The following is a 57671-nucleotide window of genomic DNA, read 5'->3' as shown; positions in this document are numbered from 1 at the left end:
TGCTGGCCGGCTATCTGCTGGAAGCCAACCAGCGCCGGCTGGGGGTGGCGGGCTTGCGGCTGTCCGCCGAGGCCAAGCAGCAGCTGCTGGGCTACCGCTGGCCGGGCAACGTGCGGGAACTGGAACACCTGCTCAGCCGGGCCGCCTTGAAGGCGATCGCCGAGCACGGCAACGGTCGCGGCAGCGTGATCCTGAGAACAGCGCACCTGGGGCTCGACGACGACGGCACGGCCACCCCCGTCACCCAGCCGGAAGCGAGCGAAACCGTCGCCGTCAGCCCCGGCCTGCCGCTGAAGGAAGCGCTGGAGCAGTACCAGCGCGAGCTGATCGAGCAGCGCTTGCAGCTGCATGACGACAACATGGCCGCCGCCGCCCGCAGCCTGGGGATCAATCGCAGCAACTTCCACCGACTACTGAAACGGTTGGGAATCCGCTGATTTTTTCTTTATTTTATATCTGTCGAGTCTTTCAGTTCCGTTGGCGCCCCGAGCGGCAACCGCCCCCTGCAGAGTTGGTTCCGGCCGGGCAGGCTTAGCCGACCAAACGCCGACAGGCGTTCTTTTTGGGATTCCGAGACGGCCTCTACGTGCAGCCATAAAAAATCTCATCGCCGGTTAGCGGGAAACATCTAGAACAGGTGAACGAGCGCGCGTGGGCACGAAAAACGTGCCCACCCTGCAAGGCTGGGCCCCCACTCGGCGACACCCGACCGAGCACGACCGAAACAAAGGCAATAAAAGAAACAAAAAAGCCAGTCAGCGGTTAACTGACTGGCTTTATTTTTGTAATCAATTCCAGTCACTTAGCGACTGGAATAGGATGCTGGTACTAAAAGATCAGTCCAGCAGCGACAGGTCGCGCACCGCGCCCTTGTCGGCCGAGGTAGCCAGTTTGGCGTAGGCTTTCAGCGCGGCGGACACCTTACGCGGCCGCTCTTCGACCGGTTTCCAGCCCAGCTTGTCCTGCTCGACGCGGCGGGCGGCCAACTCTTCATCGGACAGCAGCACGTCGATGGTGCGGTTCGGGATGTCGATGCGGATGATATCGCCGTTGCGCACCAGGCCGATGGCACCGCCAGCCGCCGCTTCCGGTGACACGTGACCGATCGACAGGCCGGAGGTACCGCCGGAGAAACGACCGTCGGTCAGCAGCGCGCAGGCTTTGCCCAGCCCCTTGGACTTGATGTAGGAGGTCGGGTAGAGCATCTCCTGCATGCCCGGACCACCCTTGGGCCCTTCGTAGCGGACGATCACCACGTCGCCGGCCTTGACCTTGTCATCCAGAATGTTGGCGACCGCCTCATCCTGCGACTCGGTGATGTGCGCCGGCCCTTCGAACACCAGGATCGACTCGTCGACCCCGGCGGATTTCACCACGCAGCCGTCCAGCGCGATATTGCCGTGCAGTACCGCCAGGCCCCCCTCTTGCGAGAAGGCGTGATCGATCGAGCGGATGCAGCCGTTCTCGCGGTCGCCGTCCAGCGTCGGCCAGCGGGTGCTCTGACTGAACGCCTGCTGGGTCGGGATGCCGGCCGGGCCGGCCCGATAGAACTCGACCACTTCCGGCGACGGGTTGCGCATGATGTCCCACTCGTCCAGCGCATCCTTCATGGTCGCTGCATGGACGGTCGGCACGTCGGTGTGCAGTTTGCCGGCGCGGTCCAGCTCGCCGAGAATGCCCATGATGCCGCCAGCACGATGCACGTCTTCGATATGGTATTTCTGGGTGTTCGGCGCCACCTTGCACAGCTGCGGCACCTGCAGCGACAGGCGGTCGATATCCTTCATCGTGAAGTCGATCTCCGCTTCCTGGGCGATCGCCAGCAGATGCAGGATGGTGTTGGTGGAACCGCCCATGGCGATATCCAGGGTGATGGCGTTCTCGAACGCCTTCAGGCCAACGGAGCGCGGCAGCACCCGCTCGTCATCCTGTTCATAGTATTTCTTGGTCAGCTCGACGATGGTGCGGCCGGCGCGCAGGAACAGCTGCTTGCGGTCGGCGTGGGTCGCTACCACGGTGCCGTTGCCCGGCAGCGCCAGCCCCAGCGCCTCGGCCAGGCAGTTCATCGAGTTGGCGGTGAACATGCCGGAGCAGGAACCGCAGGTCGGGCAGGCGGAACGCTCGACCTCGTCGACCAGCTCATCGGAGGCGGCCGGGTCGGCTGCCAGCACCATCGCGTCGACCAGGTCCAGCTTGTGGTCGGCCAGCCTGGTCTTGCCGGCTTCCATCGGGCCGCCGGTGACGAAGATTACCGGAATGTTCAGCCGCATTGCCGCCATCAGCATCCCCGGGGTGATCTTGTCGCAGTTGGAGATGCAGACCAGGGCATCGGCGCAATGGGCGTTGACCATGTACTCGACCGAATCGGCGATGATGTCGCGCGACGGTAGCGAGTACAGCATACCGTCATGGCCCATCGCGATACCGTCATCCACCGCGATGGTATTGAACTCCTTGGCCACCCCGCCCGCTTTCTCAATCTCGCGCGCGACCAGCTGACCCATGTCCTTCAGGTGGACATGGCCCGGCACAAACTGGGTAAAGGAGTTGGCGACCGCGATGATCGGCTTGTGGAAATCTTCATCCTTCATACCGGTGGCACGCCAAAGCGCGCGGGCGCCGGCCATGTTACGGCCGGCAGTGGATGTCTTGGAGCGATACTGGGGCATGAACTGATCCCTCGAGTCTTGGCTTATATGTCAGTGTATCTGTCTTCAATCGGCGTCGGGCAGCATCCTGCCGGCAGCCTTTTATAGTCAGTGTGTTATCGGATCGCCGACCGGTCGTCGTTAGCCTGAGATCGCCGGACGGTCGTCGCTTCCTCCCGAGTATACCAGAACCCCCGGCCCATCTGGCGAGACTCCTTGGAGCCTGCCTGGCGTGGCCGATCATAACGAAGGACAGCCGTTTGCACCAAGTTCAGCCAACTCCTTGTCTACACTTGAAACACCGGCCCGCTGGTCTGGCCGGACTCTTTCATTCCCAGTGGTGCTGCCATGGCAAGGAGGTTTCGCATGCTGATCGGTGTCCCGAAAGAGATCAAAGTTCACGAATACCGGGTCGGCCTGACCCCGATGGGGGTCGGCGAGCTGGTCGGTCGCGGCCACCAGGTTCTGATCGAACACCACGCCGGCCATGCGATCGGCTTCGATGACGAGGATTACTGCCAGGCCGGCGCCACCATCGTGCCGTCGGCGCGGGAGATTTTCGAGCGCAGCGAGATGGTGATCAAGGTCAAGGAGCCACAGCCGGCCGAATGCGCCGCATTGAGCAACGGCCAGCTGCTGTTTACCTACCTGCATCTGGCGGCCGATCGGCCGCAGACCGATGCGCTGCTGAAATCCGGCTGTAGCGCCATCGCCTATGAAACCGTCACCGACCGGCACGGTGGCCTGCCGCTGCTGGCGCCGATGAGCGAGGTAGCCGGCCGGATGTCGATCCAGGCCGGCGCCCACTGTCTGGAGAAAGCCCAGAGCGGCCGTGGCGTGCTGCTCGGCGGGGTGCCTGGGGTGGCGCCCGGCCATGTGGTGATCATCGGCGGCGGGGTGGTTGGCGAAAACGCGGCCCAGATGGCGGTCGGCCTGGGCGCCCGGGTGACCCTGTTCGATAAGTCGCTGCCCCGGCTGCGCCAGCTGTCCGCCCAGTTCGGCAGCCAGGTGGAAACCCTGTTCGCCACCCAGAGCGAGATCGAACAGCGGGTGCTGGACGCCGACCTGGTGGTCGGCGCGGTGCTGATCCCCGGCGCGGCGGCGCCGAAGCTGGTCAGCGCCGAGCTGGTGCACGGCATGAAACGCGGCAGCGTACTGGTCGACGTGGCGATCGACCAGGGCGGCTGCTTCGAGACCAGCCACCCGACCACCCATGCCGACCCGACCTACCTGGTCGACGAGGTGGTGCACTATTGCGTCGCCAATATGCCGGGAGCGGTGGCGCGCACCTCGACCCTGGCGCTGACCAACGCCACCCTGCCGTTCGCGCTGGCGCTGGCCGACAAGGGCTGGCAACAAGCCTGCCGTGACGACCCGCACCTGGCCAACGGCCTCAACCTGCACGCCGGCAAGCTGTACTGCGCCGGGGTGGCCGAGGCGTTCAAATTGCCGCTGGCGCCGCTGGGCGAGCTGCTGGGCGAACAGTGACAACTTATCCTTTCCGCTAATGGGGCTTGCCGGGCCACCGGCCAGCCCCTACTCTGGCTGCTCCATCGTCATAGAGAGGTTTCCGATGAGCACCGTCGACCGCACAGCGATCCGTCGCGATCCCTGGATGCAGCGCTTTATGAAGACCGGCATTCCGGTCGCACTGATCAGCATCCTCAGCTTGTGGCTGGGTCAATGGCTGCACAGCCCGGCACTGGGCAAGTTGTTTATCGTCACCGCCGCGACCGCCCTGGCGATCGGCATGATCTATAACGTCCGTTTCGTGATTCTTTCGGTCCGTCAGCTCAAAGCGCAGCAAAAAGACCACAAATAAGGTGCCAAGGCCGGCGGGGCTTGCAGCTCCCCACCGACTTGCCGGTGGAACCCTCTGCTATCTGTTAACGTCTATCTGTTAACTCATACCTATCAACTCGAAGCCCACTCCCGTTCCCGCAATCCGTAATAGTTCGTCATTAGCGTGGCCGATACAGGCTTTGCCGGTGAGGGAGAATTGTTACTGTTCGGTAATCACTCTCCAAAGTTTCCCAGAAGCTGCATTAGAAGGGATCAATCGTGGCCACGCTCAATATTCAACGAAAAATTCAGATTGGATCGGTCATCGTGCTGGCGCTGCTGCTGGTCAGCGTCTGGGCGGTGATCCAGTGGCGGGCCAAGCCCCAGCTGGTGTCTCTGAACGGGCAGCTGATCGAACAGCGCGCCCAGACCATTATGCAGCGGCTCAACGGCCGGATACGGGAGATCGAGGCGCTGACCGTGGCGCTGGCCGACAGCGCCGCCAATATGCCGAAGGATGTCGCGCTGACCAAATCGGCCTTGCCGGCGATGATCGACAAGCACGGCGATGCGGGCATTGCCGGTGGCGGCATCTGGCCGGAGCCCGGCGCCTTCGATCCGAAGGTCGACAAGCGCAGTTTCTTCTGGGCCCGCAGCAACGGCCAGTTGGGCTACCTGGATGACTTCAACGAACTGGGTTACCACAACGAGGCCTGGTACCAGGTCGGCCGCACGTTGCCGGCCGGCCGTTGCGGCTGGTCGGCGGCCTATTTCGACCCGGCCACCAACGTCTCGATGATCACCTGCACCGTCGCCATGCAGCGCGACGGAAAATTCTACGGCGTCAGCACCATCGATATGACGCTGGACGCGGTGGAGCAGTTCCTCGACCAGCTGGCCGACGAGACCGGTAGCTACGCCTTCGCGCTGGACAGCGACGGCCAGCTGCTGGGCTTCCCGGACAAGCAACTGTCAGCCCGCACCCGCGGCAGTCTCACCACGCTGGACGAACTGCGCCAACAAGCCCCCTGGCTGCGCCCCGCCCTGCAACAGCTGGGCAACGCCGGCACCGGGCAACATCGCAGCCTGACCATCGAACATGACCCGCAGTTCGACGAAGGCGCGCGGATCGACCTGTACCGGATGCCGGAGACCGGCTGGACGCTGGCGCTGGTAACCCCGCTCAGCCAGATCGAGGGGCTGGCCGACGATATCAACGGCGAACTGATGCTGATTGTCGGCGGCCCGATGATCTTGGTGCTGCTGCTGGCGTTCTCCTACCTGAAAGGATTGCTCAAGCTGATCAACCATACCCGGGTTCAGATCGAGGAGTTGACCGAAGGCGATATCAATAACGACCAACAGCTGAGCGTCGATCGGCCGGACGAGATCGGCCAGCTGCGCACGGCGGTCAACGCCTACGCCGACAAGCTGCACGGCCTGGTCAACAGCGTGCACGGCGAATCCCACCAGCTGGTAGAGCAGGCGATCGGGTTGCGCAACTTTAGCGAAGAATTCACCAATGCCGCGGCCAAGCTCAGCGAAGAGAACGCTATCATCGCCAGCAGCACCCAACAGCTGGGCATCGCCTCCCAGGAGGTGGCACGCAACGCCGAGCAGGCCAACGGCACCAGCGCGTCGGTGGCCGACACCATCCGGGCGGGCCAGCGGCAGATGGATGCGGCGGTCGAGATGATGGACCAGCTGTACGTCACCATCGGCGACACCACCCGGGTGATCGACGAACTGGCGCAGGGCAGCAGCGAAGTCGGCACGGTGCTGACGGTGATCAAGAACATCGCCGAACAGACCAACCTGCTGGCACTGAACGCCGCCATCGAGGCGGCCCGCGCCGGCGAGCTGGGCCGTGGCTTCGCGGTGGTCGCCGACGAGGTCCGCTCGCTGGCAGCCAAGTCGCAGCAGTCGGCCGGCGAGATCGAACAGATGATCGGCAAACTGCAGAGCTGCTCAAAACAGGCGGTCAGCAGCATGGAGTGCGGCCAACAGGGTACCCAGCAGGCGGTCGGCCAGGTCAACGACGCCCGCGACAGCCTGCAAGCGATCGCCGAAGCGTTCAGCTCGGTGGCGGACCGCAATGCCCAGATCGCAGTGGCCGCCGACGAGCAGGAAGCGATCAGCCGCGAGCTCAATGGCCTGGTGGAACGGATCAACCAGCTGATCAATAACAACGCCGGCGACTCCAAGGCGCTGCTGGAGCGCAGCGATCAGATCACCACCGTCGCCCGACGACTGGAAACCCTGCGCTAGCGGAACCCGAACGGGAGGCATCGCCTCCCTTTTTGTTGGATTATCGAGCTACATCAGGTCAATAAGCGCTATGTGGGCACAAAAACGTGCCCACCCTACAAGATTCCGTTGTGGTTCGTCGCGGGTTACGGCAGAACCATTTACGCCAGCCATATACTTGCCGCTATTCCCGCCCTGAACGGCCGCAGCACGCCCCCTGTAACAGCGGACCTGGCATGCTGACCGCGACATGGTTAAGACGTCGCCCGCGGAGCGAGCGGCTAGGAGGCGCAGTCCTTGTAGGAGGGGATTTATCCGCGACCAAAGACGGTCCCATCGGCGCCATGATCAGTCACCGGCAACACCAAAGAGCATATCAACCGGGCTGCAAATTGCCTGACACTTGACGCTCAAAGTGTCATCAACGGGTTCAAGACTTTCCCGCTAAAGCGTGAAGAACCCAAAATACCAACACCGCTCAATCTAGCTGCAAGCTTGCATTCACACCCAATTCAGTTGCCCCGCCTTATGCTGATCTCCAGTGTCAGGCAGCCTGCCGGACTTAGCACCAATCTACGGCGTAACAGTCCGACAGCCTGCTAGAAACGCCGACTGGCAAAGGAGGTCAGTATGAAACGTTCAACCATCGCCATTCTGGCGGCGCTGTTGCTCAGCCCGCTGACAGCCCAGGCCGACCATCGCCACCACGGCCATGATCATCGCTATAAAGGCTACGACTACGCCAAGGTGGTCGACGTCGATCCGATCTATGAGCGGGTCGGCTACCGGGTGCCGCGCCAGGAGTGTTGGAACGAGCAGGTGCGGGTCGACTACCGCCGCAATGACTCCTACACCGACGAGATCGTCGGGGCGGTTATCGGGGGTGCGATCGGCAACGCGATCGGCCACAATGACAGCAACAAAAAGGTTCAGGCCGTGATCGGTGCGGCACTGGGAGCCTCCATCGCCAATGATCTCAACGACCGCGGCTACGCCGGTCACAGCTACCGCAACGAGCGGCGCTGTGCCCATACCGAGGATGTGGAGTATCATGAAGAGGTTACCGGCTACCGAGTCGCCTACCGCTACCGGGGACGGATCTACCATACCCGGACGGCACACCACCCAGGCAAACGGATCAGAGTAAAGGTGAATGTAAGACCGATGCTCTGAACAGATTTACCAGAAGGTTCAGTGGATGCACGCTCTCTCCTCTTTTTTACGACACTCCGTGAAGCCGTTACTGCTGGGATTGCTGATGCTTCCACTGCTCACCAACCAGTCGGTCGCCGGGCCCGGCCAGTATCAGCTGGCCGAGCGGGAACTCACCCTGCAGGAAGCCGCTGGCCGAGCCCAGCAACAGTATGGCGGCAAGGTGATCAAGGCCGACCCGGTGATACGCGACGGTCGCAACGCCTACCGAATCCGGCTGGTTCGGCCGGATGGCCGGGTGCGCGAGATCATGATGGATGCCGACAGCGGTCGTCCGCTTGAACGGAAAAGGAAGTAAACCGGTATGAAAATCCTGCTAGTCGAAGATGATGAAAACCTGCGCCGCCAGCTGAGCGGCTCGCTGAATGGCCGCGGCTATACCGTCGAAGAGGCGGCTGACGGTGAAGAGGCCCGCTACCTGGGGCTGGAGTTCCCTTACGACCTGGCGATCGTCGACCTCGGCCTGCCCAAGCTGTCCGGTATCGAGGTGATTCGCCAATGGCGCGCCAATGATATCCAGTTCCCGATCCTGATCCTGACCGCCCGCGGCGACTGGCAGGACAAGGTCAGCGGCCTGGAGGCCGGCGCCGACGACTACCTGGTCAAGCCGTTCCATATGGAAGAGCTGGCCGCCCGGCTGAACGCCCTGCTGCGCCGTGCTGCCGGCCACGCCTCGCCGGTAATCGAAATCGGCCCGATCAAGCTCGATACCGTGGCCCGCACGGTGCACCGTCATGGCGAGCTGGTCAAGCTGACCAGCTACGAGTACCGCACCTTCGAATACCTGGCGCTGAATGCCGGTAAGACCATCTCCAAGACCGAGCTGACCGAGCACCTGTACCACCAGGATTACGACCGTGACAGCAACGTGCTGGAGGTGTTCGTGCGCCGCCTGCGCGGCAAGCTGGACCCGGACGGCGATCTGAACCCGATCACCACGGTGCGCGGATTGGGCTACCGTATCGAACCGCCCGGCGAGTCCGGCAACGGCTGATGCGGCTGCCCAACTCGCTACGCAGCCGGCTGCTGCTGGCATCGATGCTGCTGATGCCACTGGTGATGCTGGTGGCCTGGTGGGCGCTGCTGGAGTCCTACCACAACAGCCTGGAAACCGCGGTGCGCGACCGGCTGCAAACCCAGGTCTATCTGCTGATCGGCGCTGCCGAAGTGGCCGGCGGCGAGGTACATATGCCGGAACTGCTGACCGAGCCGCGCTTCAACCAGCTGCAATCCGGTCTCTATGGCGCGCTGCACGATGCCGACAATCGACTGCTGTGGCGCACTACCTCCAGTGCCCTGCTGGCCGACAGCATTCTGCCGCCGCCCGACCCGATGCCGCTGCCCGGCGAGCTGCAATTCGACCACCTGGCCGACAATCAACTCTACCGGGTCCGTTTTCCGGTGATCTGGGAAACCCTGGAGAAGGAACACCATCTACTTTTCACCGTGCTGGAAAGCGACCAGCCGACCAGCCATGCACTGGCCGCCTACCGTAAGCAGCTGACCTTCTGGTTCGTTGCCGTATTGGTGCTGGCGCTGGCGGTGCAATGGAGCATCATGACCTGGGGGCTGCAGCCGTTGAAACAACTGGCGGCAGACCTCAAGCGGATCGAAGCCGGCGAAGCCGAACAGCTGCAGGGCAATTACCCGACCGAGGTGCAGGCGGTCACCGATAACCTGAACCTGCTGCTACACAGTGAACAGCAGCAGCGCAGCCGTTACCGCAATACGCTCGGCGACCTGGCCCACAGCCTGAAGACGCCGCTGGCGGTGATTCGCGGCGCAGCCGAAGAATCCCAGTCACAGCAGAACTACCAGCAAGCGGTCGAGGAGCAGGTCGATCGGATGGACCAGATCGTCCAGTACCAGCTGGCCCGGGCGGTGAAAAGCCAGGGCCCGGCACCACTGTCCGGCGGGGTGGCCTTGAAACCGGTGGTGGAGCGGATCCTGGCGGCGCTGGCCAAGGTCTACCGCGACAAGGGGATCGATACCCGGCTGGAGCTGCCGGACGGCCTGAACGTCGCCGCCGACGAGCGCGACCTGATGGAGCTGCTCGGCAACCTACTGGAAAACGCCTTCAAGTACGGCGACGACCAGGTGCGGGTCAGCGCCTCGGTTAACAGCCGCTGGCTGCAGATCGAGATCGCCGACAACGGCCCCGGCATCTCGCCGGCGCTGCGCCAGAAGATTCTGCAGCGTGGCGAGCGGGCCGATACCTCGGTGCAGGGTCAGGGGATCGGTCTGGCGGTGGCGGTAGACATCCTCAGCACCTACGGCGGCGATCTGAACGTCGCCGAGGCCCCCGAAGGCGGCGCGTTATTTCAGTTAAGCCTGCCGAGTAGCTGAGTTTTGAGTGAACAGTTTTTAGTTAACAGTTATGAGTTAACGGAGCTCGGCAGGTCGTATCCACTAGCGCTTCCTATGTAGGAGCGTCGATGAATGGAAGACTATCCCTGCTCGGCATTGCGTCCGCCCCCTTTTCCATTATCAGAAAAATTCACCAGATATCGGGTCAGCCGCTGTACCGACGGCGCCAGGGTAAAGGAGATCAGCGCCGCTGCCGGCCAGGCGGTGATGAAGGCGCTGAGCCAGCGGCTGATGAAATCCGCCGTGAAACCGAGGTTCAGCCAGGTCACCCAGGCGGTCATCAGGAACGACAGCACCAGCGACAGCAGGAACGCGAAACAGAGCCGGAACTTCATGCCGCATCTCCCAGCCGCTCGACCGGCGTCAGCGGCGTAATCTCGACCACTTCGGTCAACCCAAGCGCCAGGCAACGCTTGGTGTGTTCGGCCTCGAAATGGGCATCCAGGGACTCCTTGCCCCGCCAGGATTCCCACAGCAGAAAGTCCCCTTCGCGATCGTTGTCCTCGAACACCGAAAACTGCAGGCAACCCGGTTCATGGCGGGTCTCCCGTTCCAGCAGGGCCAGCTCTTTTCTGGCCTCTTCCAGTCGTTGCGGGTCGGTTACCCGGATACGGGCTATCAGGTCGTAGGAATTCATAAACAGCTCCTGAGGTTTCAGAGCGGTCAGACTAGCAAGGCAACATTTTTGTAAGTAGAGTTAAATCTAAAAGCCATTATTACAATTTTGTAAAATGCTGGATGACCTTAAGCTGTTTACCCTGGCTGTTGAAGAGGCCAGTCTGACCGCCGCCGCCGAGCGGCTGGAGACCACCGTCGCCACCGTATCGCGGCGCCTTAGCGCGCTGGAGCGGCAACTGGGTTGCAAACTGCTGCACCGCTCACCGCGTGGCCTGACGCTAACCCAGGAGGGCGAAACCTATTACAACGAATGCGCCGAACTGATCCAGGCGCTGGACCAACGGCTCGGCGGGTTGGACAAGGCGCTGCACAGCCTGGCCGGGCCGCTGAAAGTACTGGCCCCCACCAACCTGGCGGTCGGCCCGTTGGACCCGTTCTGGCCGGACTTTATCCGCCAGTACCCGAAGATCGAACTGACGCTGGACCTCAACAACGCCACCATCGATCTCAAGCAGGCCCAGGCCGACCTGGCGGTCCGTATCGGCCCGCAGGCGGATTCCACGCTGATCCAGAAAAGGCTGGGCCATATCGATACCGTGCTGGTCACCTCGCCCAGCATGGATCAGCCATTGCCCGAGCGGATTGACCAGTTGCTGGAAACACCGACCGTCGCCACCGGCCAATTGAACCAGTGGCAATTATCAAACCGTGATGGAGAAAGTCAGACACTGCGGAAAAAGCACAGCTATATCAGCAACGACCTGATGATGGCGATCAACCTGGTGAAAGGCGGCGCCGGCGTTACCCTGGCACCGCTCAATGCGGTCTATCCGCTACTGCAATCCGGTGAGCTGGTACAGCTATTGCCGCACTGGCAGGGCCAGCGGCGGGAACTCTACCTGGTCTGGCCCTATAGGCGCAGTCTGTCGGCCCGGGCACGGGTGTTGATGGAACAGCTGACCGATTTCCTGCAACAGCAGCCCTGGTTCAATCCGATTGATTTACGTTAAGAACCCTCGCGTTCACAGCACGATCGCTACCCCGGTGTAGCCGCGGATTTATCTGAGACCCTTTTGGCTATAAACCAAAACAGTGACTCGCAGCACCCACGGGCATAAAAAGCGAGCTGCCACGAAGCGCGGCTTTCTTGCAGGAGGGGGTTTAGAGACTGCGGCAACCACGCACTTATAGAAATTCTGCCCACAATAATATAAAAAACAAAAAAGCGCACAGCTATTAAAATAACCATGCGCTTTCTTTTATTGCCTTCTAATATTTTCTAATGAGAGACAGGCTTAAACTTATTCCTCATCCAGATCATCCAATTCAACAGCCGACTCGATCTCCTGCGGTTTCGGTGTGCCTTTTTTATGGGTCTGTTTTTTGCGGATTTTCAGCAGCTGCTTGTCGACCTTGTCGCTCAGTGAATCCAGTGCGGCGTAGAGGTTATCGCCAACCGCCTTGGCAAACAGGTCCTTGCCCGCCACATGCAGGGTGGCTTCAGCTTCATCCTGCTGGTCGACCTTAGCCAGTGTAATCTGGGCGCTGGTGATCATATCGAACCGCTTCTGACTCTGTCCCAGCCAAGCTTCGATTTTTTCACGGACAGCGGGAGATACCTTATCGTTGCGGTTAGTGATATTGATGATCATTTTGAATCCTTACTGCAGAATATGCAGGGTGATTTATTACATACCACAACCAGGGGAAGCATTTTATTTTCAAACTGAAAACGGAGATAAAATAAACCTTTTCAAACACTTCCGAAGGCCACGCCTTTATTAGTACGCCTCCTTCAGTGGGATTTCAACCATTATTTTCAACAAAAGAGGGCGGGGGCTGATCTGGCGCATGCCTCCCCCTGGCGAGGCCAACGGCCGCTGCGCGCTTATTGCGCCTGCAGCCGCTGCAGCCGTTCGGCAGAACTGGGATGGGTCGCCAGCCAGTCAGGTTGGCCGCCCCCCTGCTGCTCGGCCAATCGCACCAGCAACTGGCCCATCCGGGCCGGGTCACGGCCCCGAGCCAACAGCAGTTGCTTGGCGAAGGCATCGGCTTCGAACTCGAACTGGCGGGAGTAGTGCTGCTCCACCAGGAAGGTGGGCAGGCCGACCAGCACCCCCTGGGCGGCGCTGACGTCGCCGGTCACCGCGGCCAGGACCACCAGCATCGCACTGTTCTGCAGCAGGCTACGCAGCAGATGACGCTGCTGCAGATGGCCGATCTCATGAGCCAGCACGCCGCTGAGCTCGTCCGGGTGTTCAGCCAGCTGCACCAGCTGGTCGGTGATCAGCAATTCACCGGAGGGCAGCGCCAGGGCATTGGCGCCCAGCGGGCCGCCATCGCGCAGCAGCAGCCGATAGTCGGCTTCGGGCAGTTGGCCGTTCAACTCGGCCATCAGCGTCTGCAGCAACTGGCGTTGCTCCGCCGGCAACTGGCTGGGCTTGAACAGTTGCCGGTCCAGCAATGCCAATGTCGAGCCGCCCAGTTCGCGCACCATCGGTTCCGGCAGTTGCCGGGCAAGCTGCTCGGCCATCACCGGGATGCCGTAACGGAACAGGCCGAATCCGGCGGCAACGGTGATCAGCAACGCCAGCAGCACATAGCGCAAGCGGCTCTCCATCGTTGCCAGCCAGCGCCCCGAAGGACTGGGGTTGAAACGCTGTTCGAGGCGGTCGATGGTGTCGTTGTCGCGGCATTCGAAGCGCCGGCCGTCGACCAGCTGCAGGTAGCGGGCAGAGCTGCCGATCCGATCGCTGACCTGCAACTGCTGCCAGTAACCAAGCGACTCCTGCGCACACCAGACCCGGCCCTGTGGGTCGACGCTGAGCCGGGCAGGTTCACGGCGGGAGCTGCCGGCGGCGTACAGATAGCCCTGCAGTTGCATCAGAGCCCCAGCTCCAGATCGAGCAGTTCACCGACCTCCTCGCCGATTGCGCTCTGCGCCTGTTGCTGGGCCTGGAGGAAATTATCCAGCTCGCCGGCGGCCAGCAGCTTGGTGCAGGCGGCCCGGTAACGGGCCATGCGGACCCGCGCCCAGGGCAGCGCCAGCCCGAGGCTGAGCACAATCGCCAGGGTATTGCTGATCAGGATCAGGAAGTACGGCCAGACCCGCAGTGCGCTCTGCAACCGGTGCCGGTCGAGCGAACTGTGGTTATGGACGATGTTGGTGATCCGCACCCGCAGGAAGGCGTACAGCCAGTAGTACAGCGGCACTGTCGCCAGGCCGATCAAGCCGGTCAGCTCGACCGGCAGCAATTGCAACGCGAACAGCGCCGCGATGCCACCGGCCATCGCCAGCATCAGCAGCATCGCCAACAGGTAGGTCTTGTAGAACATGGCGAAGCCGAAATGGGCTTCGAATCCTGCCTGGCCAAACCGGCTGTGGGCCACCAGCCAGCGCTTCTGGCGATAGAACATATAGGGCAGCAGCAGCCCCAGCGTCAGCGCACTCAGCAGCGGCAGCAGTACGAATACCATTAAGGCGCTACCGTAGCCGGCCTCGAAACCGAAGCGGACATTGCGATAGCGGGTGTGGTAACGGTTGAACTTCAGCGTGCGTAGCGCCAGCCAGGGAGTCAGCAACAGCAGCGGGATGGCGATAATCGCGTCCAGCAATGGGACCATCGGCACCAGCAGGGTATAACCGACCACCAATGCCATCACCACCAGCCAGCCCTTCAGCAGGGTGATCGGGTCGGCGGTGTACTCGAAGCTGGCACCGTCCAGCCAGGTATGGCCGTGGAAATACTGCCGGGTACGCACCTTGGCCCAGGGGGCATAAAGCCCCAGGGTCAGTACCGTCAGGCAGACGTTGACGATCCAGATACGGAAATACTCACCAGCGCTGCCGGTGAATTCGAATGGCAATGGTTGCCGTAACGGCAAAGGTTCCCTGTCCATCGTTCTGCTCCATGCGAGTTGGCTGGGACTGATCAGTATAGGTTCTGAGGCGTCAGCCGGCGCTCGTTCAGAGCGCCTTGACGAACACCTTCGAATTCCGCTGCAGGTTATAGAGTTCCTGTTTCTTGGCCGGCAGTTCGCTGACCGCCACCTCGGCGAAACCACGCTCGATAAACCAGTGCGCAGTGCGGGTGGTCAGTACAAACAACCTGTTCAACTGCTGCTCGCGCGCCTGCCGCTCGACCGCTTCCAGCAGCGAATCGCCACGCTGGCCGCCGCGGTAGTCGTTGGAGATCGCCACGCAGGCCAACTCCGCCATGCCCTCCTCCGGAAACGGATAAAGCGCGGCACAACCGATGATGGCACCGTCGCGCTCAACTACAGTAAAGCGGTCGATCTCGGTCTCCAGCAGCTCGCGTGAACGGCGTACCAGCACGCCGGCTTTCTCCAGCGGCCGGATCAATTCCAGGATACCGCCGACATCGTCGATACCGGCATCGCGTACCTGCTCATAGGATTCGCGCAGCACCATGGTGCCGGCCCCTTCGCGGGTGAACAGCTCGGTGATCAACGCGCCATCGTCCCGATAGCTGATCAGGTGACTACGCTCGACGCCGCCGTTGCAGGCCGCCACCGCCGCCTCCAGCTGACAACAGAGTTCGCTGTGTGGCGTTTCCGCATCCTCCAGCCGGGACAGGTACTGGTGCACCAGCCGTTCCGCCTTGCGAGCGAGCAGCTCGCTGCGCAGCTCGCCGGTACTGTCGGTGACACCGTTCTGCTCGCCGAACAACACCAGTTTGTCGGCCTGCAGGGTCACCGCCGCCGCCGTGGCGACATCCTCCACCGTCAGGTTGAACAGCTCGCCGGTCGGCGAGTAACCGAGATGGGACAGCAGTACGATTTCACCGGCGTCCAGATGATGCTGGATCGCCTTGCGGTCGATTCGCCGTACCTCGCCGGTATGACGCAGGTCGACCCCCTCGTGCACCCCCATCGGCTTGGCGGTCACGAAATTGCCGGACACCACCCGGATACGGGCGCCGTGCATCGGCGTATTGGCCAGCCCCATCGACAACCGGGTCTCGATCAATACCCGGGTCGACGCCGCCGCTTCGATCACCCGTTGCAGGGTTTCGCTGTCGGTTACCCGCAGATCGTGGTGCAATCGCGAATCGACATTGCTCTCCTGCAGCCGCTGTTCGATCTGCGGTCGCGAACCGTGCACCAGCACCAGTCGCACGCCGAGGCTGTTGAGCAGCGCGATATCGTGCACGATATTGTTGAAGTTGCTGTCGAGGATCGCCTCGCCGCCCAGCATCAGCACGAAAGTCTTGCCGCGATGGGCATTGATGTAGGGTGAAGAGTGGCGGAACCAGTTGACGTATTTTTTGATGTCGTCGATCACGTTGGGTTTATCCGGAAAATGGCCGTCCATATCGGTACGGGGTCGAAAACTAACAGCTAACAGCTAACAGCTAACAGCTAACAGCTAACAGCTAACAGCTAACAGCTAACAGCTAACTCAGCGGGCTCGACAGTACACTGTCAACTTTCATCTGTTAACTCAAATCTTAAAGACAATATTTGCCGATCAGCTGTTCCAGCACCGCCACGCAGGGCTTGATCTGGTCCAATGCGAGGTACTCGTCGGGTTGGTGCGCCTGGTCGATCGAGCCCGGTCCCATGACGATGGTATCCATCCCCAGTTGCTGCAGGAACGGCGCCTCGGTACCGAACGCCACCGGTTCGGCGCGGTGGCCGGTCAGCTTCTCGGCGGCCAGAACCAGCTCCGAATCACGCCGGTTCTCGAACGGCGGAATCGCCGGGAACAGCTCGTCGGTTTCAATCGCCACACCGAAGCGCTCGGCCAGCGGCTGCAGACGGTGGTCGATCTCGTGACGCAGTGCATCGATCGCCATGCCCGGCAACGGTCGCAGATCGTACTCCAGCTCGCAGTAGCCGCAGATCCGGTTCGGGTTGTCGCCGCCGTGGATGCAGCCGAGGTTCAGGGTCGGCACGCTGACCTTGAAATCGGCGTTGCTATATTTGCCCTGCAATTCGCCGCGGTAGGCGATCAGCTCGCCCATCACCGCGTGCATCGCCTCCAGCGCGCTGGCGCCGAGGCTGGGGTCGGACGAGTGGCCGGCCCGGCCGCGAATTCGCACCGCCTCCATCATCATCCCCTTATGCATGTAGATCGGCGTCAGGCTGGTCGGCTCACCGATCACTGCGTAGCGGGCTTTCGGCCGGCCGGCATCGGCCAGCGCCTTGGCGCCGGCCATCGAGCTCTCCTCGTCGGCGGTGGCCAGGATGATCAGCGGCTGTTTCAGCGGCTTGTCCAGGTACGCCTTGGCCGCCTCGATCGCCAGCGGGAAAAAGCCCTTCATATCGCAACTGCCCAGGCCGTAGAAGCGCTGATCCCGTTCCACCAGCTTGAACGGGTCCGACGTCCAGAGTTCCGGGTTGCAAGGCACGGTATCGGTATGGCCGGACAGCACCAGACCGCCGGGACCACTGCCCAGGGTGGCGATCAGGTTGGCCTTGCCCGGCTGGCCGGGTAGCGGGATCACTTCGGTGCTGAAGCCCAACCCTGACAGCCAGGTTTCCAGCTTCTCGATCACTGCCAGATTGCTCTGATCCAGCGCCGGTTGGGTACAGCTGACGGATGGGCTGGCGATCAGTTCGGCCAGCATGGTGACCAGGTCGGGGCAGGCGTTGCGCATCGGGCTGTCCTTTCGGCAATGGGTTGCTGTTCATTGTGCAACCTTTACCCGGATCGGTCTATCGGCCAGTTCGACGGGGAGGCGTTCGGCAACAGTGTGCGAAACAGATATTAAAAGAAATAAAAAGCCCGGCCGTAAACGGCCGGGCGGAAGGGGATCAAAGAAAGTACAGCGAAGCTCAGCCGAACATTCCCTTGAACATGAAGAAAAACATGATTGCCAGGCCGGCACCGGCCGGCAGGGTCACCACCCAGGAGACAGCGATGGTACCGACTACGCGCAGGTTCAGTGCCGCCATACCGCGGGCGATGCCCACGCCGAGCACTGCGCCGACCAGCGTATGGGTGGTCGAAATCGGCAGACCGGTACCGGAAGCGACCACCACCGTGGTGGCTGCGGCCAGGGTAGCGGCAAAGCCGCGGCTCGGCGTCAGCTCGGTGATGTTGTTACCGACGGTGGCGATCACCTTGTGGCCGTACATCACCAGGCCGGCAACGATACCGCCACCACCCAGCAGCAGGATCCAGACCGGCATCGCCGACTTCTGAGCCACCTCACCGCCGGCGGAGACCACGCCGACAATTGCCGCCAGCGGGCCGACCGCGTTGGCCACGTCGTTGGAACCGTGGGCGAACGCCATGGCGCAGGCGGTGAACATCATCAGGATGCCGAACAGTTTCTCGACGCTGGCAAAGTGGTAATCGCGGTCCGCTTCCGGGTTCGGCTGAACCTTCTTCTGCATCTGCATACCCACCAGCATCGCCACGATGCCGAAGCCGACCGAGATCAGCGCGCTCTCACCCCAGCTCAGGTGCAGACCGACATGTTTCAGGCCCTTGGTAAAAGTCACCATGGCGACGATGAAGCCGACCATGAAGATATAACCCGGTACATACTTCTTGGCATTCTTGAACGGATCGTCGGTGTCCAGTATCAACTTCTGCACGCTGCGGAACAGGAAGAAGGCGATAAAGCCGGCCGTCACCGGCGACACCACCCAACTGGCGACGATCTTGCTCACCTTGCCCCAGTTCACCGCATCGGCAGAGATGCCGACCGCGGCAAAGCCGACGATCGCGCCAACGATCGAGTGGGTAGTCGACACCGGCCAGCCGAAGTGGGTCGCCACCAGCAGCCAGATACCCGCCGCCAGCAGTGACGCCATCATGCCGTACACCAGCAGTTCCGGGGTGCCGGACAGCAGCGCCGGATCGATGATCCCCTTGCGGATGGTGGAGGTCACCGCGCCGCCAGCCAGCCAGGCGCCGGCGAATTCGAAGATGATGGCGATAATGATCGCCTGCTTCAGGGTCAGTGCTTTGGAGCCGACCGAGGTGCCCATGGCGTTGGCCACATCATTGGCACCAACGCCCCAGGCCATAAAGAAACCGAATACGCATGCCATCAATACGATGACATCACCGTACTGGGTGATGATTTCCATAATTGAAACTCAGATATCAGATAAGGATTAACGGGCCAGCAACAGATGCAGACGGCTGCCTACCTGCTGCGCTCGGTCGGCGATATCGCCGATCCAGTTGATGATGTTGTAGAGGAACATCACGTCGATCGGGTACAGATCCTTCTCGATCTGGAACAGCGCGCTGCGGATCTCCCGTTCCAGTTCGTCCGTCTGATGCTCCAGGTCGTCCAGCTGATGGATCATCTTTTCCACCGCATCAATCTCGTGGCCGCCGAAGCCGCTGGTCACCAGTTCGTCCAGCTCGTTCATCGCCGTCAGCGCCTGCTCGGAGGTACTCAACGCCATGCGGACGTAATCTTTCATCAATGGTTGAATCGCTTCCGGCACCGCCATCTGGCGCCCCAGCATCAGGCCGGCGACATCCTTGGCGCGGTTGGCGATCTTGTCCTGCATGCGCAGCAGTTCCAGTAGATCGGTGCGCGCCACCGGCAGAAACAGCCCTTTCGGCAGATGCTGGCGAACATCCTTTTTCATCGCATCCGCTTCCCCTTCCAGCTTGGCGATGCGCTTCTGAATCTGTTCGGCTTGCCCCCAGTCATCAGCAAACACCGCCTCGAAGAACGGGATCAGTTCCACAGCACACGCCTGTGCTTTGGCGATATGTTCCTGCATCGGTTTAAACGGCGAGCGCGTAAACATCTGCATGATCGGATTATTGGTCACCATAAGGATCAACCTGTGCGGATTAAAAACTGCGCGAAGTATACGGATAGCTGTCATTAGTTTGTAGCCGTACGGCAATAATTCAATCACCGTTTTGACATATATCCGTTTTTATTCCCCGCTAGGATAAACTGTCGGGCTGGTTCCCAGAACTACCGATTGGAGCATAGGCCATGGCCCAGGAGATTGAACTCAAGCTGTCGTTCAACCCGCACTACCTCGGTTCGCTGCTGCAGCAACCGCTGTTTCACCTGCCGGAGACGGAGGCCCAGGGCGAACGGGAATTGAGCAACCACTATTTCGACACCGCCGATCAGGCACTGCAGCGCGAGCGGGTCGCGCTGCGTATCCGCCGCATCGGCGAGCGCTATATCCAGACCCTGAAAACCCGCGGCCAGTCCGCCGCCGGACTGCACCAGCGCAACGAATGGGAGTGGGAGCTGGAGCGACCGGAGCTGGATTTCGCGCGGCTGGCCGAGGCCGACTGGCCCGAAGCGCTGGCCGGCCTGGACAGCAGCGGGATCCAACCGGCGTTCAGTACCGATTTCAGCCGCCGGCTGTGGCGTTACCGCAGCCGGAACGCCGACGGCAAAGCGGTCGATATCGAGCTGGCGCTGGATCGCGGCGAAGCCTGGCTGGAACAGGATGGCGAGCGGCGCAGTGATCCGATCTGTGAACTGGAGCTGGAGTTGAAACAGGGCCAGCCGGCAGACCTGTTCGCCGTGGCGCTGGAACTGGCACACCATGTGCCGTTGCAGATCTGCGATATCAGCAAGGCCGAACGCGGCTACCGGCTGCACGCGCCGGCGCAGTATCGGCCACCGCTGGAGCGCTCTAAGCCAACTGGCGAGCTGACGCTGGAGCAGGTCTACTGCCAGCTGCTGCAGCAGGAGCTTCAGGCCTGGCCACGGCTGCTGGAAGCCTGGCAATTCAGCCGGCAGTGGCAGTACGTCGAACAGGCGCTGGCATCGCTGTTGAATGTCAGCGCGTTGCGTGCCCGCTTCAGCGACCTGGCGCCGCTGAAGGCTGACGACCCACTGAGCCCACTGTTGGACAAGCTGATCGGCCGACTGCAGCCGCTGCTCGATTGGCAGCGCTGCCGCGAGCTGCTCGGCCCGGCCGGCACGGACTGGAGCGCCCATCAGCAGGAGAAGGCGCACCAGGGGGTGGAGCTGCTTAACCAGACTCTGGAACCGGGTCTCTGCGCGCTGTTGCTGGGCCAGGCACTGCAACAGCGCAGCTGGCGCCAGTACTGGCAGCCGCAGCACCGCGAACGCGCCAACCAGCGACTCGACCAGGCGGAATGACAGGGAGCAGACTTTGCCCGCCCGGTTTCTGATATTCTGGCGGCATAACAGCTCAGAAACGGATTGAACAGCCGGAGCCCGGACCCGCTTACCACCCGCGAGGCGGGCCGGCGTTCCGACAGGAGATTGCGCCGATGGTTGCCGCCCCGCTCGACCGGGTCCCCGAGACCCTGCACCCGCTACTGCAAAAACACTGGTCTGTCATCGCCGACCAGCTCGACAGCCTGCCCGACCAACCGGACCGCTTTATCGACGACCTTAGCCGGGTGCTGGTTGGCAGCGACTTCGTCGCCGAACAGCTGCAGCGACGCAGCGACCTGCTGGCCGAACTCTGCACCAGCGGCGACCTGTACCGCGCCTACGACACCGACCACTATGCCTCGGCACTCGGACAACTGCTGAGCGAAGCCGAGAATGAAGCTGGTCTGCACCGGCTGCTGCGTCAGTTCCGCCAGCGCGAACAGGTGCGGCTGATCTGGCGCGATCTGACCCGGTTGGCCGATATGCGGGCCACCACCCGGGAACTGTCCTGGCTGGCCGACGCCTGTATCGACCGCACGTTGGACTGGCTGCATGACGAGCTTAGCCAGCGCTACGGCCAACCGATGGCACGCGACAGCAAGGGCCAGTTACAGCCGCAGCGGCTGGTGGTGCTGGGGATGGGCAAGCTGGGCGCCAACGAGCTGAACCTGTCATCCGATATCGACCTGATCTTCGCCTTCCCGCACAACGGTGAGACCGACGGCAGCGGCAAGACCCTGGCCAACCAGGATTTCTTTATCCGGCTCGGCAAGAAGCTGATCCAGGCGCTGGACAATATCACTGTCGACGGTTTCGTATTCCGGGTCGATATGCGGCTGCGGCCGTTCGGCAGCGCCGGTCCGCTGGCCGCCAGCTTCGGTGCGCTGGAGAGCTACTACCAGGACCAGGGCCGTGAATGGGAGCGCTACGCGATGATCAAGGCGCGGGTGGTGGCCGGCGACAAACAGGCCGGCGCCGAGCTGTTGACGCTGCTGCGACCGTTCGTCTACCGCAAATATATCGACTTCAGCGCGTTCGAATCGCTGCGCGACATGAAGCAGATGATCAACCGCGAGGTGCGCCGCAAGGGGCTGGAGGGTAACGTCAAGCTCGGCTCCGGCGGTATCCGCGAGGTGGAGTTCATCGCCCAGGCATTCCAGCTGATCCGCGGCGGCCGCGACAGCCGACTGCAACAGCGTGAACTGCTGAACATCCTGCCACTGCTGCCGGAGGTGGTCGGCATGCCGGAAGAAGCGGTCGACCAGCTGGTCACCGCCTATACCCTGCTGCGCAACACCGAACACGCGATCCAGGCGGTCGCCGACCGGCAGACCCAGGAGCTGCCCGACAGCCCGCTCGAACAGGCCCGGCTGGCATTCAGCATGGGCTACCCGGACTGGCCGGCCTTCGCCGCCGAGCTGGAGCATTGCCGGGCGATGGTGCGCCAGCACTTCGCCGATGTGATTGCCCCCGCCGAGGAGGATGAAAGCCAGGCGGACAGCGATCAGCTGGGCGACTGGCTGCTGCTCTGGCAGACCGAGATCGATGACCAACAGGCGATCGAACTGCTGGCCGAAAAAGGCTTCGACGACCCGGCTGCCGCCTGGCAGCAACTGCGCGACCTGCGCCAGTCGCGCACCGTGCAGATGCTGCAGCAGATCGCCAGCGAACGGTTGCTGGCGGTACTGCCCAGCCTGCTGCAGGCGATCAGCCGGGTGGACAACGCCAGCGAGACCCTGGCGCGGGTGCTGAAACTGGTGCAGGCGGTGCTGCGCCGCTCCGCCTATCTGGTGTTGCTGGCGGAGAACCCGATGGCGCTGCAGCAGCTGGTACGGCTCTGCGCCGCCAGCCCCTGGTTCGGCGAGCAGCTCAGCAAGCAGCCGATCCTGCTCGACGAGCTGATCGACCCGCGCAGCCTCTATGCGCCCCCGAACAAAGCCGAGCTGCAGGCGGAACTGCGCCAGCAGCTGCTGCGCATCCCCGAGGATGATGTCGAGCAGCTGATGGAGGCGCTGCGCTACTTCAAGCACGCCCACCTGCTGCGGGTAGCCGCGTCCGACATCACCGGCGCACTGCCGCTGATGAAGGTCAGCGATTACCTGACCTGGACCGCCGAGGCGATCCTCGAGGCGGTACTGGATATCGCCTGGCGCAACCTGACCGAGAAACACGGCCTGCCGATGAAGGAGGCCGGCGTGCCCTGCGAGCTCGATTTCATCGTGCTCGGCTACGGCAAGGTCGGCGGTATCGAGCTGAGCTACGGTTCCGACCTGGACCTGGTGTTTATCCACGATACCGATCCGAACCTGTTCACCGACGGCGACAAGTCGATCGCCAACTCGGTGTTTTTTACCCGGCTCGGCCAGCGGATCATCCATATCCTCAATACCTTCACGCCATCCGGCCAGCTGTACGAAGTGGATATGCGGCTGCGACCGTCCGGCAACTCCGGCCTGCTGGTCAGCAGCCTGAAGGCGTTCCGCGACTACCAGCTCAACGAGGCCTGGACCTGGGAACACCAGGCCCTGGTGCGGGCCCGGGTGGTGGCCGGCGATCCGGCGCTGCAACAGCGCTTCGAAGCGGTGCGCGAAGAGGTGCTGGGTGCCAAGCGCGAGCAGGACAAGCTGACCGGCGAAGTGGTCGAGATGCGCGAGAAGATGCGCAGCCACCTGGGCAGCAAGAACAGCGGCGATGAAGCCTCGGTGTTCCATCTCAAGCAGGACCAGGGCGGCATCGTCGATATCGAGTTCATGGTGCAGTACTGCGTACTGGCGCACGGCTGGCAGTATCCGGAGCTGATGGAGTTCACCGACAACATCCGCATCCTCGACGCGGTCGAACGGGTTGGCCTGTTGCCGGCGGTGGATACCGAACTGCTGCGCGAAACCTACAAGGCGTACCGCTCGGTGGGCCACCGGCTGACCCTGCAGGGCCAGTCCGGCAGCGTGATCGACGATCGTGAGATGACCGACTGCCGCGACCAGGTCAGCCGGATCTGGCGGGATTTGATGGGATCGGAGTGACCCCCAAGGGGGAGCTAACAGCTAACAGCTAACAGCTAACAGCTAACAGCTAACAGCTAACAGCTAACAGCTTCAAGCGGAAAGCGGAAAGCGGAAAGCGGAAAGCGGAAAGCGGAAAGCGGAAAGCCGTTCATCGAATCGGATCGTTCGGCATGATTCCAGCTGATTTCAGGACCAGTCCGGCCGGGCAGGTCCAATCACCCAAATAGCGGCAGGCGTTTTTAACCGTCTACGGCGGAGGCGCCCCGGTTGGCGCCCTATAGGGTTCGACGTATAGCCTTGTAGGGTGGGCACGTTTTTTGTGCCCACGCGGCGCTGATGTAGATGCTTCCCTCTAATCCGAGATCCTTATTCATGCCCTCTGACTGGCGCAGACGACGGCCGTCACCTGACGATATACAGCCAAACGACAAAGACAAAAAAGCCAGACGTTTCAGTCTGGCTTTTTGGTTCGATTCCGGGCGGACTGATGATCAGATGCTGGTCAGCCAGCCGTGGCGGTCTTCCGCCTTGCCCCACTGGATATCGTTCAGCGCCTGGCGCAATTTGACGGTGGTCTCGCCGATGCCGCCGTTGCCGACCTGGTATTCACGGCCGTGGTAGATCAGCGTGCCGACCGGCGCCAGTACCGCCGCAGTGCCGGACAGCGCCGCTTCGCAACCCGGCTTGCCGGCACGGTCGAGCAGTTCGTCGACGCTCAGCTCGCGCTCGGACACCTTCAGCCCCAGATCGCGGGCCAGGGTCAGGATCGAGTCGCGGGTCACGCCGTGCAGGAAGCTCTCGTCCAGCGCCTTGGTGATCAGCTCGTCGCCGTCGATCAGCAGGAAGTTGGCGGCGCCGGTCTCCTGTACGTCGCCGTTCGGGCAGAACAGCACCTGGTCGGCCTGCACTTCGGCACGGGCCTTCATGATCGGCCGCAGCGCGCTGGCGTAGTTGCCGCCGCTCTTGATCATGCCGTTGTGCGGCGCGCAACGCATCCCTTCGTCATCCACCAGCAGCCGCAGCGCCTTGTCGCCACCGGCAAAATAGTCACCCACCGGCGACAGCAGCACGTACTGGCAGGAGGTCAACGACGGTGCCGCCGCCTTGCCGATCGCCGGCTCGGTACCGAAATGGGTCGGCCGGATGTACATCGACCCCGGCGGTGCCGGTACTTCGGAGGCGAAACGGCGCACGATATCGACGATCATCTGGCCGGTAGCCTGCTGGTCGATCGCCGGCAGTGCCAGCAGTTCCGAACTCTGCGCAAAACGGGCCAGGTTTCGATCCATGCGGAAGATCTTGATCGAACCGTCCTCGTGACGGAACGCCTTCAAGCCTTCGAAGCAGGTGCTGGCGTAGTGCAGCACATGGGCGCCGGGGTGCAACTGGATGCTGTCGCTGGAGACGATCTCGGTCGGGCTCCACTCGGAACCATCGAACCAGGAAATTGCCATTTCAGGCATGAAAACAGAACCAAAAGCAGCCATAGCGACCTTCCTAAAAATAAAGCGTTTATTATTGGACGCCCCGGATGTCCTGGGGCGGCAGGGCCACGGATATTCCCTGCGTCAAGACAGTCGATTGTAAGCATCCTGTCCGAAAATGGAATTGCCCTATCGCCAAAAGAGCAACAAATCAACCGCGCTGGTGCCGCCAAGTGTCCGGAGCGGTCTATTGGGCGTTGAGCACAGACTCCAGCAGTTTGTCCGGCTTGATCGATCGTCGCAAGGAGAAGGACCGTTTTGAGGCAGTTGTTGAGTTCTTTTGATACGAATAGTGGTTCTATTTCACGATAAAGAACTCAAAAAACGGCCAAAAACGGCTTTTCCGCAGTAGATCAGTGTTAACTCAGAGAGGCTGCTAGTATCATGGCCGGTTATGCCCGGCGGGCCCTGTGGGCCGCCCAGAAACCGGTCGCCCAACGGCGTACCGCCCGTTATCCCATCTGCACCGACGGACCCTCTGTGACACGACTGTGGATCATCAGCGACGGCAAACCCGGCCATCTCAACCAGAGCCTCGGCCTGGCCGATGCATTGCGCCGGTTCCGACCCGACTGGCAGCAGCACCAGACCGCGCCGCTGAAACCCGGCCAGGCCCTGACCAGTCTGCTGCGCAAGCGCTGGCCCGAGTCGGTCGATGGCGAGCCCCCGGCGCTGGTGATCGGCGCCGGTCACGGCACCCACCTGAGTCTGCTGGCCGCCGGCCGGGCGTTCGGCGCCCGCACGGTGCTGTTGATGAAACCGAGCCTGCCGACCGGCTGGTACGATCTCTGTCTGATCCCGGCCCACGACCGGCCGGCGCAGCGCAACAATATCGTTACTACCGCCGGCGCGCTGAACCGGATGCAGCCGGGCCGGCCCGAGCCGATGCGCGGCATGCTGCTGATCGGCGGCCCATCGAAACATTTCGGCTGGGACAATGGCCAGCTGATCGGCCAGCTGATGCATATCTGCCGGCAGAGCCCGCCGGATATGCGCTGGACGCTGACCACCTCACGCCGCACCCCGGCCGAGCTGCTGCCGCTGCTGCAAGCGCAATCGCTCGGCAATCTGGAGATCGTACCGTTCGAGCAGACCGGCCCCGGCTGGCTGGCCGAGCAGCTGCCGCGCGCAGGCCAGTGCTGGGTCAGCGGCGACAGCGTATCGATGGTCTACGAGGCACTCAGTGCCGGCTGCGCCACCGGCATCCTGCAGGTACCGCAACAGGCCAACAGCCGGATCGCCAGCGGCCTGCAGCAGCTGGTCGAACAGCAACGGGTCACCCGCTACCAGGACTGGACGCCGGGCCAGCCGCTGGCGCCGCCGGCCGAGCCCTTTAACGAGGCGGCCCGCTGTGCATCATTGATTTTGCACCGCTGGCGGCTCTGAACGGCCCCGTAGAAGTAAAGAACAAAAGGTGCGCCGGTAGCCTGACCGAAGTTTGAAAGAGCCTGATGGATATTAAAGGAACTGCATGAAAGTCATTCAGATTCTGCCCGACCTGGACGGCGGCGGCGTCGAGCGCGGCACCCTGGAGGTCGCCAAGGCGCTGGTCGAGGCCGGCCATCAATCCCTGGTGATCTCCGCCGGCGGCCGCATGGTGGCCGAGCTGGAACGCGATGGCAGCCAGCATATTCAGTGGGACCTGGGCCGCAAGTCGCTGTGGACCCTGCGCCATGTGCGGCCGTTGCGCTGCTGGCTGCGCCAGCAGCGGCCGGACATCCTGCATGTGCGCTCGCGGTTGCCCGGCTGGATCGTCTACCTGGCCTGGAAAGGGCTGCCGGCCAACGATCGGCCGCGGCTGGTGACCACCGTACACGGGCTCTACTCAGTGTCCCGCTACAGCGCGATCATGTGCAAGGGCGAACGGGTAATCGCGGTGTCCGACACCGTGCGCCGCTACATTGCCGACAACTATCCGACAACCGATATGACACGGGTTAGGGTGGTCTACCGCGGGATCGAACCGGACGCCTTCCCGCGCGACTACCGGCCCAGCGATGAGTGGCTGGCCCAGTGGCGCCAGCAGTACCCGCAGCTGGCCGGCAAGCAGGTGATCACCCTGCCCGGCCGGCTGACCCGGCTGAAGGGCCACCACGACCTGATCGAACTGATCGACGCGCTGGTCAAGCAGGGCCAGCCGGTGCACGGCCTGATCGTTGGCGGCGAGGATGCCAAGCGCAAAGCCTACGCCGAGGAGCTGTACCGCACGGTACAGCAGCGCGGCCTGGCCGAGCACATCACCTTCACCGGCAACCGCAGCGATATCCGCGACATCTACGCGGTCTCCGACCTGGTACTGTCGCTGTCCACCAAGCCGGAGTCGTTCGGCCGTACCTCGCTAGAAGCGCTCAGCCTCGGCGTACCGCTGGCCGGCTACGACCACGGCGGCGTCGGCGAGATCCTCGCCGCGCTGTTCCCGGCCGGCCGGGTTCCGCTGAAGGACGCCGCCGCGCTGCAACGGGTGGTGACCGACCTGCTGCAGCACCCGCAGCAGCCGCAGCCCAACGACCGCTTCCTGCTCGATGACATGCTGGCCAATACCCTGGCGATCTACCGGGAGCTGCTGTCATGAGCTGGTTACTGCCGATCCTGCTGATTCTGGTCGCTGTGCTGTTCAGCCAACGCTACAAGTGGTGGCGCAAGGCGGTACCGGACAGTGCACCACGACTGCTGATGTATCACATGGTCAGCGAGCAGAAGCCGGGTGCCAAGTTCAACAAACTGCGGGTGCCGCCGGCGATGTTCGAGCGCCAGGTGAAATGGCTGGCGGACCACGGCTATTACTTCGCGCTGATGTCCGAGCTGGCCGAACCGCAAAAGCTGCCGCCGAAAACCGTCGCGCTGACCTTCGACGACGGCTTCGAGGACAACTTCCGCAACGCCCACCCGGTACTGCAGCGATACAACGCCCGCGCCACCCTCTACCTGGTGGAGGATCGCTTCGAGCGCGACTGGTCGACCAGCAAGAAGGCCCATCACGACAGCGGCGAACTGATGCGCGAAGCCAAGCTCAGCGACGACCAGGTCCGCCAGATGCTGGATTCTGGCTGCTGGGAGCTGGGCGGTCATACCCGCACCCACGCCAACCTGGCCAAGCTGGACGCGGCCGCCAAGCTGGCCGAGATCCGCGACAGCAAAATAGCGCTGGAGGCCCAGTTCAACACCCGGCTGGCCAGCTTCGCCTACCCGTTCGGCATCTACGATGCGCAGGACGTGGCACTGGCCGAGCAGGCCGGCTTCGCCAACGCGGTGACCACCGTCGAGGGGATCGATCCTGATCCGGCGGCCAAGCCGTTCGAACTGAAGCGGGTCAAGATCTCCGGCAAGGACAACTGGCTGGCGTTCCGGCTGCGGCTGCGCACCGGTCGGCGCGGATAGGGAGACACACAGCGGCATGAAGATCCTGATGCTGATGGGCGGCGCCGAGGAGGGCGGCCTGGAGAAGCACTTCGTCGAACTGGGCAACGACCTGGCCGGCCACTGCCAGCTGGTCGCCGTCGCCCATGACAAATACCGCGACCGCTTCAACGACCAGGTGCGCTACCGCAGCCTGGATCTGAGTCGCAGCCGCCGCAACCCGCTGATGCTGTGGCAACTGGCCCGGCTGATCCGCCAGGAGAAGCCGGACCTGATCCACGCCCAGGGCGGCAAGGCGGCCCGTATCCTGGCCGCACTGCGTCGCTGGCTGCCGGGCATCAAGCTGGCCACCGTGCACGGGCTGAAAAAGAAAGCGGCGTTCTACCAGCAGCTGGACCACTGCATCTGCGTCAGCCGCCAGGCCGGCGAGCGACTCGGCCTCGACCGGTTCAGCGTGATCTACAACGGTATCGAAGCCGCCCCGGCCCAGCCGCTGCCGCCGCGGCAATCGCAACCTCAAGTGCTGGCGGTGGGCCGGCTGGTCGAGGAAAAAGGCTTCGACCTGCTGCTGGACGCCTGGCAGCAGGTAGATGCCCAGCTACGGATTGCCGGCGATGGGCCGTTGCGGGCGGCGTTGGAGCAACAGCTCGACAAGCTCGGCCTGCGGGACAAAGTCACCCTGCTCGGTCAGCGCGACGACGTGCCCGAGCTGCTGGCGCACAGCCCGCTGGTGGTGATCAGCTCGCGCCGCGAGGGGTTCTCCTATGTGTTCGCAGAAAGCCTGCTGGCCGAACGGGCACTGGTGGTCACCGACGTACCGGTCGCCAACGAGGTTTTGCCGGCCGAACTGCTGGTGGAGCTGAACAACCCCGAGGCGCTGGCCCGGGCGATCAACCGGGCGCTGGCCGACCTGGACGGCTACTATCAGCAGTATCAACCCTACTTTAACTTCGCCAGGGAGCGCTTCAGCCGCCAGGCGATGCTCGACCAAACCCTGACCCTGTACCGGGAGCTCTGCGATGGCTGAGCCGAATACCGAGCAAAATACCGAGCCGAAAAAAACGCCGCTGACCGTCTGGTGCCTGAGCGATGGTCGCCCCGGCCACTACAACCAGAGCAAGGGGCTGCTGCAGGCGCTGGCCTGCGGCTATCAGCTCAGTGAGCACTGGCTGGAGGTGCGGCTGCGCGCCAAGCCGCTGCGCAAACTGATGCGTGCCGGCCTGAACAGCAACCCGGCGCTGCACCGACATTGGGTGGAGGCGATGTACCGCCGTGAACTGCCCAACCAGCGGCCGGAACTGATCATCTCCACCGGCGGCAACACCGCTTTCCTGAACGCCGCCCTGGCCGAGCACTTCGGCTGTCGCAACTATTTCATCGGCTCATTGCGCGGCCTGAAACCGGAGCTGTTCAGCCTGGTGCTGACGCTGGAGCCGATCGGTGCCCCCAACAACCTGGTGATGCCGCTGGCGCCGAGCCCGATCAACCGCAGCCAGCTGGCCCAGGCCGGCGGCGAGCTGACCAGCATGCTGGACGGCCCGCTGTGGACCATGCTGATCGGCGGCGCCACCAGCGAATACCGCTTCCAGCCGGAAGACTGGCAGAATCTGGCCGAGCAGATGAACCGGCTGGCCGAGCAGCGCCAGATCCGCTGGCTGGTGACCAGCTCGCCGCGCACCGGAGTGGAGGTGGAACAGCTGCTGGCGGCCAACCTGAAGCCGCAAGCGCTGGCCGATACGGTCTGGTGGGGCCAGCAGCCGCGCAAGGTGATGGCGGCCTACCTGGGCGCCGCCGAGCGGATCTTCTGCAGCGAGGACAGCCTGTCGATGCTGACCGAGGCGGTCAGCAGCGGCAAACCGGTTACCGCGCTTTCACCGCAGGATATGACCCCCGAACCGCGCTACCTGGCGGCGCTGGAGCGGCTGGTCGGCCGTGGCTGGCTGGAACGACGCGCCATCGCCGAGCTGGAGCGGGTCAACGGCATTGCTGAAGGCCAGCGGCTGGAAGACCCGCTGCAGTACCTTTGGCAGCTGATCCGCAGCCATTCCGAAAGCCCGTAATCAGGGAAAACAACGCCCTACTCGGTCGGATAACCGTTCGGATTCCGTTGCTGCCAACGCCAGTGGTCGCGCACCATCTCGGCCAGGTCGCGGCTCGCCCGCCAGCCGAGCTGTTGCCGGCTGAAGGTCGGGTCGGCGTAGCTGATCGCCGCATCCCCCGCCCGGCGTGGCGCGATATCGTACGGCACCGGCCGGCCGCTTTCGGCGGCAAACGCAGCCACCACTTCCAATACCGAATAACCGCGTCCAGTGCCCAGATTGTAGGGCACGCAGCCATGCCCGTCGGTCAGCGCCTGCAGCGCCTTCAGATGGCCGTCGGCCAGATCCATCACGTGGATATAGTCGCGCACCCCGGTACCGTCCGGGGTCGGGTAGTCGTCGCCGAACACCTGCAGCTGCGGCAACCGACCGATCGCCACCTGGGCCACGTAGGGCAGCAGGTTGTTGGGTACGCCGACCGGGTCTTCGCCGATCAAGCCGCTGGGGTGGGCGCCGACCGGGTTGAAATAGCGCAGCAGTGCGATCTGCCAGTCGGAATCGGCGGCGGCCAGATCACCCAGCATCTCCTCGACCATCAGCTTGCTGCGGCCATAGGGGTTGCAGGCCGCCAGCGGCGCCTGCTCATTGACCGGCATCGTTGCGGCCGGGCCGTAGACCGTGGCCGAGGAGCTGAACACCAGCCGCTTGCAGCCGTGCCTTTGCATCGCCTCGAACAGGGTCAGGGAACCCTGTACGTTATGACGGTAGTAACGTAGCGGCTGCTGCACCGACTCGCCAACCGCCTTCAGGCCGGCGAAGTGGATCACCGCATCGATCGGGTACCGGCTGAAGATCCGTTCCAGCAATACACTGTCGCGCACGTCGCCCTCGATCAGCTCGACCGGCTGGCCGCTGATCTGCTCAATACGCTCAAACACCGCCGGCACGCAGTTGCTGAGGTTGTCCAGCACCAGCGGCCGGTAACCGGCGGCCTGCAACTGCACCACCGTGTGGCTGCCGATATAGCCGCCGCCACCGGTGATCAAAAGAGTCCCTGAGTTCAATTTCAACTACCCGTAGTACCAAGTTCTATCGCCCGGCCGGTCTTCGCAGCCGGGGCAAACAGGGTATACTGCGGCCACCGCGAATGACAGGCAGCAGCAGAGTTTTCATGAAGATCATCAACAGCGTACTGGGCGACGCCACCGGCGGCCGTTGGCAGGTCGTGGTCGACTATGCCGAGATTCTGACCGAACTGGGCCACCAGGTGATCCTGGTGGCGGAGCGCAGCAAGGTCAGCGACAGCACCAAGCTGCCGGCCAATGTCGAGTTGGTCACCCTGCGCAACAGCGGCCACTATGACCTGGCCGCCACGCTGAACGCCTGGCGGCTGGTGCGCCGCTTCCGGCCGGAGCTGGTGATCGCCCACTGCAGCCGTTCAGTGGCGCTGTTCAAGCGCGCGGCGCGCAGCCAGGCCCGAGTGGTCGGCGTCAGCCACAGCAACAACGTCAAGCGGATGGCGCGGGCCGATGCGTTCTTCAATATCTCGAGCCATATCGGCCGCGAGATGGTGCGCTTCGGCGCCGGCGGCAAGCCGGCGTTCCATATCCCCAATATGGGCAACTTCGACCCGAATGTGCAGTTCGCCCCCCGCCGCTGGCAGCAACCGCCGTTGATCGGCGCGATCGGCCGGCTCGACCCGGTGAAAGGCTTTCATGTGCTGGTCGAGGCACTCGGCCTGCTGAAACAGCGCGGCGTCGAGTTCCGCACTGCACTGGCCGGCGACGGCTACCAGCGATCAGAATTGGAGCAGCGGATCGCCGAACTGGAGCTGCAGGACCGTTTCGAGCTACGCGGCTGGACCGACGATCCGAACGGTTTCCTGAGCGAGGTTGACCTGGTTTGCATCCCGGCGCTGTCCGACGCCTTCGGACTGACCCCGCTGGATGCCGCCGCCACCTCCACCCCGCAGGTGTTGTCGACCGCCTTCGGCCACCTGGATATGTTCGAGGATGGCGTCAGCGCGCTGTACGCCGAGAAAGGCAACGCCGAAGCGCTGGCCGATGCCTTGCAGCGCGCGCTGCAGGATGAAGCCGCTATGCAGGCGATGGCCGAAAAGGCGTTCGAGCGGGTCACCGACTGCTATACCCGCGCCAAGCTGGTTGAGCGACTGTCGGCGGCGGTGGATAACCTATCGTCCGCCAGCTGAGCCGCCGCCCGCCGGCAATCGCGACATCAGCCCCAGGCAGAGCGCGAAGACGCCGAAGGTCTGCGCCGACAGGAACTTCATATCGGTCATCCCCTTGGCGGCGAAATAGCACAGCAGCAGGTAGGCGGTCAGAGTCAGACTGTCATGGCGCACCGCCTGCCAGTCGACCCGCCTCGCCAGCTGCCAGAACAGCGTGAGCAGCAGCACGCCACCGACCACGCCCAATGAGAACAGCGCCTCCAGATAGATATGGTGCGGATAGAGGTAGCTGATCCCGTCCAGCGTCGACACCGGCAGGTACTTGTAAGTGTTGACGCCCCAGCCGAACCAAGGCGCCTGCTGCCATTGCTCGAGCAGCGCCCGGTACAGTTCGGTGCGGATGATAAAGCTGTCCATCTGTACGCCCAGATGGTCGGTCAACAACTCCGGCCAGAGGTAGAACAGCTGCAGGGTCAGTACCAGGCCGGTAATCCCCAACAGCGCCATAGCCTGCCACAGTCCCCGCCGGAGCATCGCAACGCCGGCCAGCGCGGCGACCGCCAGGGCGATCATTGAGCCTTCCGACTGGATCGCTACTTGCAGCAGCAGGCAGATCAGCACCACCAACGCCGCAGCCAGGCGTACGCAGCGGGAGCTATCCCGCAGCACCAATGCCGCCGCGGCCAGCAGCGTTATCGCCGCCACGTTGGCCAGGTTATGCAGATTGCCGGCGTAATCGGCCGCCCAGGCCTCCACCGTGCGGTAGCGGTTGTCGGCATCGACCAACATGAACAACAGCAGCAGGTAGCCAAGTCCGCACAGGCCTACCAGCAGGCGCAGCCAGCGCTGGCGCTGACCCGCATCGGTCAATTCGACCAGCAACAGCGCCGACAGGAACAGGCCCAGCCCGCGTAGAAGATGCAGGCCACCGGACAACGATTTCAGCGGCATCACCGACTGGGCACAGTTCAGCGCCAGCAGCAGGAAGTAGCAGATCAGCACTGGCCGGTAGTAGCGGTAGGACAGCTGGATGCCCCGGTAGGCCACCGCAAACAGCAGCGCCACCACCGAACTGAGCGACACCTTGGCGATATCCCACAACGGCAGCAGCAGCAGGCTGTACAGGCAGGCAAAACAGAACAGCGACGCCAGCCAGCCGGTCGCTGCCGACCGGCCAAGTCGCTGTTCATTGAGGCTAATGCCGACTGACATGCTCAGCTGTCCGCCGTTTCGGCATCGCGCCGATAGAGGTAGTTCTTACCTTTCGGATGGGTTTTGAAGCGGCGATGCACCCACATGTACTGGCTGGGGAACTTGCGGATGCCCCGTTCGATCTCGGCATTGACCCGACTGCAGTCGAGCCGGTCGTCGCCACTTGGGAAATCCTCCAACGGCGGGAAGATCTCCAGCTCATAACTGCCGTCCTCGCAACGGTGCTGGCAAAACATCATCACCTTGGCGCCGCTGAGCCGGGCCAGCCGGGCAGTGGCGGTCACGGTGGCCGCTTCAACGCCGAAGAACGGCGCATAGACCGAATGAGTCGGGCCGTGGTCCTGGTCCGGCGCGTACCAGATAATGTTCCCGTGCTTCAGCCGGCGTACCATCGCCCGCATATTGTGTCGCTCGATCGCCTGGCCGGCATAGCGCCGGCGCCCCTTCTTGATGACCGCTTCCAATGCCGGGTTGTTGTGCGGCCGGTAGACGCAGTCGACCGGATAGTGCTCCATCAGCAGGCGCGGCCCCAGATCGAGGGTGGGGAAATGGGCCGACAGCAGAATCACCCCCTTGCCCTCCTGCTGCGCCTGTTTCAGATGCTGCTCGCCAATCAGCCGGTAGCGATGCAACAAGCGGTTGTCCGGCAGCCACCAGGCCATAGCCACTTCCAGCACGCCGATACCGTTGTGCTCAAACACCTCACGCACCATCTGGCGCCGCTGCTGGTCACTCTTTTCCGGAAAACAGAGTTTCAGGTTGGTTGCCACCACCCGACGCCGGCTGCCCGCCAGCCGGTAGAGCAACCGGCCCAACATTCGGCCGATACGCAACCGCCAGCTGTGCGGCAACAGCACCACCGACCGCAGCAGACCGATCCACAGCCAGGTCGGCCAGTAACGCGGCGAAAGAGATCCCGCTTTCAATTCAATACTCATCAACATCAAAGACCACTTCAGGAAGCGGTCATTCTACCCTGTCCGGCGGTCGGCTAAAACGGCCGCCGAATTGACACCAGCCGGGCCAGCGCCGTTGCGAACAGGTATAATCGCCCGATTGTTCGGATCGAGATTGCATTTACATGACCAAACCGACCATCCCCGGCCAGGACGATCATCACCGCAGCGGCTGGGAGACCTACAAGCGACTGGTGCACTATGTCGCGCCCCATTGGTACGCCTTCGTGGTCAGCTTTATCGGCTTCACACTCTATGCCGCCAGCCAGACCGCGTTCGCCAAGTGGATGGAATATATGGTGGAGACGCTGGAACAGGGCCTGCTGGACCAGCGCGGCCTGGTGGCCGGCGCCATTATTCTGATCTTCGTGGTGCGCGGTGTCGGCACCTTCCTCGGCCAGTACGGCATCGCCTATGCCGCCCGCCATCTGGTGCACCGGATGCGCACCGAGATGTTCAACCAACTGCTGCGCTTGCCCTGCGCCTTCTACCAGCAGGAGGCCTCCGGCCAGATCCTGTCGCGGCTGACCTTCAACGTCGAGCAGGTCACCGGCGCCGCCACCGATGCGCTGCGGGTAACCATCCGCGAGGGCCTGACGGTGCTGGGGCTGTTCGGCTACCTGCTGTACCTGAACTGGAAACTGACCCTGGTGTTCATCGCCGCCGGTCCGTTTATCGTCGCGGCAGTGGCGTTCGCGTCGAAGCGGTTCCGCACCTTGAGCCACCGGATCCAGGATTCGATCGGCGATGTCACCCACACCGCCTCGGAAGCGATCAAGGGCTACGAGGTGGTGCGGATCTTCGGCGGTGCCGAGGTGGAGCAACAGCGCTTCATCGACGTCAGCGAGCACAACCGCAAGCAATTCATGAAGATGGTGGTGACCCAGGCGATCAACACCCCGGTGGTGCAACTGCTGGTGGCATTGGCGCTGGCGCTGCTGGTCTATATGGCGATGAGCCCGGCACTACTGGCTGACATGAGTACCGGCGAGTTCATCGCCTTCATCACCGCCGCCGGCATGATCGCCAAACCGCTGCGCCAGATGACCGAGGTCAACGCCATCATCCAGCGCGGTATCGCCGCCGCACAGAGCCTGTTCGATCTGATCGACCTGCCGGCGGAGCCGGACAGCGGCGACCGCACCCTGGCGCGGGCCGACGGCCGGCTCAGTCTGGAGCATGTCAGCTTCCGCTACGAGGGCAGCGACCACCTGGCGCTGGACGATATCAACCTGCAGGTTGAGCCGGGCCAGAGCGTGGCGCTGGTAGGCCGCTCCGGTAGCGGCAAGACCACCCTGGCCAACCTGCTGCCGCGCTTCTTCGATCCGACCGAGGGCGCCATCCGGCTGGATGGTATCCCGCTGACCGAGCTGAAATTGGATGAACTGCGCCGCCAGATCGCGCTGGTCAACCAGCAGGTGGTGCTGTTCGAAGGCAGCATCGCCGACAATATCGCCTATGGCGCGTTGAAGAACGCGCCGCGCGAGGCGATCGAGGCCGCCGCTGTTGCCGCCCATGTCGACGAGTTCGCCGCCCGGATGCCGGACGGCCTGGATACCCTGGTCGGCGAAAACGGGGTGATGCTGTCCGGTGGCCAGCGCCAGCGGATCGCCATCGCCCGGGCGATTTTGAAGAACGCACCGCTGCTGATCCTCGACGAGGCCACCTCGGCGCTGGATACCGAATCGGAGCGTCATATCCAGGCGGCGCTGGAACACGTGATGGAGGGCCGCACCACGCTGGTGATCGCCCACCGGCTGTCGACCATCGAGCGGGCCGACCTGATCGTGGTGATGGACCGCGGCAAAATTGTCGAACAGGGCAACCACCAGCAGCTGCTGGAACTGGACGGCGCCTACGCGGCGCTGCACCGGATGCAGTTCAGCGAACCCGCCGGTGGTTTCTGATGGCGCGTCTGCTGTACAGCCTGCTGTTCTACCTGGCGCTGCCGCTGGTGCTGCTGCGGTTATGGCGGCGCAGCCGCAAGGCGCCGGCCTACGCTGAACGGCTCGGCGAGCGGTTCGGCTTCGGCGCCGAACGCAGTGAACGGCCGTTGTGGATCCACGCGGTATCGGTCGGCGAAACCCTGGCGATCGCGCCGCTGGTCGAGCTGCTGCTGGCTCGCCAGCCGCAGCTGCCGATTCTGTTGACCACCACCACCCCGACCGGCGCCGAGCGGGTGCGGGCACTGTTCGGCGACCGGGTCGAACACCGCTACTGCCCCTACGACCTGCCGGATGCGCTGAACCGCTTCCTGAAACGGACCGATCCGCGCGGCCTGATCGTCGTCGAGACTGAGCTGTGGCCCAATATGATCGCCGCCTGCGCCGCCCGCCAACTGCCGGTGCTGGTCGCCAATGCCCGGCTGTCGGCCCGCTCGGCACGCGGCTATCACCGCTTCGGAGTGCTGACCCGGCCGCTGCTGCGCCAGCTGAGCCTGGTGGCCGCCCAGCACGCCAGCGATGGCGAGCGCTTCGTCGCGCTGGGCCTCCCGCTGGAGCGGCTGCAGGTCACCGGCAGCATCAAGTTCGACATCCGGCTGCCGGCGGATATCGAGCAACACGGAGAAGCGTTGCGACAGAGTTGGGGCGCAGGCCGGCCGGTGCTGGTGGCCGGCAGCACCCACGAGGGCGAGGAGCAGGCACTGCTGGCGATGCTGCCGGCACTGCGCCAGGAACACCCCCAACTGCTGCTGGTGCTGGTACCGCGCCATCCCGAACGTTTCGACAGGGTGGCCGAACTAGCCCAGCAGCAAGGCTACAGAACCGCCCGCCGCAGCCTGGCCGATGTCGATACCGACAGCGAGGTTTATATCGGCGACACCATGGGTGAGCTGGTCAAGTTCTATGCCGCCGCCGACCTCTGTTTCGTCGGCGGCAGCCTGATCGAGCGCGGCGGCCACAATCCGCTGGAACCGGCGATGCTCGGCAAGCCGGTACTGATGGGGTCACAGGTGTTCAATTTCGCCGAGATCTGTCGCCAGCTGGCCGAGGCGGGCGGGCTGACACTGGCGGAATCGGAAGACCAATTGCAGGAACACCTCGCACGACTGCTGGCCAACCCGAAGCGGGCTCAGCAGCAAGGCCTGGCAGCTCGGCAGTTCGTCGCCGCCAACCAGGGCGCACTGGAGCAGTTGTACCAGCTGGTAGCGGAACAGATCGGGCCGAGCTAAATGCTAAATGCCCTCCCTATGGGCTCCAGCTTCGTAGCAGCCCGCTACTTTTTTGCCCATTGGATGCCGCGGGCGACAGGTCGCGGATTTCAATAGAACCAGCGCGGGTCGCGAATAAATTCCCTGCTTCGTAGCAGCCCACTCCGCTGGCGACACCCACGAACTGTGCCAACCCCATCGCGGTCGGAGCCCACTGCTACAGGGCCGAGCTTCGTAGCAGCCCGCTCAGAGGGCGACACCCGCGGACCGGGCCAACCCCATCGCGGTCGGAGCCCGCTGCTACGGGGCCGAGCTTCGTAGCAGCCCGCTCCGAGGGCGACACCCACGAACTGTGCCAACCCCATCGCGGTCGGGGCCCGCTGCTACGGGTTCCGAGCTTCGTAGCAGCCCGCTCAGAGGGCGACACCCGCGGACCGGGCCAACCCAATCGCGGTCGGAGCCCACGGCTACGGGGCCGAGCTTCGTAGCAGCCCGCTCCGAGGGCGACACCCGCGGACCGGGCCAACCCCATCGCGGTCGGAGCCCGCTGCTACGGGGCCGAGCTTCGTAGCAGCCCGCTCCGAGGGCGACATCCGCGGATTTCAATAGAACCACTACAGGTCGCGGCTGAAGCCCCTGCTGCGGGGCCCTACTTGCTGCGGCGCTCGGTTCAGATCTTGAATTCCAGCGTTTCGCCGGCCTGGGCGGCGAACTCACGGCCCAGCAGCTCCGCCAGCGACGTGCCGTCGCTGTCCAGCACCCAGCGGTCGCCGTCGGCGTCGTAATCGAAGTGATAGCCACCGCTACGGGTAGCCAGCCACAGCTGGCGCACCGGTGTCTGGCGGGTCAGGATCAGCTGGCTGCGGTTCTCGCAGATGATGGTCAGCACCCCGCCGCTGATCAGGTAGTCCAGATCGGTATCGGCATCGTCCAGGGTCGCTTCGATCTCTTCCAGCGTGGCGTCCACCCGTTCGTTGAAATCAGATTCGGTCATGTTCTTTATCCGGCTTCACAGTAGAAAGTTGCCGCCAGTATAAAGCAGCAGCGTAGCCGGTAGACAGTCCACGGATTTCGAAAGAACCACCGCGGGTCGCGGATAAATCCGCACCTACGGCACAGTGGCCCTAGCATCCCGCTTTATGCGTGCTGGATACCGTGAAAAAGCCGAAACCGGGAAAAACTGCGATCAATTGCACCGGCCATAAGGTCTGCAAAAGCTGAAGATCACAGTATAATTGCCGGTTTCCTCCCTCTAATCGGGGTAACCAGGTGAACAGATTCGCATTTGCCCTGCTGGCGGCGCTGCTGCTGGCGGGTTGCGGCCAGAAAGGGCCGCTGCAGCTGCCGGACAGCATGGCGACGCAACAGCAGTCGCACTAACAGGTGACATCACTGATGGACAATTTTGAATACCGTAACGGCCGACTCCACTGTGAAGATGTGGCACTGGGCCGTATCGCCGAACAGTACGGCACTCCGCTCTATGTTTACTCCCGCGATGCCATCGAACGCGCCTACCTGGGCTATGCCCAGGCGCTGGAAGGCCACGACGGCATGGTCTGCTACGCGGTGAAGGCCAACTCCAACCTGGCGGTGCTGAACCTGCTGGCCCGGCTCGGCGCCGGTTTCGACATCGTTTCCATCGGTGAACTGGAGCGGGTGATCAAGGCCGGCGGCGATCCGGCGCGAGTGGTATTCTCCGGCGTCGCCAAGCGGCCGGACGAGATCAAGCGGGCGCTCGAGCTGGGCATCCACTGCATCAATATCGAGTCCGAGCCGGAGCTGGAACGGATCAACGCAGTCGCTGCCGCATTGGGCAAAGTGGCGCCGATCAGCTTCCGGGTCAACCCGGACGTCGATGCCGGCACCCATCCCTACATCTCCACCGGCCTGAAGGAGAACAAGTTCGGTATCGCCATCGAGCAAGCCCGCCGCATCTACGGCCTTGCCGCCGCGCTGGACAACGTCGAAGTGATCGGCATGGACTGCCATATCGGCAGCCAGCTGACCGAGATCGCCCCCTACATGGACGCATTGGACCGACTGCTGGTGCTGATCGACGCGTTGGCCGAGGACGGCATCCAGATCCGCCACCTGGATATCGGCGGCGGACTGGGCGTCTGCTATACCGACGAGACACCGCCGAGCACCGGTGAGTTCGTCGCCGCGATACTGGAGAAGCTGGGCGATCGTCCGTTGAGTCTGGTCATGGAGCCGGGCCGCTCGATCGTCGCCAACGCCGGCGTGATGCTGACCCGGGTCGAGTTCCTGAAACCGACCGCCGAGAAGAACTTCGCCATCATCGACGGCGCGATGAACGACCTGATCCGGCCGGCACTGTACAGCGCCTACCAGGAGATCGTGCCGGTAGAACTGCGCGAAGAGGGCGAAACCAAGAGCTGGGACCTGGTCGGCCCGGTCTGCGAAACCGGCGACTTCCTCGGCAAGGACCGCCAGCTGAACCTGGCCGAAGGCGACCTGCTGGCAGTCTGCTCTGCCGGCGCGTACGGTTTCACCATGGCTTCCAACTACAACACCCGGCCGCGCGCCGCCGAGGTGATGGTGGACGACAACCAGTTCCACCTGATCCGTAAGCGGGAAACCCTGGCCCAGCTGATGCACGGCGAACAGCCGCTGCCGAAAGACCGTTGATGGAGCCCCGATGCTGATACGTTTTACCAAGATGCACGGCCTGGGTAACGATTTCCTGGTACTCGACCTGGTCACCCAGCGGCTGAAGCTGAACGAGAAGATGGTCCGTAAGCTGGCCGACCGCCACACCGGCGTCGGCTTCGACCAGCTGCTGGTGGTCGAACCGCCGCGCCATCCGGAGATGGACTTCAGCTACCGGATCTACAACGCCGACGGCTCCGAAGTGGAGCACTGTGGCAACGGCGCCCGCTGCTTCGCCAAGTTCGTGCGCGACAAGCAACTGACCCACAAGGACGAGATCCATGTGGAGACCGCCAAGGGGCGGGCGGTACTGCGGCTGTGCGACAACCGCCAGGTGGAGGTCGACATGGGCGCACCGATGCTGGCGCCGGCCGAGATCCCGTTCGATGCGGCCGAACAGGCCGACAGTTACGACATCGAGGTCGCCGGCAGCAACCACCGGATCGGCGCGGTCAGCATGGGCAATCCGCACGGTGTGCTGGTGGTGGATGATGTTGCCAGCGCGCCGGTGGAAACTCTCGGCCCGGCGCTTGAAGCCCACCCACGCTTTCCGCAGAAAGCCAATATCGGCTTCATGCAGGTGGTCAGCCGCAACGAGATCCGGTTGCGGGTCTATGAACGCGGCGCCGGCGAGACCCGCGCCTGCGGCACCGGCGCCTGCGCGGCAGTGGTTGCCGGCCGGTTGCAGGGGCTGCTGGATGAGCGGGTCACCGTGCACCTGCCCGGCGGCGACCTGGAGATCCGCTGGGCCGGCCGGGGCCAGCCGGTACTGATGACCGGCCCGGCCACCACCGTATTTGAAGGACAGATCTACCTATGAGCGACCTGATTTCCCAACTGGACGAGCAGCAGGTGGCCGACTTCCTGGCGGCCCATCCGGACTTCTTCAGCCGCCATATCAAGTTGCTGGAGAAGCTGTACGTGCCGCACCAGACCGGCGCGGCGGTGTCGCTGGTCGAACGCCAGACCAGCGTGCTGCGTGAGAAAACCCAGCGGCTGAACGCCCACCTGTCCGATCTGGTCGATATCGCCCGCCATAACGACATGCAGTTCGAGAAGACCAAGCGGATGGTGCTCAACCTGCTGGAAGCGGAGACCCTGGACGATGTCGCGGTGGCGGTCGAGGAGAGTCTGTGCCAGGACTTCCACGGCGACAGCACCGCGCTGCTGCTGTTCAGCGAAAAGGTTCTGGACACCAACAACCTGCGGGTAATGCCGCGCGAGCAGGCGGCGCCGGTCGACCTGCTGGTAGAGAGCAACCTGGCCTCCTGCGGCCAGCTGTCCGACGAGCAGTACCGCTTCCTGTTCCAGCAGGATGCGGAGCGGATCGGCTCGGCGGCGGTGGTGCCACTGGTCAAGGGCCAGACCATCGGCCTGCTGGCAATCGGCAGCTACGACCCGGACTACTTCCAGAGCAGCCAGGGCACCCTGTACCTGAGCTACGTCGGCGAAGTGCTCAGCCGGGTGCTGTACCGCATCCTGCAGCGGGGCTGACGGCATGGGCATGGACGCCGACTTCGACTGGCGGGGGCGCTTTCTGCGCTACCTGGCCAGCGAGCGGCAGTTCTCGCCCCACACCCTGTCCAGCTACGGTCGCGACCTGGACCGGCTGACCCGGTTCATGGCGCTGCACGGCCCCGACCGGATCGACCAGCTGAGCGAACGGGATATCCGCCGTTTCGCCGCCGAATGCCACCGCGACGAGCTGTCCGGCCGCAGCATCGCCCGCTGCCTGTCGGCGATCCGCTCACTGTTCCGCTTCCTGCACCGCGAAGGGGTTGTCGAGCACAATCCGGCGTTGGCGGTACAGGCACCGAAAAGCCCCCGCCGGCTGCCCAAGACCCTGGATGTCGACCAGATCGGCGAGCTGCTGGAGCTGCCCGACGACGGCTCACCGCTGGCCGCCCGTGATCGGGCGATGATGGAATTGATCTACTCCTCCGGGCTGCGCCTGTCCGAACTGGTCAGCCTCAACCAGACCGATCCGGATCTGGCCGACGGCAGCCTCTGCGTGACCGGCAAGGGCCGCAAGGAACGCCTGCTGCCGATCGGCCGCAAGGCGGTCGAGGCGTTGCAGCAGTGGCTCGAACGGCGCCCAAAGCTGGCCAGCTACGACGAGCCGGCACTGTTCGTCTCCAGCCGCGGCCAGCGCATCAGCCCGCGCACCGTGCAGCAGCGGATGGACCACTGGGGCCAATGGCTCGGTATCTCCGGCAAGGTACACCCGCACCGTTTGCGCCACAGCTTCGCCAGTCATATGCTTGAATCCAGTGGCGACCTGCGCGCCGTGCAGGAACTGCTCGGCCACGCCGATATCGCCACCACCCAGATCTACACCCATCTGGATTTCCAGCATCTGATGTCGGTGTACGAGAAAGCACATCCGCGGGCACAGAAGGGCAAGAAAAATGATTAAGTGCGTTACCTTCGACCTGGACGATACCCTTTGGGCGGTCGATCCGGTGGTCGAACAAGCCAACCGTACCCTGTTCGACTGGCTGCACAGCAATGCAGCCGATTTCACCCGCATGTTCAGCCTGCACGACCTGCCGGAACTGCGCCGCCAGGTACTTCAGGCTCATCCCGATATCAGCCACAGCGTGACCCAGATCCGGCTGAAGCTACTGGAGGCCGGGCTGACCCGGGCCGGCTATCCGCCGCAGCGGGTACGGCAGCTGGCCGACGACGCCTTCGAGGTATTTCTCGAAGCGCGCCAGCAGGTCGACTTCTTCGAACATGCCCTGGCGCTGATCGATCGACTGCATAAACAGGGCTACCAACTGGGTGCGCTGAGCAACGGCAATGCCGATATCCACCGGGTCGGGCTGGGCGAGCATTTCGACTTCCAGTTCAATGCCGACGGCGTCGGCAGCGAGAAACCGGATCCGCTGATGTTTCATCAGATGCTGCACCACACCGGCCTGCGACCGGAGCAGGTGGTCCATGTCGGCGATGATCCGGTCACCGATATCAAGGGCGCCCAGAATGCCGGCGTCTGGTCGATCTGGGTCAACCTGAAGGGGGCCGACTGGACCGGCGAAGCGCCGGCCGACCGCGAGGTGCAGTGCCTGAGTCAGATCGATGCGGCGATCGAATCAATCCGCCAGGAAGCGGAATCGCGCGCCACGCTCTGAATCTGTTACGCGCTCATCGGGGTGGGCTACCCTCCCACCCCGCCTCCAGCCATTCCTGCCATTACAAAAAGCACCGCCCTACCATATTTTTATTGATACGCCTCAGCTATAGTCGAAACAGGTCGAACAGTCGCTAGCAAACGACTCAAGACACTGGTAACGTCATTCGGAATCGGAACTGGCTCAGCAGCCTTTCGGAAGTTGAACGGATCCTCTTTTCGAAATATGCCGCCGGACCGGCTTGCCCGGCGAGGGCGGTCAGGATTGATCACCGCACGGGGCCCCCACGTATGTACAGTGCTATCGTCTCTGTAATCGACCGCCTGCTCAGGCTGGTTGGCTGTAAGACCATCAACCGACAGTTCCTGCTGTCCTACGCCATTATCTTCCTGCTGGCCGCCGCCTCCGGCATCTCGCTCTATATGAGCATGGCGATCAATCCACAGACCATCAATGTCGCCGGCCGCCAGCGGATGCTCAGCCAGCGGATCGCCAAGGAGGCGATGCTGGTGGCCGCCAATATCGAACAGCAGAGCCAGCTGCAGAAAACCATCGACCTGTTCGAACGCTCCCACCGGGCGATCGTCGACGGCGACAGTAGCCAGGGGATGAACGCCATCAGCGACCCGGCGATTCGTAAGCAGATGCAGCGCGTCGGCTCGCTTTGGAACAACTACAAGACACTTATCCTGCAGCACAGCAGCAGCCCGTCCGACCAGACCCTTCAACAGATCCACCAGCAATCACCGGTGCTGCTGAAGGAGATGAACAAGGCGGTGGTGATGATGACCGATGCCGCCAACAGCACTACCCGTACCCAGCTGCTGATCGCCTTCGTCTGCGTATTGCTGATCCTGTTCCTGGTGGTGATGGGCCGTATCTTCGGCCTGAAGATGCTGATGGACAATATGGACCGTCTGCAACGGCGGATGACCGAGGTCGGCAAGGGCAACTTTACCCACCGCTTCGACGTGATCCATACCGACAACGAGGTTGGCCGACTGTTCGAGTGCTATAACGAGATGCTCGGTCATGTCAGCGAACTGATGCGTCAGGTGCAGCAGACCGCCCAGAACACCGAGCGCCACGTCAGTAACGTGGTGGCCGCCACCGAAGACGCCGAGCGCGGCGTCAGCCGGCAGTACAGCGATATCGAGCTGGTCGCCACGGCAATGAACGAGATGGCCGCCACGGTACAGGAAGTGGCCCAGAACGCGGTCGCCGCCGAAGATGCCGCCCGCAATACCGACCAGCAGGCACGCAGCAGCAGCGAGGTGGTCAGCCAGGCTGGCGTCAGCGCGCAGGAGATGCAGCAGACCCTGCAGAGCACCGCCGCCACCCTGCATGAGCTGGAAGCGGCCACCCGCGAAGTGGGCAACGTCACCTCGGTGATCAACGAGATTGCCGAACAGACCAACCTGCTGGCGCTGAACGCAGCCATCGAGGCCGCCCGGGCCGGCGACCAGGGCCGCGGTTTCGCGGTGGTGGCCGACGAGGTACGCACCCTGGCGCAGCGTACCCAGATGTCGACCCAGGAGATCCAGGCGATCATCGAACGGCTGCAGGAACAGGCAGGCCGGGCGGTCGGCTCCATGACCCGCAGCACCGAACTGGCCGAAAACAGCAGTACCCAGGCGGCGTCCGCCGTCAAGGCGCTGCAGCAGATCGTCAGCTCGGCCGACACCATCTCGGCGATGAACACCCAGATCTCCACCGCCGCCGAGGAGCAGAGCCAGGTGGCCAACGATATCGACCAGCGGATCATCAATATTTCCGACGTGGCCGGCAATACCAAGGAAGATACCCGCAAGGTGGTGGCAGCCACCGAGCAGATCCGCCAGGAGATTCAGGAGCTCAACAAGCTGATCCAACGCTTCCAGGTCTGAGCCCAGTAACAAAAACGAAGCGACGAAAACGAAGCAATAAAAAACGGCAGCCTAGCAGGGCTGCCGTTTTTTTATTTTGAGTTGTCAGTTAGTTCAGTTAACCGTAATGAGTTAACGGTGGCTGGCATCATTCGCACTACAGCATGAATTCGTCGCGGCGGGAGGCGCAGCCTGCTGTGGTCGCGCTTGCCGGTGAACAATCAACTTACCCGGAACTGTGCCACCGCCTGCTGCAACGCATTGGCCTGCTGGGCCACTTCACCGCTGGCCTGGGCGTTCTGGTCGACCTGCTCGTTGGCCACCGCCATGATCTGGCGGATCTGCTCCACGTTGCGGTTGATCTCGGCCGCCACCGCCGCCTGCTCTTCGACTGCCGAGGCCGCCTGAGTGGTCATATCGACGATCCGGCCAGCCCCTTGGGTAATCTCGTCCAGCGTCCCCAGGCTATGGCCGGCTTCCTCGACGGTGGCCCGGCTCTGACTGACGCTCTGTTCCATCAGGCCGGACACCGCCTCGGTTCGCTGCTGCAGTTCGCGGATCATCGCCTCAATCTCGCCGGCCGACTGCTGGGTACGCACCGCCAGGTTGCGTACTTCGTCAGCCACCACCGAGAAGCCGCGTCCCTGGTCGCCGGCCCGGGCCGCTTCGATCGACGCATTCAGCGCCAGCAGGTTGGTCTGCTCGGCAATGTCCTTGATCACATCCAGCACCGAGCCGATATTGTCGCTGTCGGTTTTCAGCTGCTGCACCACCGAGGCGGTCTGCTCCGCCTTTTCGGCCAGCTGGTCAATGCTCTGAATCGCCCGCTGAATGATTGCATGACTCTGCTGAGCGCTCTGCTGGCTGTCCACCGCGGTGCTGGAGGTCAACTCGGTGTTGCCGGCGATCTCCTGCATCGAGGCTTCCATCTGATCGACCGACGCCGCCACCTGCACCACTTCATGCTGCTGGCTCTCCAGACCGCTGGAGGTCTCGGTGGTGATCGACGACAACTCCTCCGCCGCCGCACTGAGCTGCAGCGACGAGCGGGATACCTGCTCCAGCAGAGCCTGGAAGGCGTCCATCATGCTGTTAAAGTCCCGTCCCATGGCATCGATCTCGTCCCGGCCGGCCGTCGAGAAGCGCAACCTCAGGTCTTTCTCGTCACGCGCCTGCTTCATCAGCTGACCAAAGCGGTTGATCGGCTCCAGCACACTGCGGGCGATAAAGAACGCGATCGCCGTCACCGCCAACGCGATCAGCAAGATGCCGGCCAGTGCCCATGCCTGCAGCCGCTGTTCCATCGCCTGGATCTGCTGCTTCAGCTCGCCGGTCAACTCTTCCAGCAGGGTTTCCGACTGGTGCACGGTGCTGCGCATCTGGCCCCGCAAGCCCTGATCACTGGCCAGGCCGAGCTGCTCGAAGCCCGCCACCAATGCCAGGAAATCGCTGCGGTAGCTGGCCAGCCGCTGCAGGGTGTCCTGCCGATAAGCGGCGTCATTGAACTCGGCCGCCTCAACCTTCGCCAGCGCCTGTTCGAAGCGCTGCTCGAACTTGGCGCGGTATTTCAGCTCGCCCCGCAGCATGAAATCCTTCTCCGCCCGCCGCAGTTGCAGGATATCGGTCAGCAGCGCCATATCGCCGATCTCGCTGACCCGCTCCTCGGCTTCATGCACCGCATCCCGCAAACGGCCGCGCAAGCCCTCTTTATGGCTCAGGCCGATCTTCTGCTTGAGTTGAACCAGCGCGGCAAAGTGCCGGCCGTACATCTCGATAACCCCGGCCAGTTGGTCACTACGCTGGCGGCTGATGTCGTGCTGCGCCAGCAGGCCGTTGAGGTGGTCGATATCGGCCTTGAACTGGCCGACAACTTCGTCGAAACGGACCTGATACTTCAGGTTGTTGCGAGCCAGGAAATCTTTCTCATGGCGACGTAGCAGCAACATATCGCTTTGCAGCGTACCCACGGCCGTCTCGGCATCCTTGAGGCTGCCCATCGAGGCCATCGAAATCTGTAGCAGGCCGTACATCGCTGCAATCGACAGTACGACAAAGAGCACCAACGCCGATAGTTTCGTTTTAATTGTCATCATAGGGAGTTCTTAATGCTGGACTTCGTTTTATTGAATTGGCGCTAAAGAACGGATACTACCAAACAATGATTCTGGTATTACGAATTTTTATTGATGTATGCCTTCACGATCTTCGACACAGGGGCTAAAGAGCCGCTCGCCGCCGTGGCGGCAAGTAGGTAGGCAGGCGGGTAGAATGAGGATGCGCGGGATCAGTCGGCCAGGAACAGCCCCAGCAGGTCATTGAGGAACAGCCGGCCCTGATCGGTCGGCTGTAGTCGGGCGGGATCATCCAGCAACAGGCCGCGGCGACGGGCCTGGTCCAGCAACGGTTCAATAATGCTCAACGGCTGGCCGGTACGCTGGCTGAATAGGTTAGCCGGTACGCCGTCGGTCAAGCGCAGCACGTTCATCATGAATTCGAACGGCAGCTCCTCGACCGCCACCGGTTGCTCGCCACCCAGCCGGCTGAGCGGATTCAGGTAGGCTTTCGGCTGACGCTGTTTCCAGCGCCGCATGATGCGACCGTCGGCGCAGGTCAGCTTGCCGTGGGCACCGGCGCCGATGCCGATATAATCGCCGAACTGCCAGTAGTTCAGGTTATGGGCCGCTTGGCGCCCGTCGCGGGCATAAGCCGACACCTCGTATTGCCGGTAGCCCTGCGCCGCCAATAGCTCTCCGCCCATCTGCTGGATCTCCCACAGAGTGTCATCAATCGGCAGGGATGGCGGGCGGGCATGGAATTCGGTATTCGGCTCGATAGTCAGCTGGTACCAGGAGAGATGATCCGGGGCCAGTTCCAGCCCCTTCAGCAGGTCGCCACGCGCCAGTTCGATGGTCTGGCCCGGCAGACCGTGCATCAGGTCGATATTGATATTGTCGAAGCCGATCTCACGGGCGCGGCGGAAGGCGGTTTCGGCATCGGCGGCACAGTGGATCCGCCCCAGCGCCTTCAGGCAGGCATCATCGAAGCTCTGTACCCCGAGCGACAGCCGGTTGATCCCGGCGGCCCGAAAGCCGGCAAAGCGCTCCTGCTCGAAGGTGCCCGGGTTGGCCTCCATGGTGATCTCGGCATCAGCGGCCAACGGTACCCGCGCCGCCACACCGCGCAGAATGTCGGCAATGCTGTCGGCACTGAACAGGCTCGGCGTGCCACCACCGATAAAGATGCTGGCCACCTCTCGCCCTGCGGCAGCGGTCGTTTCATCATCCAGGTCCGCCAGCAATGCGGCAACATACTCCGCCTCGGGCAACTCGTCGCGCACCGCATGGGAGTTGAAGTCGCAGTAAGGGCATTTGCGCACGCACCAGGGGATATGGATATAGAGCGACAGTGGAGGCAGCGTCATTTAGTTTGCTCACTTAGGTTCGCAAAGCGGGAAGCTGTAAGCGGTCAGCTTCAAGCTTGTGGCTTGTGGCTTACCGCAGATAAGGGCCGATCCGGGCGATCAGCTCCTTGACGGCCTGGCCGCGGTGGCTGAGCTGGTTCTTCTGCTCCGGCGGCAGTTCGGCGGAGGCCTTGCCAAGCGTCGGAACCAGGAACAGCGGGTCGTAGCCGAAGCCGTTGTCGCCGCGCGGCTCACGCAGAATAAGCCCCTCCCAGGTTCCCTGGCAGATCAGCGGGGTCGGATCTTCGGCATGGCGCATAAAGGCCAGTACACAGCGAAAACGGGCGCTGCGCTGGTCGTCCGGCAGGCCATTCAGCATCTCCAGCAGTTTGGCGTTGTTCTGCATATCGTCGGCAGCGGGGCCGGCAAAGCGTGCCGAGTAGATACCCGGCTGACCATTGATCGCATCGACCTCCAGGCCAGAGTCATCGGCCAAGGCCGGCAGACCGGTGGCACGGGCGGCATGGCGCGCTTTGAGAATCGCATTTTCCACGAAGCTCAGGCCGGTCTCTTCGGCATCGACGACCTGAAAATGCGACTGCGGCAGCACCTCAATATCCCAGTGGCTCAATACCTGATTGAACTCACGTAGCTTACCCTTGTTACCGCTGGCCAATACGATCTGCTTGATCATGCTGTCCCCTGTCTGTTGCAACTCGAACGAAAAAAGCCGCCGGCGCCATACCCGAGGTCCGAAACGGATTCGAACCGGCAGTATAGCCGCCTGCGGCCCTTATGATACCGCCAACCGGCGGTTCAGTCGGTATAGAATTTCTGCTCGAAGTTGATATCGAATGCCGGTTGATTGGCGTCGGGCTGCACCTGCAGCGAGATGCGCATCAGCTGGTCGTCGGTAAAGCCAAACGAGCCGATATAGTAGATCGCCTTACCCTCGTCGATCTTCTTGAAATCCATCTGCTGCTGCTGCTCGATCAGGTTCAGCACCGAGCCATTGACCATCGCCGTGACCGGCTTCATGGAACCGTCCGGCTGCATTTTCAACACCGAGACATTGATCAGCGCGCGCCGCTTGCCGCGAACGATGCCGACCGACTGGGCGACATCCGGCTGCAGGAAGCTGCTGTTGAAGGCATTGTAATGGATCTCGTAGTCGCCATATTTGACGAACTGCTCCGCCCGGGCACTGACGCTGACCAGCGCGATCAGCGCCGCCACCAGCCCGACACGTAGAAAGCTGAGGATTGGTTGCATATTCCCTGCCCCTTATCTGGTAATCCGGTAGATCGCGATTTCACCCAGCATGTTGGGCCACAGCTTGATCCACCAGCGGTGACAATGTTCATGATCCACCACGGTACGCTCCTGAATATAGATATTTCGCTCGACACAGAGCCGTTCGAAATCCTTGAAGGTACAGAAGTGGATGTTCGGCGTGTTGTACCAAGTATAGGGCAGGAACTTGGACACCGGCATCTTGCCGCGGAACGCCAGATAGCCGCGCGCCCGCCAGTGACCGAAGTTCGGGAAGGTGACGATGCACTCCTTGCCGATCCGCAGCATCTCGTCGACGATCAGGTCCGGTCGCTCCATGATCTGCAACGCCTGGGTCATGATCACCGTGTCGAAGCTGTTGGCGCGGATCGACGCCAACCCATCATCGATATCCTTTTCGATCACCGACACCCCCTTCTCCAGGCAGGCGGTGATATTGCCCGGCTCGATCTCCAGACCGTAACCACTGATGTTCTTCTGCTGCTTCAGGTAGTGCAGCAGTTCGCCGTCACCACAACCGAGGTCCAGCACCCGGCTGCCCGGCGCGATCCACTGCTGAATGATATCCAGGTCTGCGCGCATCTCAGTTGCCCTCCTTGACGGCCGGAATATCCCCCGCCACCTGCTTCATGTACGCCCCGAACACCTCCATGTAGCGGGGGATCGGAATCAGGAACGCATCGTGCCCCTGGGGTGCGTCTATCTCGGCATAGCTGACCGGCTTGCGTGCATCGACCAGCGCGTCGACGATCTCGCGTGAACGGTCCGGCGCGAAACGCCAGTCGGTGGTGAACGAGATCAACATGAACTTGCAGCGGGTCTGCTCCATCGCCTTGGACAGGTCGTTGCCGTACTCGGCGGCCGGGTCGTAGTAGTCCAGCGCCTTGGTCATCAGCAGGTAGGTGTTGGCGTCGAACGCAGTGGAGAAACGCTCACCCTGGTAGCGCAGGTAGGACTCCACCTCGAACTGCGGCGTGAAGTCGAAACTGATCGAACCGGAGCGCAACTCGCGACCAAATTTCTCGCGCATGCCGTCGGCCGACAGGTAGGTGATATGGCCCAGCATCCGCGCCAGCATCAGGCCGGTCTTCGGTACCGTTTCGCGCTCGTAATAGTGGCCGTCGTGAAATTCGATATCGCGGCTGATCGCCTGCCGGGCCACCTCGTTGAAGGCGATGTTCTGGGCCGACAGTTTGGGCGCCGCGGCGATCACCAGGCAGTGACGCAGCCGTTCGGGATAGTCGATCGACCACTGCAGCGCCTGCATACCACCGAGGCTGCCGCCGATTATCGCCGCCCACTGCGCAATACCGAAATGGTCGGCCAGCCGGGCCTGGCTGTTGACCCAGTCCTTGACGGTGACGATCGGAAAATCCGGCCCGTACGGCTTGCCGGTGGCCGGATTGACGCTGTTCGGTCCGGTGGAGCCGTGACAGCCACCCAGATTGTTCAGACCAATGACAAAAAACTTGTTGGTATCGATCGGCTTGCCAGGACCAACCGCGCTGTCCCACCAACCGGGTTTCCTGTCATCTTCGCTGTGGTAACCGGCAATGTGGTGGTTGCCGGACAGGGCGTGGCAGATCAGCACCGCGTTGGAGCGATCTTCGTTCAGCTCGCCGTAGGTTTCGACGATCAGCTCGTAGGATTCCAGGGAGCGGCCGCAGGCCAGTTGCAGCGGCTGATCGAAACGGATCAGTTGCGGCTGGACCAGGCCGACCGAGTCGTGCGGAAAAGGTGTGGGCATTTCAGTGTTCCCGACTGTATCGGGCGCTGTCGCGGCACTTCAGGTTTCACCGGCCGCCGGGCGCCCTATTGCAAACATCATGTTTTCAACGCAATGGTTCCGGACCGTCCGCAACGGCTGGGGCTGTCTTTACAGCGACTTGCGGCGGCTCCGGCAGTCGAGCATCACATCTCGTATAGCAGGAACCGACACTGCAGCAGGAAGGTACTGTCAAACACGTCAGTCTCGCTCAATCTCAAGCAACTCGGGCAGCCTGCTCGGCTGCTCGATCTTTACCCGTTTCTGGCGGCCCAGTTCGCCGCCGACAATGGTCACCGCGCTCTTGGCCACGCCGAACTGCTTGGCCAGAAACTTGATCAGGTGGGCGTTGGCCCTCCCTTCGATCGGTGGCGCGCTGATCCGTATCTTAACACTGTCACCGTGCAGACCACAGATCTCATCCTTCGAGGCCTTGGGCTGCAGGTGCAGGCTCAACAGCAGATCGTCGCCCTGCCACTGATAGAAACCCAACTCAGATCACCAGCCGCGACAGTTGCGACTGGATGATCTGGATAGCCAGGAAGATGAAGATCGGCGACAGATCCAGCCCGCCCAGCGGCGGAATCACCTTGCGTACCAGCGCGAACAGCGGTTCGGTCAGTTGCAATAACAGCTGTGGCGCCGGATGGTAACTGTTCGGCGCCACCCAGCTGATGATCACCGCCGCCAGTACCGCCCAGAAATAGATGGTCAGGATCAGGTCGAGCACACCGACCAACGAGAACAGCGCCAAACCGGCAATATTGGGCAGGTTGTCGTGCACCACGAAGATCAGCAGCAGGGTGCCGAACTTGACCAACGCCGCCAGCACCAGCGCCGACAGATCCCAACGACCCATGCGCGGCAGTACCTTCTGCAACGGCATCAATGGCGGATTGGTCGCCTTGACCACCGCCTGGGAGATCGGATTGTAGTAGTCCGCCTGGGCCAGTTGCAGCAGGAATCGCAATACAACGATAAAGGCGTAAAGGTTACCGAGGGTGCTGATGATCAGCGTAATCGGATCCTGTCCCATGTGACATCCTGTTAAGCGCTTGATTTCGGAAAATTATAGAGGCTTCCCCGGCTCTTTTATACCGCCGGCAGCAGGAACACCCGCCGCCGGGAAAGTACCATCGCGGCCGGATCAGTCCTTGCCCAGCTGCTCCGCCATCTCCACCGAACGATCGCTGCAGGCCTGCATCGCCTGCATGAAGATATCGCGCAGGCCGTCCGCTTCGAAACTGAGGATCGCCTGCTCGGTGGTCCCCTTCGGCGAAGTCACCCGGCGACGCAACTCGTCCGGCAGTACCTCGCTGGCGGAGGCCATCTCGGCGGCGCCCAGCGCGGTCTGCAGGGTCAGTTGACGAGACACCGCTTCAGACAGGCCCAGCTTGACGCCGGCCTGGATCATCGCCTCCATCACCAGGAAATAGTAGGCCGGGCCGGAGCCGGAGACCGCGGTTACCGCATCCAGTTGAGCTTCTTCATCGACCCACAGAGCGATGCCGGTGGCCTGCATCACCCGCTCGGCCAGGGCGCGTTGTTCGGCACTAACCCGGTCGTTGGCGTACAGGCCGCTGGCTCCCTTACCGACCAGCGCCGGGGTATTCGGCATGCAGCGCACGATGGCGCAGTTGCCACCCAGCCAGCGATCAAGCGACTCGGCGGGAATACCGGCCGCCACCGATACGACCAGCGGCTGACCGGCCTGTACCGCCGCCGCCATATCGCCGGTCACCGCTTTCATCACCTGCGGCTTGACCGCCAGCACCACCAGTTCGGCAGCCGCTACGGCGGCGTTGTTATCGCTGGTCACCTGCAAGCCTTGCGCCGCCAGATCCTGCAGTTTTTCGCTGTCCGGTTCGGAGGCCCAGATGTTCGCGGCCGGATAGCCGTTGGCCAGCAGGCCACCGATGATCGCCCGCGCCATGTTGCCGGCGCCGATAAATGCCAGTGTCGGATAGTTGCTCAAATTTCTGTCCTCAAGGGTGCACTCCGGCATCAATGCCGGAACCGCAACCCGATATTGCTTGTATAGTTAACGGTTCAACGATGTTACGACTTTTGACTGTAGTCACGTGGCCCGAAGATCGCGGTACCGATCCTGACCAGGGTCGATCCTTCGGCGATCGCCGCCGCCATATCACCGGACATCCCCATCGACAGGGTGTCCATCTGCGGATGCTCTTGCTGCAGTTCACTCAGCAACGCCCGCATCCGGGCGAATACCGCCCGCTGCGCCCTTTCGTCATCGGTCGCCTGCGGAATCGCCATCAGCCCGCGCAGCCGCAGGTTCGGCAACCCGTCCAGCGCCTCTGCCAGCGCCGGCAACTGTTCCGGCAGGCAGCCTGACTTGCTCTGCTCGCCGCTGATATTGACCTGCAGGCAGATATTCAGCGGCGCCATGCCGGCCGGCCGCTGCTCCGCCAGCCGGCGGCCAATCTTGTCGCGGTCGACGCTGTGCACCCAGTCGAAGTGCTCGGCGATCGGCCGGGTCTTGTTGGACTGGATCGGGCCGATGAAGTGCCACACCAGCGGCATATCCGCCAGCGCCTCGATCTTGTCCAGGCTCTCCTGCAGATAATTCTCGCCGAAGTCGCGTATCCCTTCTGCGGCGACGGCGCGCAACTCGTCGGCATGGCGGGTCTTGCTGACCGCCATCAAGGTGACCCCATCGACCGGCCGACCGGCTGCCGCGGCACTTTTTGCCAGTGATTCGCGCACTGAAGCGATATTCTCTGCAATACTACCCATGTCAACTCCGGGCGGATATACGATTGGATTGGCCTGGCTATTCTGCTAGAACTAGAGCGGTCATTCAAAGGAGTCCCAGGTCTCTAAGCCATGGATATTACCGAACTTTTATCTTTCACCGTACAGCAGGGCGCGTCCGACCTCCACCTTACCGCTGGAATGCCGCCGGTTATCCGGGTCGACGGCGACGTACGCCGCATCAAGCTGCCGCCACTGGACCACAAACAGGTTCACGCACTTGTCTACGATATTATGAATGACAAGCAGCGCAAGGAATACGAGGACGTACTGGAAACCGACTTCTCCTTCGAGGTGCCCAACGTGGCCCGTTTCCGTGTCAACGCCTTCAACCAGAACCGGGGCGCGGCGGCGGTGTTCCGTACCATCCCGACCAAGGTGCTGACCATGGACGACCTCGGCATGGGCCAGGTGTTCAAGAACCTGGCTGAGATGGCGCGCGGTATCGTGCTGGTGACCGGACCGACCGGTTCAGGTAAGAGTACCACCCTGGCGGCGATGATCGACTACATCAACGAGAACCGCGCCGACCATATCCTGACCATCGAAGACCCGATCGAATTTGTCCATGAAAGCAAGAAGTCGCTGATCAACCAGCGCGAGGTACACCGCGACACCCATAGCTTCAGCCATGCGCTACGCTCGGCCCTGCGTGAGGACCCGGACGTGATCCTGGTCGGCGAGATGCGCGACCTGGAAACCATCCGGCTGGCGCTGACCGCCGCCGAGACCGGCCACCTGGTGTTCGGCACCCTGCACACCACCTCGGCCGCCAAGACCATCGACCGTATCATCGACGTGTTCCCGGCGGCGGAGAAGGCGATGGTGCGCTCGATGCTGTCGGAGTCGCTGCAGGGGGTCATTTCGCAGACCCTGCTGAAGAAGCCGAACGGCGGCCGCGTGGCGGCCCATGAGATCATGATCGGCACCCCGGCGATCCGCAACCTGATCCGCGAGGACAAGGTGGCGCAGATGTACTCGTCGATCCAGACCGGTGCCCAGCACGGCATGAAAACCCTGGACCAGAGCCTCACCGAGCTGCTGCAGAAGGGGCTGATCACCCGCGATGCCGCCCGCGAGAAGGCCGCCAACCCGAAGAATTTCTGAGCGATATAGGACCGAGCTGTGGACTTTACACAACTGCTCAAAGTGATGGTGGACCGGAACGCATCCGACCTGTTCATTACCGCCGGCGCCCGTCCGGCCATCAAGGCGGATGGCACCATCAAGCCGTTGACCAAAGAAGCGCTGACCCCGCCCCAGTGCCGAACGCTGGTCTACAGCACCATGAACGACAAACAGCTGGCCGAGTTCGAAGGCACCCGCGAGTGCAACTTCGCCATCAGTGCGCCGGACCTGGGCCGCTTCCGTGTATCGGCGTTCTTCCAGCGCAACTCGCCGGGGATGGTGTTGCGCCGCATCAATACCGTGATCCCGACCATGGATGAGCTTAACCTGCCGCCGATCCTGGCCGACCTGTCGATGACCAAGCGCGGCCTGATCCTGTTCGTCGGCGGCACCTCGACCGGTAAATCCACCTCGCTGGCATCGATGATCGACTACCGCAACCGCAACCATCGCGGTCACATCATCACCATCGAAGACCCGATCGAGTTCATGCATGAACATCGCCAGAGCATCATCACCCAGCGCGAGGTCGGCATCGACACCGACTCCTACGAGACCGCGCTGAAGAACACCCTGCGCCAGGCGCCGGATGTGATTCTGATGGGCGAGATCCGCTCCCAGGACCTGATGCAGTACGGCATGGTGTTCGCCGAAACCGGCCACCTCTGCCTGGCCACCATGCACGCCAACAACGCCAACCAGGCGCTGGACCGGATCATCAACTTCTTCCCACCGGAGCAGCATGCCCAGACCTGGATGGACCTGTCGCTGAACCTGAAAGCGATCATCGCCCAGCAGCTGTTGCCGACCAAGGACGGCAAGGGCCGCCGCGCGGCGATCGAGGTGATGATCAACACCCCGCTGATCTCCGACCTGATCCGCAAGGGCGAGGTGCACGAGATCAAAGAGGTAATGAAGAAGTCCACCAACCTCGGTATGCAGACCTTCGACCAGTCGCTGTTCAAGCTCTACCAGGAGGGGGTGATCGAGTACGACGTGGCGCTGAACCACGCCGACTCCGCCAACGACCTGCGCCTGATGATCAAGCTGAACGCCGATACCAACCCGCAGCTGGACAAGTCGGACAACGTCAACTTTACGCTGCAGGACGACGGCGACTACCTGAGCTGATTCTCAGGGTGTCCGTCCAATCGAGTAGGAGGAGGCCTCACGGCCTCCGTCCTCTCACACCACCGTACGTACGGTTCCGTATACGGCGGTTCACGTCATACATTTGAGCCGATGGTATTGTCCCATCAGCGATACCAGTCC

53 protein-coding genes (1 of these 53 running past the window's edge) are annotated in these 57671 nt (G+C 62.8%); 28 read left to right on the top strand and 25 right to left on the bottom strand.

What is annotated here, in order from left to right; translation table 11 throughout:
* Nucleotides 1–437 carry the 3' end of a nitric oxide reductase transcriptional regulator NorR gene (norR, locus tag K6T12_RS07630; protein ID WP_222221097.1) on the top strand. 1114 nt of this gene lie to the left of the window's left edge, so 437 of the gene's 1551 nt are visible here — the last part of the coding sequence; its start codon lies beyond the left edge, outside the window; its stop codon occupies nt 435–437.
* Nucleotides 438–836: 399 nt separating this feature from the next.
* Here the strand turns inward: norR and ilvD are convergent, their stop codons facing one another.
* A complete protein-coding gene (ilvD, locus tag K6T12_RS07625) occupies nt 837–2669 on the bottom strand; it encodes a dihydroxy-acid dehydratase (protein ID WP_222221095.1) in 1833 nt (610 codons plus the stop codon).
* A 345-nt stretch (nt 2670–3014) separates the two neighbouring features.
* Here ilvD and ald point away from each other — a divergent pair, with 345 nt between their 5' ends.
* From ald to K6T12_RS07590, 7 genes are all read left to right on the top strand, one after another.
* Nucleotides 3015–4136, top strand: coding sequence for an alanine dehydrogenase (gene ald / locus K6T12_RS07620; RefSeq protein WP_222221093.1), 1122 nt, complete (start codon nt 3015–3017; stop codon nt 4134–4136).
* An 85-nt stretch (nt 4137–4221) separates the two neighbouring features.
* On the top strand, nt 4222–4470 hold the full coding sequence (locus tag K6T12_RS07615) for a hypothetical protein (protein WP_222221091.1): 249 nt from the start codon (nt 4222–4224) through the stop codon (nt 4468–4470).
* Between the two features lie 239 nt (nt 4471–4709).
* Nucleotides 4710–6698, top strand: a complete 1989-nt coding sequence (locus K6T12_RS07610; RefSeq protein WP_222221089.1) for a methyl-accepting chemotaxis protein — start codon at nt 4710–4712, stop codon at nt 6696–6698.
* Nucleotides 6699–7307: 609 nt separating this feature from the next.
* Nucleotides 7308–7850 (top strand): glycine zipper 2TM domain-containing protein, encoded by a 543-nt coding sequence (locus tag K6T12_RS07605; RefSeq protein ID WP_222221087.1) that lies wholly within the window; start codon nt 7308–7310, stop codon nt 7848–7850.
* Between the two features lie 85 nt (nt 7851–7935).
* Nucleotides 7936–8187, top strand: coding sequence for a PepSY domain-containing protein (locus tag K6T12_RS07600; RefSeq protein ID WP_222221085.1), 252 nt, complete (start codon nt 7936–7938; stop codon nt 8185–8187).
* Nucleotides 8188–8193: 6 nt separating this feature from the next.
* Nucleotides 8194–8883 carry a response regulator transcription factor gene (locus tag K6T12_RS07595; RefSeq protein ID WP_222221083.1) on the top strand — a complete coding sequence of 230 codons (690 nt, stop codon included), beginning with the start codon at nt 8194–8196 and terminating at the stop codon, nt 8881–8883.
* Entirely contained in the window at nt 8883–10235 is a 1353-nt protein-coding gene (locus K6T12_RS07590; protein WP_222221081.1) for an ATP-binding protein, read from the top strand. Before K6T12_RS07595 ends, K6T12_RS07590 begins: the two co-directional genes overlap by 1 nt.
* A gap of 101 nt (nt 10236–10336) precedes the next feature.
* On the opposite strand, the gene K6T12_RS07585 is transcribed toward K6T12_RS07590, so the two are convergent.
* Together K6T12_RS07585 and K6T12_RS07580 are read right to left on the bottom strand one after the other, a co-directional pair.
* Complete coding sequence (locus K6T12_RS07585) at nt 10337–10591, bottom strand: DUF2798 domain-containing protein (RefSeq protein ID WP_222221079.1); 255 nt, start codon at nt 10589–10591, stop codon at nt 10337–10339.
* Nucleotides 10588–10893, bottom strand: coding sequence for a putative quinol monooxygenase (locus K6T12_RS07580; protein WP_222221077.1), 306 nt, complete (start codon nt 10891–10893; stop codon nt 10588–10590). Before K6T12_RS07580 ends, K6T12_RS07585 begins: the two co-directional genes overlap by 4 nt.
* Nucleotides 10894–10987: 94 nt before the next feature.
* Between K6T12_RS07580 and K6T12_RS07575 the strand changes: the two genes are divergently transcribed.
* Nucleotides 10988–11884 (top strand): LysR family transcriptional regulator, encoded by an 897-nt coding sequence (locus K6T12_RS07575; protein ID WP_222221075.1) that lies wholly within the window; start codon nt 10988–10990, stop codon nt 11882–11884.
* 291 nt (nt 11885–12175) lie between these two features.
* Here the strand turns inward: K6T12_RS07575 and hpf are convergent, their stop codons facing one another.
* From hpf to K6T12_RS07540, 7 genes are all read right to left on the bottom strand, one after another.
* The gene (gene hpf, locus K6T12_RS07570; protein WP_222221073.1) at nt 12176–12526 is read right to left on the bottom strand and encodes a ribosome hibernation-promoting factor, HPF/YfiA family; all 351 of its coding nucleotides are present in this window, start codon (nt 12524–12526) and stop codon (nt 12176–12178) included.
* A 236-nt stretch (nt 12527–12762) separates the two neighbouring features.
* Nucleotides 12763–13758: a M48 family metallopeptidase gene (locus K6T12_RS07565; protein WP_222221071.1), complete on the bottom strand. Its 996-nt coding sequence runs from the start codon at nt 13756–13758 to the stop codon at nt 12763–12765.
* Nucleotides 13758–14774: a YjgN family protein gene (locus tag K6T12_RS07560; RefSeq protein ID WP_222221069.1), complete on the bottom strand. Its 1017-nt coding sequence runs from the start codon at nt 14772–14774 to the stop codon at nt 13758–13760. Before K6T12_RS07560 ends, K6T12_RS07565 begins: the two co-directional genes overlap by 1 nt.
* A gap of 67 nt (nt 14775–14841) precedes the next feature.
* Nucleotides 14842–16179: an amino-acid N-acetyltransferase gene (gene argA, locus K6T12_RS07555; protein ID WP_390879081.1), complete on the bottom strand. Its 1338-nt coding sequence runs from the start codon at nt 16177–16179 to the stop codon at nt 14842–14844.
* 166 nt (nt 16180–16345) lie between these two features.
* Nucleotides 16346–17497, bottom strand: a complete 1152-nt coding sequence (argE, locus tag K6T12_RS07550) for an acetylornithine deacetylase (RefSeq protein WP_222221065.1) — start codon at nt 17495–17497, stop codon at nt 16346–16348.
* 178 nt (nt 17498–17675) lie between these two features.
* Nucleotides 17676–18941 (bottom strand): inorganic phosphate transporter, encoded by a 1266-nt coding sequence (locus K6T12_RS07545; protein ID WP_222221064.1) that lies wholly within the window; start codon nt 18939–18941, stop codon nt 17676–17678.
* A gap of 27 nt (nt 18942–18968) precedes the next feature.
* Nucleotides 18969–19649, bottom strand: coding sequence for a TIGR00153 family protein (locus K6T12_RS07540; protein ID WP_222221062.1), 681 nt, complete (start codon nt 19647–19649; stop codon nt 18969–18971).
* Nucleotides 19650–19819: 170 nt separating this feature from the next.
* Between K6T12_RS07540 and K6T12_RS07535 the strand changes: the two genes are divergently transcribed.
* Nucleotides 19820–20953: a CYTH domain-containing protein gene (locus K6T12_RS07535; protein WP_222221060.1), complete on the top strand. Its 1134-nt coding sequence runs from the start codon at nt 19820–19822 to the stop codon at nt 20951–20953.
* Between the two features lie 134 nt (nt 20954–21087).
* Nucleotides 21088–23997, top strand: a complete 2910-nt coding sequence (glnE, locus tag K6T12_RS07530) for a bifunctional [glutamate--ammonia ligase]-adenylyl-L-tyrosine phosphorylase/[glutamate--ammonia-ligase] adenylyltransferase (RefSeq protein ID WP_222221058.1) — start codon at nt 21088–21090, stop codon at nt 23995–23997.
* Between the two features lie 473 nt (nt 23998–24470).
* Here the strand turns inward: glnE and K6T12_RS07525 are convergent, their stop codons facing one another.
* Nucleotides 24471–25466 (bottom strand): branched-chain amino acid aminotransferase, encoded by a 996-nt coding sequence (locus K6T12_RS07525; RefSeq protein ID WP_222221056.1) that lies wholly within the window; start codon nt 25464–25466, stop codon nt 24471–24473.
* A 477-nt stretch (nt 25467–25943) separates the two neighbouring features.
* On the opposite strand from K6T12_RS07525, the gene K6T12_RS07520 reads away from it, so the two are divergent.
* The 5 genes from K6T12_RS07520 (at nt 25944) to K6T12_RS07500 (ending at nt 30880) form a co-directional block, all read left to right on the top strand.
* Entirely contained in the window at nt 25944–26849 is a 906-nt protein-coding gene (locus K6T12_RS07520; protein ID WP_315853576.1) for a mitochondrial fission ELM1 family protein, read from the top strand.
* 85 nt (nt 26850–26934) lie between these two features.
* Nucleotides 26935–28035, top strand: coding sequence for a glycosyltransferase family 4 protein (locus K6T12_RS07515; RefSeq protein WP_222221052.1), 1101 nt, complete (start codon nt 26935–26937; stop codon nt 28033–28035).
* Nucleotides 28032–28841 (top strand): polysaccharide deacetylase family protein, encoded by an 810-nt coding sequence (locus tag K6T12_RS07510; RefSeq protein ID WP_222221050.1) that lies wholly within the window; start codon nt 28032–28034, stop codon nt 28839–28841. Before K6T12_RS07515 ends, K6T12_RS07510 begins: the two co-directional genes overlap by 4 nt.
* A 16-nt stretch (nt 28842–28857) precedes the next feature.
* Nucleotides 28858–29847 carry a glycosyltransferase gene (locus K6T12_RS07505; protein ID WP_222221048.1) on the top strand — a complete coding sequence of 330 codons (990 nt, stop codon included), beginning with the start codon at nt 28858–28860 and terminating at the stop codon, nt 29845–29847.
* Nucleotides 29840–30880, top strand: a complete 1041-nt coding sequence (locus K6T12_RS07500) for a mitochondrial fission ELM1 family protein (protein WP_222221047.1) — start codon at nt 29840–29842, stop codon at nt 30878–30880. The genes K6T12_RS07505 and K6T12_RS07500 overlap by 8 nt, the downstream gene beginning before the upstream one ends.
* A 17-nt stretch (nt 30881–30897) precedes the next feature.
* Here K6T12_RS07500 and galE read toward each other — a convergent pair whose 3' ends face one another.
* Entirely contained in the window at nt 30898–31929 is a 1032-nt protein-coding gene (gene galE, locus K6T12_RS07495; protein ID WP_255611620.1) for a UDP-glucose 4-epimerase GalE, read from the bottom strand.
* Nucleotides 31930–32030: 101 nt separating this feature from the next.
* On the opposite strand from galE, the gene K6T12_RS07490 reads away from it, so the two are divergent.
* Nucleotides 32031–33068: a glycosyltransferase family 4 protein gene (locus tag K6T12_RS07490; protein WP_222221045.1), complete on the top strand. Its 1038-nt coding sequence runs from the start codon at nt 32031–32033 to the stop codon at nt 33066–33068.
* On the opposite strand, the gene K6T12_RS07485 is transcribed toward K6T12_RS07490, so the two are convergent.
* Both K6T12_RS07485 and lpxL read right to left on the bottom strand, forming a co-directional pair.
* Complete coding sequence (locus K6T12_RS07485; protein ID WP_222221043.1) at nt 33051–34259, bottom strand: O-antigen ligase family protein; 1209 nt, start codon at nt 34257–34259, stop codon at nt 33051–33053. The genes K6T12_RS07490 and K6T12_RS07485 overlap by 18 nt on opposite strands.
* A 2-nt stretch (nt 34260–34261) precedes the next feature.
* Nucleotides 34262–35203: an LpxL/LpxP family Kdo(2)-lipid IV(A) lauroyl/palmitoleoyl acyltransferase gene (gene lpxL / locus K6T12_RS07480; protein WP_255611619.1), complete on the bottom strand. Its 942-nt coding sequence runs from the start codon at nt 35201–35203 to the stop codon at nt 34262–34264.
* Between the two features lie 137 nt (nt 35204–35340).
* Here lpxL and msbA point away from each other — a divergent pair, with 137 nt between their 5' ends.
* On the top strand, nt 35341–37122 hold the full coding sequence (gene msbA / locus K6T12_RS07475; RefSeq protein WP_222221041.1) for a lipid A export permease/ATP-binding protein MsbA: 1782 nt from the start codon (nt 35341–35343) through the stop codon (nt 37120–37122).
* Nucleotides 37122–38387 (top strand): lipid IV(A) 3-deoxy-D-manno-octulosonic acid transferase, encoded by a 1266-nt coding sequence (gene waaA / locus K6T12_RS07470; protein WP_222221039.1) that lies wholly within the window; start codon nt 37122–37124, stop codon nt 38385–38387. Before msbA ends, waaA begins: the two co-directional genes overlap by 1 nt.
* Before the next feature lie 649 nt (nt 38388–39036).
* On the opposite strand, the gene cyaY is transcribed toward waaA, so the two are convergent.
* On the bottom strand, nt 39037–39360 hold the full coding sequence (gene cyaY, locus K6T12_RS07465; protein WP_222221037.1) for an iron donor protein CyaY: 324 nt from the start codon (nt 39358–39360) through the stop codon (nt 39037–39039).
* Nucleotides 39361–39635: 275 nt separating this feature from the next.
* Between cyaY and lptM the strand changes: the two genes are divergently transcribed.
* The 7 genes from lptM to K6T12_RS07430 all read left to right on the top strand — a co-directional run bounded on the left by lptM (nt 39636) and on the right by K6T12_RS07430 (nt 46059).
* Nucleotides 39636–39746 (top strand): LPS translocon maturation chaperone LptM, encoded by a 111-nt coding sequence (gene lptM, locus K6T12_RS07460; protein ID WP_222221036.1) that lies wholly within the window; start codon nt 39636–39638, stop codon nt 39744–39746.
* Between the two features lie 15 nt (nt 39747–39761).
* Nucleotides 39762–41018: a diaminopimelate decarboxylase gene (lysA, locus tag K6T12_RS07455; protein ID WP_222221034.1), complete on the top strand. Its 1257-nt coding sequence runs from the start codon at nt 39762–39764 to the stop codon at nt 41016–41018.
* A 10-nt stretch (nt 41019–41028) separates the two neighbouring features.
* Nucleotides 41029–41859: a diaminopimelate epimerase gene (gene dapF, locus K6T12_RS07450; protein ID WP_222221032.1), complete on the top strand. Its 831-nt coding sequence runs from the start codon at nt 41029–41031 to the stop codon at nt 41857–41859.
* Nucleotides 41856–42533 (top strand): DUF484 family protein, encoded by a 678-nt coding sequence (locus tag K6T12_RS07445; RefSeq protein WP_222221030.1) that lies wholly within the window; start codon nt 41856–41858, stop codon nt 42531–42533. The genes dapF and K6T12_RS07445 overlap by 4 nt, the downstream gene beginning before the upstream one ends.
* Nucleotides 42534–42537: 4 nt before the next feature.
* The gene (gene xerC, locus K6T12_RS07440; RefSeq protein ID WP_222221028.1) at nt 42538–43455 is read left to right on the top strand and encodes a tyrosine recombinase XerC; all 918 of its coding nucleotides are present in this window, start codon (nt 42538–42540) and stop codon (nt 43453–43455) included.
* Nucleotides 43448–44173: an HAD family hydrolase gene (locus K6T12_RS07435; protein ID WP_222221026.1), complete on the top strand. Its 726-nt coding sequence runs from the start codon at nt 43448–43450 to the stop codon at nt 44171–44173. Before xerC ends, K6T12_RS07435 begins: the two co-directional genes overlap by 8 nt.
* A gap of 290 nt (nt 44174–44463) precedes the next feature.
* Nucleotides 44464–46059, top strand: coding sequence for a methyl-accepting chemotaxis protein (locus K6T12_RS07430; protein WP_222221024.1), 1596 nt, complete (start codon nt 44464–44466; stop codon nt 46057–46059).
* 200 nt (nt 46060–46259) lie between these two features.
* On the opposite strand, the gene K6T12_RS07425 is transcribed toward K6T12_RS07430, so the two are convergent.
* The 10 genes from K6T12_RS07425 to K6T12_RS07380 all read right to left on the bottom strand — a co-directional run bounded on the left by K6T12_RS07425 (nt 46260) and on the right by K6T12_RS07380 (nt 55253).
* Nucleotides 46260–48128 (bottom strand): methyl-accepting chemotaxis protein, encoded by a 1869-nt coding sequence (locus K6T12_RS07425; protein ID WP_222221022.1) that lies wholly within the window; start codon nt 48126–48128, stop codon nt 46260–46262.
* Nucleotides 48129–48322: 194 nt separating this feature from the next.
* Nucleotides 48323–49459, bottom strand: coding sequence for a radical SAM family heme chaperone HemW (gene hemW, locus K6T12_RS07420; RefSeq protein WP_222221020.1), 1137 nt, complete (start codon nt 49457–49459; stop codon nt 48323–48325).
* A gap of 70 nt (nt 49460–49529) precedes the next feature.
* Nucleotides 49530–50132, bottom strand: a complete 603-nt coding sequence (locus K6T12_RS07415) for an XTP/dITP diphosphatase (protein WP_222221019.1) — start codon at nt 50130–50132, stop codon at nt 49530–49532.
* 122 nt (nt 50133–50254) lie between these two features.
* Entirely contained in the window at nt 50255–50710 is a 456-nt protein-coding gene (locus tag K6T12_RS07410) for a DUF4426 domain-containing protein (protein WP_222221017.1), read from the bottom strand.
* Between the two features lie 12 nt (nt 50711–50722).
* Nucleotides 50723–51313 carry a methionine biosynthesis protein MetW gene (metW, locus tag K6T12_RS07405; RefSeq protein ID WP_222221015.1) on the bottom strand — a complete coding sequence of 197 codons (591 nt, stop codon included), beginning with the start codon at nt 51311–51313 and terminating at the stop codon, nt 50723–50725.
* A gap of 1 nt (nt 51314) precedes the next feature.
* Nucleotides 51315–52478: a homoserine O-succinyltransferase MetX gene (metX, locus tag K6T12_RS07400; RefSeq protein ID WP_222221013.1), complete on the bottom strand. Its 1164-nt coding sequence runs from the start codon at nt 52476–52478 to the stop codon at nt 51315–51317.
* A 219-nt stretch (nt 52479–52697) separates the two neighbouring features.
* Nucleotides 52698–52988 carry a DUF167 family protein gene (locus tag K6T12_RS07395; RefSeq protein ID WP_222221011.1) on the bottom strand — a complete coding sequence of 97 codons (291 nt, stop codon included), beginning with the start codon at nt 52986–52988 and terminating at the stop codon, nt 52698–52700.
* A gap of 1 nt (nt 52989) precedes the next feature.
* Entirely contained in the window at nt 52990–53532 is a 543-nt protein-coding gene (locus K6T12_RS07390) for a YggT family protein (protein WP_222221009.1), read from the bottom strand.
* Nucleotides 53533–53643: 111 nt separating this feature from the next.
* Nucleotides 53644–54471, bottom strand: a complete 828-nt coding sequence (gene proC, locus K6T12_RS07385; RefSeq protein WP_222221007.1) for a pyrroline-5-carboxylate reductase — start codon at nt 54469–54471, stop codon at nt 53644–53646.
* An 83-nt stretch (nt 54472–54554) separates the two neighbouring features.
* Nucleotides 54555–55253 carry a YggS family pyridoxal phosphate-dependent enzyme gene (locus K6T12_RS07380; protein WP_222221005.1) on the bottom strand — a complete coding sequence of 233 codons (699 nt, stop codon included), beginning with the start codon at nt 55251–55253 and terminating at the stop codon, nt 54555–54557.
* 90 nt (nt 55254–55343) lie between these two features.
* Here K6T12_RS07380 and K6T12_RS07375 point away from each other — a divergent pair, with 90 nt between their 5' ends.
* On the top strand, nt 55344–56378 hold the full coding sequence (locus tag K6T12_RS07375) for a type IV pilus twitching motility protein PilT (protein WP_222221003.1): 1035 nt from the start codon (nt 55344–55346) through the stop codon (nt 56376–56378).
* Nucleotides 56379–56396: 18 nt separating this feature from the next.
* The gene (locus K6T12_RS07370; RefSeq protein WP_222221001.1) at nt 56397–57530 is read left to right on the top strand and encodes a PilT/PilU family type 4a pilus ATPase; all 1134 of its coding nucleotides are present in this window, start codon (nt 56397–56399) and stop codon (nt 57528–57530) included.
* Nucleotides 57531–57671: the final 141 nt, after the last annotated feature.

It is taken from the genome of Marinobacterium arenosum (genome assembly GCF_019795155.1).
Taxonomy (GTDB): domain Bacteria; phylum Pseudomonadota; class Gammaproteobacteria; order Pseudomonadales; family Balneatricaceae; genus Marinobacterium_C; species Marinobacterium_C arenosum.
The sequence above is the reverse complement of the archived record's forward strand: the minus strand, read 5'-3'. Positions and strand labels throughout refer to the sequence as shown.

Bases quoted from the DNA above. Each gene is read 5' to 3' on its own strand.
- K6T12_RS07535 (WP_222221060.1), top strand. From the start codon at position 19,820: ATGGCCCAGGAGATTGAACTCAAGCTGTCGTTCAACCCGCACTACCTC.
- K6T12_RS07415 (WP_222221019.1), bottom strand. From the start codon at position 50,132: ATGATCAAGCAGATCGTATTGGCCAGCGGTAACAAGGGTAAGCTACGT.
- K6T12_RS07375 (WP_222221003.1), top strand. From the start codon at position 55,344: ATGGATATTACCGAACTTTTATCTTTCACCGTACAGCAGGGCGCGTCC.
- glnE (WP_222221058.1), top strand. From the start codon at position 21,088: ATGGTTGCCGCCCCGCTCGACCGGGTCCCCGAGACCCTGCACCCGCTA.
- K6T12_RS07565 (WP_222221071.1), bottom strand. From the start codon at position 13,758: ATGCAACTGCAGGGCTATCTGTACGCCGCCGGCAGCTCCCGCCGTGAA.
- waaA (WP_222221039.1), top strand. From the start codon at position 37,122: ATGGCGCGTCTGCTGTACAGCCTGCTGTTCTACCTGGCGCTGCCGCTG.
- K6T12_RS07510 (WP_222221050.1), top strand. From the start codon at position 28,032: ATGAGCTGGTTACTGCCGATCCTGCTGATTCTGGTCGCTGTGCTGTTC.
- K6T12_RS07600 (WP_222221085.1), top strand. From the start codon at position 7,936: ATGCTTCCACTGCTCACCAACCAGTCGGTCGCCGGGCCCGGCCAGTAT.
- xerC (WP_222221028.1), top strand. From the start codon at position 42,538: ATGGGCATGGACGCCGACTTCGACTGGCGGGGGCGCTTTCTGCGCTAC.
- K6T12_RS07425 (WP_222221022.1), bottom strand. From the start codon at position 48,128: ATGACAATTAAAACGAAACTATCGGCGTTGGTGCTCTTTGTCGTACTG.
- K6T12_RS07605 (WP_222221087.1), top strand. From the start codon at position 7,308: ATGAAACGTTCAACCATCGCCATTCTGGCGGCGCTGTTGCTCAGCCCG.
- K6T12_RS07525 (WP_222221056.1), bottom strand. From the start codon at position 25,466: ATGGCTGCTTTTGGTTCTGTTTTCATGCCTGAAATGGCAATTTCCTGG.
- K6T12_RS07500 (WP_222221047.1), top strand. From the start codon at position 29,840: ATGGCTGAGCCGAATACCGAGCAAAATACCGAGCCGAAAAAAACGCCG.
- ilvD (WP_222221095.1), bottom strand. From the start codon at position 2,669: ATGCCCCAGTATCGCTCCAAGACATCCACTGCCGGCCGTAACATGGCC.
- hemW (WP_222221020.1), bottom strand. From the start codon at position 49,459: ATGACGCTGCCTCCACTGTCGCTCTATATCCATATCCCCTGGTGCGTG.
- K6T12_RS07615 (WP_222221091.1), top strand. From the start codon at position 4,222: ATGAGCACCGTCGACCGCACAGCGATCCGTCGCGATCCCTGGATGCAG.
- K6T12_RS07485 (WP_222221043.1), bottom strand. From the start codon at position 34,259: ATGTCAGTCGGCATTAGCCTCAATGAACAGCGACTTGGCCGGTCGGCA.
- argE (WP_222221065.1), bottom strand. From the start codon at position 17,497: ATGCGCAACGCCTGCCCCGACCTGGTCACCATGCTGGCCGAACTGATC.
- K6T12_RS07545 (WP_222221064.1), bottom strand. From the start codon at position 18,941: ATGGAAATCATCACCCAGTACGGTGATGTCATCGTATTGATGGCATGC.
- K6T12_RS07410 (WP_222221017.1), bottom strand. From the start codon at position 50,710: ATGCAACCAATCCTCAGCTTTCTACGTGTCGGGCTGGTGGCGGCGCTG.
- K6T12_RS07435 (WP_222221026.1), top strand. From the start codon at position 43,448: ATGATTAAGTGCGTTACCTTCGACCTGGACGATACCCTTTGGGCGGTC.
- K6T12_RS07490 (WP_222221045.1), top strand. From the start codon at position 32,031: ATGAAGATCATCAACAGCGTACTGGGCGACGCCACCGGCGGCCGTTGG.
- K6T12_RS07445 (WP_222221030.1), top strand. From the start codon at position 41,856: ATGAGCGACCTGATTTCCCAACTGGACGAGCAGCAGGTGGCCGACTTC.
- K6T12_RS07515 (WP_222221052.1), top strand. From the start codon at position 26,935: ATGAAAGTCATTCAGATTCTGCCCGACCTGGACGGCGGCGGCGTCGAG.
- K6T12_RS07380 (WP_222221005.1), bottom strand. From the start codon at position 55,253: ATGGGTAGTATTGCAGAGAATATCGCTTCAGTGCGCGAATCACTGGCA.
- K6T12_RS07595 (WP_222221083.1), top strand. From the start codon at position 8,194: ATGAAAATCCTGCTAGTCGAAGATGATGAAAACCTGCGCCGCCAGCTG.
- K6T12_RS07575 (WP_222221075.1), top strand. From the start codon at position 10,988: ATGCTGGATGACCTTAAGCTGTTTACCCTGGCTGTTGAAGAGGCCAGT.
- metW (WP_222221015.1), bottom strand. From the start codon at position 51,313: ATGCGCGCAGACCTGGATATCATTCAGCAGTGGATCGCGCCGGGCAGC.
- msbA (WP_222221041.1), top strand. From the start codon at position 35,341: ATGACCAAACCGACCATCCCCGGCCAGGACGATCATCACCGCAGCGGC.
- K6T12_RS07390 (WP_222221009.1), bottom strand. From the start codon at position 53,532: ATGGGACAGGATCCGATTACGCTGATCATCAGCACCCTCGGTAACCTT.
- K6T12_RS07560 (WP_222221069.1), bottom strand. From the start codon at position 14,774: ATGGACAGGGAACCTTTGCCGTTACGGCAACCATTGCCATTCGAATTC.
- K6T12_RS07505 (WP_222221048.1), top strand. From the start codon at position 28,858: ATGAAGATCCTGATGCTGATGGGCGGCGCCGAGGAGGGCGGCCTGGAG.
- K6T12_RS07430 (WP_222221024.1), top strand. From the start codon at position 44,464: ATGTACAGTGCTATCGTCTCTGTAATCGACCGCCTGCTCAGGCTGGTT.
- lysA (WP_222221034.1), top strand. From the start codon at position 39,762: ATGGACAATTTTGAATACCGTAACGGCCGACTCCACTGTGAAGATGTG.
- ald (WP_222221093.1), top strand. From the start codon at position 3,015: ATGCTGATCGGTGTCCCGAAAGAGATCAAAGTTCACGAATACCGGGTC.
- K6T12_RS07580 (WP_222221077.1), bottom strand. From the start codon at position 10,893: ATGAATTCCTACGACCTGATAGCCCGTATCCGGGTAACCGACCCGCAA.
- hpf (WP_222221073.1), bottom strand. From the start codon at position 12,526: ATGATCATCAATATCACTAACCGCAACGATAAGGTATCTCCCGCTGTC.
- K6T12_RS07585 (WP_222221079.1), bottom strand. From the start codon at position 10,591: ATGAAGTTCCGGCTCTGTTTCGCGTTCCTGCTGTCGCTGGTGCTGTCG.
- metX (WP_222221013.1), bottom strand. From the start codon at position 52,478: ATGCCCACACCTTTTCCGCACGACTCGGTCGGCCTGGTCCAGCCGCAA.
- cyaY (WP_222221037.1), bottom strand. From the start codon at position 39,360: ATGACCGAATCTGATTTCAACGAACGGGTGGACGCCACGCTGGAAGAG.
- K6T12_RS07540 (WP_222221062.1), bottom strand. From the start codon at position 19,649: ATGGTGACCAATAATCCGATCATGCAGATGTTTACGCGCTCGCCGTTT.
- dapF (WP_222221032.1), top strand. From the start codon at position 41,029: ATGCTGATACGTTTTACCAAGATGCACGGCCTGGGTAACGATTTCCTG.
- lpxL (WP_255611619.1), bottom strand. From the start codon at position 35,203: ATGTTGATGAGTATTGAATTGAAAGCGGGATCTCTTTCGCCGCGTTAC.
- K6T12_RS07590 (WP_222221081.1), top strand. From the start codon at position 8,883: ATGCGGCTGCCCAACTCGCTACGCAGCCGGCTGCTGCTGGCATCGATG.